The 56,371-nt window shown below is 69.7% G+C and carries 52 protein-coding genes and 1 pseudogene (2 of these 53 cut by a window edge); 18 read left to right on the top strand and 35 right to left on the bottom strand.

The annotated features are described in order from the left end of the window. Together IE325_RS16945 and IE325_RS16940 are read right to left on the bottom strand one after the other, a co-directional pair. Positions 1 to 673, bottom strand: partial view of an ABC transporter permease gene (locus tag IE325_RS16945; protein WP_190070838.1) — the 5' portion only. Its footprint begins 182 nt before the window's first position; only the first 673 of its 855 coding nucleotides appear in the window; the start codon lies at positions 671 to 673; its stop codon lies beyond the left edge, outside the window. A 152-nt stretch (positions 674 to 825) separates the two neighbouring features. Beyond that, positions 826 to 1,734: an SCO1860 family LAETG-anchored protein gene (locus IE325_RS16940; RefSeq protein WP_190070732.1), complete on the bottom strand. Its 909-nt coding sequence runs from the start codon at positions 1,732 to 1,734 to the stop codon at positions 826 to 828. Positions 1,735 to 2,008: 274 nt separating this feature from the next. On the opposite strand from IE325_RS16940, the gene IE325_RS16935 reads away from it, so the two are divergent. Then, a complete protein-coding gene (locus IE325_RS16935) occupies positions 2,009 to 2,410 on the top strand; it encodes a carboxymuconolactone decarboxylase family protein (RefSeq protein WP_229911841.1) in 402 nt (133 codons plus the stop codon). Between the two features lie 109 nt (positions 2,411 to 2,519). On the opposite strand, the gene IE325_RS16930 is transcribed toward IE325_RS16935, so the two are convergent. From IE325_RS16930 to IE325_RS16915, 4 genes are read right to left on the bottom strand one after another with little or no spacing between them, the layout of a single operon-like run. After that, a complete protein-coding gene (locus tag IE325_RS16930; protein ID WP_190070730.1) occupies positions 2,520 to 3,611 on the bottom strand; it encodes an amidohydrolase family protein in 1,092 nt (363 codons plus the stop codon). A gap of 21 nt (positions 3,612 to 3,632) precedes the next feature. Further along, entirely contained in the window at positions 3,633 to 4,427 is a 795-nt protein-coding gene (locus tag IE325_RS16925; protein ID WP_190070729.1) for an amino acid ABC transporter ATP-binding protein, read from the bottom strand. Continuing rightward, positions 4,424 to 5,257: an amino acid ABC transporter permease gene (locus IE325_RS16920; RefSeq protein WP_190070728.1), complete on the bottom strand. Its 834-nt coding sequence runs from the start codon at positions 5,255 to 5,257 to the stop codon at positions 4,424 to 4,426. The genes IE325_RS16925 and IE325_RS16920 overlap by 4 nt, the downstream gene beginning before the upstream one ends. Next, positions 5,254 to 6,105: a transporter substrate-binding domain-containing protein gene (locus IE325_RS16915; RefSeq protein ID WP_190070727.1), complete on the bottom strand. Its 852-nt coding sequence runs from the start codon at positions 6,103 to 6,105 to the stop codon at positions 5,254 to 5,256. The genes IE325_RS16920 and IE325_RS16915 overlap by 4 nt, the downstream gene beginning before the upstream one ends. Positions 6,106 to 6,258: 153 nt before the next feature. On the opposite strand from IE325_RS16915, the gene IE325_RS16910 reads away from it, so the two are divergent. The 6 genes from IE325_RS16910 (at position 6,259) to thpD (ending at position 11,640) form a co-directional block, all read left to right on the top strand. Continuing rightward, entirely contained in the window at positions 6,259 to 7,359 is a 1,101-nt protein-coding gene (locus IE325_RS16910) for a pyridoxal-phosphate-dependent aminotransferase family protein (RefSeq protein WP_190070726.1), read from the top strand. Positions 7,360 to 7,639: 280 nt separating this feature from the next. Further along, on the top strand, positions 7,640 to 8,167 hold the full coding sequence (locus IE325_RS16905; RefSeq protein WP_190070725.1) for a DinB family protein: 528 nt from the start codon (positions 7,640 to 7,642) through the stop codon (positions 8,165 to 8,167). A gap of 306 nt (positions 8,168 to 8,473) precedes the next feature. Next, complete coding sequence (gene ectA / locus IE325_RS16900; RefSeq protein WP_190070724.1) at positions 8,474 to 8,980, top strand: diaminobutyrate acetyltransferase; 507 nt, start codon at positions 8,474 to 8,476, stop codon at positions 8,978 to 8,980. Positions 8,981 to 9,011: 31 nt separating this feature from the next. Then, a complete protein-coding gene (ectB, locus tag IE325_RS16895; RefSeq protein WP_190070723.1) occupies positions 9,012 to 10,283 on the top strand; it encodes a diaminobutyrate--2-oxoglutarate transaminase in 1,272 nt (423 codons plus the stop codon). Positions 10,284 to 10,331: 48 nt separating this feature from the next. Beyond that, positions 10,332 to 10,736 carry an ectoine synthase gene (locus IE325_RS16890; protein WP_190070722.1) on the top strand — a complete coding sequence of 135 codons (405 nt, stop codon included), beginning with the start codon at positions 10,332 to 10,334 and terminating at the stop codon, positions 10,734 to 10,736. A 7-nt stretch (positions 10,737 to 10,743) separates the two neighbouring features. Further along, the gene (thpD, locus tag IE325_RS16885) at positions 10,744 to 11,640 is read left to right on the top strand and encodes an ectoine hydroxylase (RefSeq protein ID WP_190070721.1); all 897 of its coding nucleotides are present in this window, start codon (positions 10,744 to 10,746) and stop codon (positions 11,638 to 11,640) included. A gap of 12 nt (positions 11,641 to 11,652) precedes the next feature. Here thpD and IE325_RS16880 read toward each other — a convergent pair whose 3' ends face one another. The 6 genes from IE325_RS16880 to IE325_RS16855 all read right to left on the bottom strand — a co-directional run bounded on the left by IE325_RS16880 (position 11,653) and on the right by IE325_RS16855 (position 16,804). After that, positions 11,653 to 12,657, bottom strand: coding sequence for a maleylpyruvate isomerase family mycothiol-dependent enzyme (locus IE325_RS16880; protein ID WP_190070720.1), 1,005 nt, complete (start codon positions 12,655 to 12,657; stop codon positions 11,653 to 11,655). A gap of 48 nt (positions 12,658 to 12,705) precedes the next feature. Next, a complete protein-coding gene (locus IE325_RS16875; protein WP_190070719.1) occupies positions 12,706 to 13,311 on the bottom strand; it encodes an RNA polymerase sigma factor in 606 nt (201 codons plus the stop codon). A 60-nt stretch (positions 13,312 to 13,371) separates the two neighbouring features. Then, positions 13,372 to 14,421: an aminotransferase class V-fold PLP-dependent enzyme gene (locus IE325_RS16870; RefSeq protein WP_229911840.1), complete on the bottom strand. Its 1,050-nt coding sequence runs from the start codon at positions 14,419 to 14,421 to the stop codon at positions 13,372 to 13,374. Between the two features lie 95 nt (positions 14,422 to 14,516). Beyond that, positions 14,517 to 15,233: a DsbA family oxidoreductase gene (locus IE325_RS16865; protein ID WP_190070717.1), complete on the bottom strand. Its 717-nt coding sequence runs from the start codon at positions 15,231 to 15,233 to the stop codon at positions 14,517 to 14,519. 75 nt (positions 15,234 to 15,308) lie between these two features. After that, positions 15,309 to 15,812, bottom strand: a complete 504-nt coding sequence (locus IE325_RS16860) for a GNAT family N-acetyltransferase (RefSeq protein WP_190070716.1) — start codon at positions 15,810 to 15,812, stop codon at positions 15,309 to 15,311. Continuing rightward, positions 15,809 to 16,804, bottom strand: coding sequence for a GlxA family transcriptional regulator (locus IE325_RS16855; protein ID WP_190070715.1), 996 nt, complete (start codon positions 16,802 to 16,804; stop codon positions 15,809 to 15,811). Before IE325_RS16855 ends, IE325_RS16860 begins: the two co-directional genes overlap by 4 nt. Before the next feature lie 70 nt (positions 16,805 to 16,874). Here IE325_RS16855 and IE325_RS16850 point away from each other — a divergent pair, with 70 nt between their 5' ends. Continuing rightward, the gene (locus IE325_RS16850; RefSeq protein ID WP_229911839.1) at positions 16,875 to 18,263 is read left to right on the top strand and encodes an MFS transporter; all 1,389 of its coding nucleotides are present in this window, start codon (positions 16,875 to 16,877) and stop codon (positions 18,261 to 18,263) included. On the opposite strand, the gene IE325_RS16845 is transcribed toward IE325_RS16850, so the two are convergent. Both IE325_RS16845 and IE325_RS16840 read right to left on the bottom strand, forming a co-directional pair. Next, on the bottom strand, positions 18,223 to 18,831 hold the full coding sequence (locus IE325_RS16845; protein WP_190070713.1) for a DUF1349 domain-containing protein: 609 nt from the start codon (positions 18,829 to 18,831) through the stop codon (positions 18,223 to 18,225). The two genes, IE325_RS16850 and IE325_RS16845, sit on opposite strands and share 41 nt — an antisense overlap. Before the next feature lie 135 nt (positions 18,832 to 18,966). Further along, positions 18,967 to 20,496 carry an aldehyde dehydrogenase (NADP(+)) gene (locus IE325_RS16840; protein ID WP_190070712.1) on the bottom strand — a complete coding sequence of 510 codons (1,530 nt, stop codon included), beginning with the start codon at positions 20,494 to 20,496 and terminating at the stop codon, positions 18,967 to 18,969. A 132-nt stretch (positions 20,497 to 20,628) separates the two neighbouring features. Between IE325_RS16840 and IE325_RS16835 the strand changes: the two genes are divergently transcribed. The 6 genes from IE325_RS16835 to IE325_RS16810 all read left to right on the top strand — a co-directional run bounded on the left by IE325_RS16835 (position 20,629) and on the right by IE325_RS16810 (position 26,351). Continuing rightward, positions 20,629 to 21,402 carry an IclR family transcriptional regulator gene (locus tag IE325_RS16835; RefSeq protein WP_030956770.1) on the top strand — a complete coding sequence of 258 codons (774 nt, stop codon included), beginning with the start codon at positions 20,629 to 20,631 and terminating at the stop codon, positions 21,400 to 21,402. A gap of 22 nt (positions 21,403 to 21,424) precedes the next feature. Beyond that, complete coding sequence (locus IE325_RS16830) at positions 21,425 to 21,895, top strand: GNAT family N-acetyltransferase (protein ID WP_190070837.1); 471 nt, start codon at positions 21,425 to 21,427, stop codon at positions 21,893 to 21,895. Positions 21,896 to 21,975: 80 nt separating this feature from the next. After that, positions 21,976 to 22,950: a hypothetical protein gene (locus tag IE325_RS16825; protein ID WP_190070711.1), complete on the top strand. Its 975-nt coding sequence runs from the start codon at positions 21,976 to 21,978 to the stop codon at positions 22,948 to 22,950. Then, complete coding sequence (locus IE325_RS16820) at positions 22,947 to 24,194, top strand: sensor histidine kinase (protein WP_190070710.1); 1,248 nt, start codon at positions 22,947 to 22,949, stop codon at positions 24,192 to 24,194. Before IE325_RS16825 ends, IE325_RS16820 begins: the two co-directional genes overlap by 4 nt. Continuing rightward, a complete protein-coding gene (locus IE325_RS16815; RefSeq protein ID WP_190070709.1) occupies positions 24,191 to 24,853 on the top strand; it encodes a response regulator transcription factor in 663 nt (220 codons plus the stop codon). The genes IE325_RS16820 and IE325_RS16815 overlap by 4 nt, the downstream gene beginning before the upstream one ends. Positions 24,854 to 24,908: 55 nt before the next feature. Next, positions 24,909 to 26,351, top strand: a complete 1,443-nt coding sequence (locus IE325_RS16810; protein WP_190070708.1) for a peptidoglycan D,D-transpeptidase FtsI family protein — start codon at positions 24,909 to 24,911, stop codon at positions 26,349 to 26,351. A gap of 6 nt (positions 26,352 to 26,357) precedes the next feature. Here IE325_RS16810 and IE325_RS16805 read toward each other — a convergent pair whose 3' ends face one another. After that, positions 26,358 to 27,809 carry an NCS2 family permease gene (locus IE325_RS16805; RefSeq protein ID WP_190070707.1) on the bottom strand — a complete coding sequence of 484 codons (1,452 nt, stop codon included), beginning with the start codon at positions 27,807 to 27,809 and terminating at the stop codon, positions 26,358 to 26,360. 271 nt (positions 27,810 to 28,080) lie between these two features. On the opposite strand from IE325_RS16805, the gene IE325_RS16800 reads away from it, so the two are divergent. From IE325_RS16800 to IE325_RS16790, 3 genes are all read left to right on the top strand, one after another. Beyond that, entirely contained in the window at positions 28,081 to 28,650 is a 570-nt protein-coding gene (locus IE325_RS16800; RefSeq protein WP_190070706.1) for a SigE family RNA polymerase sigma factor, read from the top strand. Then, on the top strand, positions 28,647 to 29,492 hold the full coding sequence (locus tag IE325_RS16795) for an anti-sigma factor (RefSeq protein ID WP_190070705.1): 846 nt from the start codon (positions 28,647 to 28,649) through the stop codon (positions 29,490 to 29,492). The genes IE325_RS16800 and IE325_RS16795 overlap by 4 nt, the downstream gene beginning before the upstream one ends. An 83-nt stretch (positions 29,493 to 29,575) precedes the next feature. Continuing rightward, the gene (locus tag IE325_RS16790) at positions 29,576 to 30,406 is read left to right on the top strand and encodes a pectate lyase (protein ID WP_190070704.1); all 831 of its coding nucleotides are present in this window, start codon (positions 29,576 to 29,578) and stop codon (positions 30,404 to 30,406) included. 101 nt (positions 30,407 to 30,507) lie between these two features. Here the strand turns inward: IE325_RS16790 and IE325_RS16785 are convergent. Continuing rightward, a pseudogene (locus tag IE325_RS16785) lies at positions 30,508 to 31,661 on the bottom strand (right-handed parallel beta-helix repeat-containing protein). A gap of 201 nt (positions 31,662 to 31,862) precedes the next feature. Between IE325_RS16785 and IE325_RS16780 the strand changes: the two are divergent. Continuing rightward, positions 31,863 to 34,061 (top strand): glycoside hydrolase family 43 protein, encoded by a 2,199-nt coding sequence (locus tag IE325_RS16780; RefSeq protein WP_190070703.1) that lies wholly within the window; start codon positions 31,863 to 31,865, stop codon positions 34,059 to 34,061. Here IE325_RS16780 and IE325_RS16775 read toward each other — a convergent pair. The 19 genes from IE325_RS16775 to IE325_RS16685 form a co-directional block, all read right to left on the bottom strand. Beyond that, the gene (locus IE325_RS16775; protein ID WP_190070702.1) at positions 34,058 to 35,170 is read right to left on the bottom strand and encodes a right-handed parallel beta-helix repeat-containing protein; all 1,113 of its coding nucleotides are present in this window, start codon (positions 35,168 to 35,170) and stop codon (positions 34,058 to 34,060) included. The genes IE325_RS16780 and IE325_RS16775 overlap by 4 nt on opposite strands. Before the next feature lie 49 nt (positions 35,171 to 35,219). After that, positions 35,220 to 36,272: a dienelactone hydrolase family protein gene (locus IE325_RS16770; RefSeq protein ID WP_190070701.1), complete on the bottom strand. Its 1,053-nt coding sequence runs from the start codon at positions 36,270 to 36,272 to the stop codon at positions 35,220 to 35,222. Then, positions 36,259 to 37,494, bottom strand: a complete 1,236-nt coding sequence (locus IE325_RS16765; RefSeq protein WP_190070700.1) for a pectate lyase family protein — start codon at positions 37,492 to 37,494, stop codon at positions 36,259 to 36,261. Before IE325_RS16765 ends, IE325_RS16770 begins: the two co-directional genes overlap by 14 nt. Further along, positions 37,487 to 38,512, bottom strand: a complete 1,026-nt coding sequence (locus IE325_RS16760; RefSeq protein ID WP_190070699.1) for a pectinesterase family protein — start codon at positions 38,510 to 38,512, stop codon at positions 37,487 to 37,489. The genes IE325_RS16765 and IE325_RS16760 overlap by 8 nt, the downstream gene beginning before the upstream one ends. A 1-nt stretch (position 38,513) precedes the next feature. Beyond that, entirely contained in the window at positions 38,514 to 39,644 is a 1,131-nt protein-coding gene (locus IE325_RS16755; protein WP_190070698.1) for a pectinesterase family protein, read from the bottom strand. Between the two features lie 56 nt (positions 39,645 to 39,700). Beyond that, positions 39,701 to 41,014, bottom strand: coding sequence for a pectate lyase family protein (locus IE325_RS16750; protein ID WP_190070697.1), 1,314 nt, complete (start codon positions 41,012 to 41,014; stop codon positions 39,701 to 39,703). A 31-nt stretch (positions 41,015 to 41,045) separates the two neighbouring features. After that, a complete protein-coding gene (locus IE325_RS16745; protein WP_190070696.1) occupies positions 41,046 to 41,843 on the bottom strand; it encodes a rhamnogalacturonan acetylesterase in 798 nt (265 codons plus the stop codon). A gap of 94 nt (positions 41,844 to 41,937) precedes the next feature. Continuing rightward, positions 41,938 to 43,287: an ABC transporter substrate-binding protein gene (locus IE325_RS16740; RefSeq protein ID WP_190070695.1), complete on the bottom strand. Its 1,350-nt coding sequence runs from the start codon at positions 43,285 to 43,287 to the stop codon at positions 41,938 to 41,940. 72 nt (positions 43,288 to 43,359) lie between these two features. Next, a complete protein-coding gene (locus IE325_RS16735) occupies positions 43,360 to 45,330 on the bottom strand; it encodes a pectinesterase family protein (protein ID WP_190070694.1) in 1,971 nt (656 codons plus the stop codon). Between the two features lie 47 nt (positions 45,331 to 45,377). Further along, positions 45,378 to 46,886, bottom strand: a complete 1,509-nt coding sequence (locus IE325_RS16730; RefSeq protein WP_190070693.1) for a glycoside hydrolase family 43 protein — start codon at positions 46,884 to 46,886, stop codon at positions 45,378 to 45,380. Continuing rightward, complete coding sequence (locus IE325_RS16725; protein ID WP_190070692.1) at positions 46,883 to 47,728, bottom strand: DUF6807 domain-containing protein; 846 nt, start codon at positions 47,726 to 47,728, stop codon at positions 46,883 to 46,885. The genes IE325_RS16730 and IE325_RS16725 overlap by 4 nt, the downstream gene beginning before the upstream one ends. Beyond that, a complete protein-coding gene (locus IE325_RS16720) occupies positions 47,728 to 48,906 on the bottom strand; it encodes a Gfo/Idh/MocA family protein (protein WP_229911838.1) in 1,179 nt (392 codons plus the stop codon). The genes IE325_RS16725 and IE325_RS16720 overlap by 1 nt, the downstream gene beginning before the upstream one ends. After that, complete coding sequence (locus IE325_RS16715; RefSeq protein WP_229911837.1) at positions 48,903 to 50,291, bottom strand: pectate lyase family protein; 1,389 nt, start codon at positions 50,289 to 50,291, stop codon at positions 48,903 to 48,905. The genes IE325_RS16720 and IE325_RS16715 overlap by 4 nt, the downstream gene beginning before the upstream one ends. After that, complete coding sequence (locus IE325_RS16710; protein ID WP_190070691.1) at positions 50,288 to 51,187, bottom strand: carbohydrate ABC transporter permease; 900 nt, start codon at positions 51,185 to 51,187, stop codon at positions 50,288 to 50,290. The genes IE325_RS16715 and IE325_RS16710 overlap by 4 nt, the downstream gene beginning before the upstream one ends. Then, complete coding sequence (locus IE325_RS16705) at positions 51,184 to 52,119, bottom strand: carbohydrate ABC transporter permease (protein WP_190070690.1); 936 nt, start codon at positions 52,117 to 52,119, stop codon at positions 51,184 to 51,186. Before IE325_RS16705 ends, IE325_RS16710 begins: the two co-directional genes overlap by 4 nt. A gap of 143 nt (positions 52,120 to 52,262) precedes the next feature. Further along, positions 52,263 to 53,993 carry an L-arabinonate dehydratase gene (gene araD, locus IE325_RS16700; RefSeq protein ID WP_190070689.1) on the bottom strand — a complete coding sequence of 577 codons (1,731 nt, stop codon included), beginning with the start codon at positions 53,991 to 53,993 and terminating at the stop codon, positions 52,263 to 52,265. Beyond that, positions 53,990 to 54,901: a dihydrodipicolinate synthase family protein gene (locus tag IE325_RS16695; protein WP_190070688.1), complete on the bottom strand. Its 912-nt coding sequence runs from the start codon at positions 54,899 to 54,901 to the stop codon at positions 53,990 to 53,992. Before IE325_RS16695 ends, araD begins: the two co-directional genes overlap by 4 nt. Then, positions 54,898 to 55,554, bottom strand: coding sequence for a GntR family transcriptional regulator (locus IE325_RS16690; protein ID WP_190070687.1), 657 nt, complete (start codon positions 55,552 to 55,554; stop codon positions 54,898 to 54,900). Before IE325_RS16690 ends, IE325_RS16695 begins: the two co-directional genes overlap by 4 nt. Before the next feature lie 123 nt (positions 55,555 to 55,677). Continuing rightward, a protein-coding gene (locus tag IE325_RS16685; protein ID WP_373315176.1) for an MBL fold metallo-hydrolase crosses the window boundary here: on the bottom strand, positions 55,678 to 56,371 show its 3' portion. It continues 83 nt past the right edge of the window; the window shows 694 of its 777 coding nt (coding positions 84-777); its start codon lies off the right edge, out of view; its stop codon occupies positions 55,678 to 55,680.

Raw genomic sequence — 56,371 nt, 5'->3', positions numbered from 1 at the left:
CGCGCTGGAGCAGCATCTGCTCGAAGCCGACGGAGAGGATCTCGCCGAGCCGCATGATCAGCAGCAGCACGATCACCGGGCGGATGGCGGGCAGCGTGACATGCCAGAAGCGACGCCAGGGTCCCGCGCCGTCGATCGCGGCGGCCTCGTACTGCTGCTCGTCGACCTGGGAGAGCGCGGCGAGGAAGATGATCGTGCCCCAGCCGGCGTCCTTCCAGATGACCTGGGCGACGACGAGCGGGCGGAAGGCGTCGGGGTCGCCGATGATGTCGACGGTGTGCAGTCCGGCGCCGCTCAGGGCGTTGTTGAGCAGTCCGGTGTCGCCGAGGACCTGCTGGAACAGGGCGACGACGATCACCCACGAGATGAAGTGCGGCAGATACGCCACCGACTGCACGAACCGGCGGACCGTGCTCCAGGTCAGGCTGTGCAGCAGCAGGGCGAGGGCGAGGGGCACCGGGAAGTAGAAGACGAGCTGGAGGACGGCGATCCACAGCGTGTTCAGGACCGCGTCCCAGAACGCCGCGTCCTGGAACATCCGTTGGAAGTTGCCCAGGCCCACCCAGGGGCTGCCCCAGAGGCCGTCGAAGGGGACGTACTCCTTGAAGGCGATGAGGTTGCCGGCCAGGGCGCCGTAGTGGAAGAGCAGGAAGTAGACGAGGCCGGGGAGCATGAGCAGGAGGAGCGCACGGGATTGAAAGCGTTTACGCTCCACGGGTCCCCTCACCTCTCGAAGACGAAGTGAGGGGAAGTTAAAACGTTTTCAGTCGGCAGTCAACAGCCCTGACAGAGAAGGGCTGTTGACCGTACGGCTCCGGCGGCCGCTCAGTTCCTGCCGCGCCGGGCCAGCACCACCGCTCCCCCGCCCGCGACCAGCAGTGCGACCGCGCCGCCCGCGATGTACGGCGTCATGGAGCTGCCGCCGGTCTCGGCGAGGCCCTCGTCGGCGGCCTCACCCTGGGGCTTCACGTCGCCGGCCGGGTCGGTCCCCGGGTCGGTCTGCGCGGCGGGCTCGGCCGGGGTCTCGCAGGTGGCCTTCGCCAGGGTCAGGGTGCCCTGGACGTCGGCGACGTTCAGCTTCAACGGGTTGACGGAGACCTTGAGTTCGAGGGCCGTGGCGGCGGCCGTACGGGACGTCTGCTCCGTCTTGGAGTAGTCGAGCCGCACCTCGCCCACGCCCGGCACCTCGACCTTGGTGGTGCCGCCGGCGGTGAGCGTGACCTTCTTGCCCAGTACGGTGACGTCGCCCAGGAGGTTGGACGACGCGGTCGGCTCCTTCCCGGCCTCACAGGTGGCCTTGGAGGTGACCTCGCCGACCTCGATGAGCGAGAGCAGCGGCAGACCGGGGACATGGACCTTGGCGTGGGCGAGGTTGGTGTAGCCCTCGGCCTTGCCGTCCTCGACCGTGGCCTTCGACTTGGCGACCTCGGCGTCCAGGACACTGAAGCGCTGGCCGCCGTCGACGCCGTTCAGCTTGGCCGTCAGCGTCGTCTTCTCGGCGCTCTGCGGCGCCTGGACCTCGTTCAGGGAGACCGCGAGCGGGACGTTCACGGTCTTGTTGAGCAGGGATACGTCGAGCCCGGTGCGCAGCACCACGGCGCTCGCACGGCCCTCGTCACCGGTCGCGTGCGCGGTGCCCGCGGCGGCCAGGACCGCGGGACCGGCGGTCAGGGCGGTGGCCGTCGCGACGGTGGCGAGACGGCGTACGGGGAAGCGGAAATTCTTGCCGTTCAAGGTGGGGACCCCCAGTGGAGACTTGCTCGGGACCCGGCAAGAATTGCGCACTGAGAGTGAACAGTCAGCATTCCGCTGCCAGTTCACTCCAACGTGACTTCCCCGTGAAGATTTTCGATTCTCCAGGCACGGGTGTTCCCCGAAGTCACCTCTGTATCCCCGTGTGTGCGAGCGCGCGCGTTGACGGTGGGCGCGGGGGCGGGAGTGCGCAACGATATGGAGCGACGACTGGTTACGCTGAGTCAACAGACTGTCCGGCGCGAAGGGAAGCATGATGGCTGACGAAACCGAGGACCGGGACTACACGACCGCGCTCCGGACGGCCGAGCGATTGCTCGGCATGCCGTTGGAACGGTTCCTTGAGCCCGGCGCGGGAGAGCCCGCCAACGCGGCGGACTTCAAGCGCCTCGCCACGGTGCACACCTTCGGCGACGCATGGCCCCGGACCGACATCCTCGACACCCGCACCCGCGCCCTGCTGTCGGTGACGATCGCCGCGACCCTGGGCACGCTCGAACCACTGCGCGGGCAACTGCGCATCGCGCTCAACAACGGGGTCACGCCGGAGGAGATCGTGGAGGCGTTCATCCATATCGAGGCGTATGCGGGGGCGGCAAGGGCGTTCGAGAGTTATGGGGTCGCGCGGGAGGTGTTCGCGGAGGCGGCGGCTTCTTGAGTCGCGGTTCGGCCACGCCCTTCAGGGGCGCGGGGCCGTATCGATTTGCGGCTCCGCCACGTGGGCGCGACCAGCCCCCACCGGCCCCGCAGACAAACGACGACCTGACTCAGCCCAGCACCCGCCCGTTCAACACCACCCGCCGAGGCGCCCCCAACACCCGCACATCAGCCCGCGGATCACTCTCATACACCACGAGATCGGCCGCAGCCCCCTCCTCAAGCCCCGGTCGCCCCAGCCAAGCCCGAGCCCCCCACGTCGTAGCCGCAAGCGCCTCCACCGCAGGAATCCCAGCAGTGACCAGCTCCTCCACCTCCGCCGCCACCAACCCGTGCGGCAGCGTGCCACCGGCGTCGGTGCCGACGAACACAGGGATCCCGGCGTCGTAGGCGGAGCGCACCGTGTCGTAACGGCGTTCGTACAGCCGGCGCATATGGGCCGACCAGCGCGGGTACCTCGACTCGCCCCCGTCGGCCAGCTTCGGGAAGGTCGCGATATTGACGAGCGTGGGGACGATGGCGACTCCCCGCTCGGCGAACAACGGGATCAGTTCCTCCGTCAGCCCCGTCGCGTGCTCGATGCAGTCGATGCCCGCCTCGACCAGATCGCGCAGCGAGCTCTCGGCGAAACAGTGCGCGGTGACCCGGGCGCCCAGCCGGTGGGCCTCGGCTATGCCCGCCTCGACCGCCGCACGGGGCCAGGTGGGGGCCAGATCCCCCAGGTCGCGGTCGATCCAGTCGCCGACCAGCTTGACCCAGCCGTCGCCGCGCCGGGCCTCCTGGGCGACATAGGCGACCAGGTCCTCCGGTTCGATCTCATGGGCGTAGCCGCGGATGTAGCGGCGGGTGCGGGCGATGTGCCGGCCCGCCCTGATGATCTTCGGCAGGTCCTCGCGGTCGTCGACCCAGCGGGTGTCGGAGGGCGAGCCGGCGTCGCGGATCAGCAGGGCGCCCGCGTCGCGGTCGGTGAGGGCCTGCTTCTCCGCCACGTCGTCGTCGACCGGTCCGTGCGCGCCGAGCCCGACATGGCAGTGCGCGTCGACGAGGCCGGGCAGGGCCCAGCCCTCGACGGTACGGATGTCCCGGGCGTCGACGGGACGGTCGTAGGAGATCCGCCCGTCGACGACCCACAGCTCGTCCCGGACGTCGTCCGGACCGACGAGGATCCGGCCCTTCACGTGCAGCACCGCGCGTTCGCTCATGTACCGCACACTAATGACCCGCTACTCGGTCTTGCCCACCTGGTCGGAGGTCTCTTCCTCGACCTCGGCCATCGCCGGGTCCAGCAGCCGGGAGAGGAAGTGGCGGGTCCGCTCGTGGGTCGGGTTGCCGATGACCTGGGCCGGGGTGCCGTCCTCCACGATCACTCCGCCGTCCATGAAGACGACCCGGTCGGCGACCTCGCGGGCGAAGGTCATCTCATGGGTGACGACCATCATCGTCATGCCCTCGTTGGCGAGCATGCGCATGACGGCGAGGACGTCCCCCACCAGCTCGGGGTCGAGCGCGGACGTCGGCTCGTCGAAGAGCATCACCTCGGGGCCCATGGCGAGCGCGCGGGCGATGGCGACGCGCTGCTGCTGGCCGCCGGAGAGGGACGCCGGGTAGGCGGTCGCCTTCTCGGAGAGACCGACCCGCTCCAGGTTCTCGGCGGCGATCCTCGCGGCGGTCGCCTTGTCGCGCCCAAGGACCCGGCGCTGCGGCAGGCTGAGGTTCTCGGTCACCGTGAGGTGCGGGAACAGGTTGAACTGCTGGAAGACCATGCCGATACGGCGGCGTACGGCGTCGATGTCGACGTCCGGGTCGGTGAGCTCGGTGCCGCCGACGAAGACCTGCCCCTTGCTGGGCTCCTCCAGCAGGTTGACGCAGCGCAGCAGCGTCGACTTGCCCGAGCCGGACGGGCCGATGACGCACACGACTTCGCCCTGCCCGATCTCCAGGTCGATACCGCGCAGCACCTCGTTGTCGCCGAAGGACTTGTGCAGGCCGCGGACTTCGATCTCTGCCCTGGTACTCACTTGACGGCCTCCTGGGCCTTGGCCTCCATACGGCGTACGACGAAGCCGAGCGGGATCGTGACCAGCAGATAGCACAGGCCCGCGACCAGGATCGGCGTGGAGTTGGCGGTCTGGCTGGCCAGATCACGGCCGAACTTCGACAGCTCGCGCTCCTCCAGCGTGACACCGAGGAACAGCACCAGCGAGGAGTCCTTGAACAGCAGGACGAGTTCGTTGGTGAGCGGCGGCAGGATGATCCGGAACGCCTGCGGGATGATGATCGAGATCATGGCGCGGGCCGGCGAGAAGCCGAGCGAGCGCGCCGCCTCCATCTGCCCCTTGGGCACCGCCTGGATGCCCGCGCGGATGGTCTCCGCCATGTAGGCGGCGGCGACCAGGCCGAGCGCGAGGGCGACCTTGCCGTAGGTCCCGCCCGGGATCTCGGTCCCCGGGAAGGCGAGCGGTACGGCGACCCCGATGAAGATGAAGATCAGCAGGGCGGGCAGGCCGCGGAAGATCTCGATGTAGATACCGGCGAGCCAGCGGTACGGCCCCACGGACGACAGCCGCATCAGCGCGATCACCATGCCGAGGACCAGTCCGACGGCGAAGCCGGACACGGTGTACAGCACGGTGTTCTTCAGCGCGAGGGTGATGACGTCCGGGAACATCTCCCGGGCGATGGACCCTTGCGCGAACTGGTTCTTCAGCCGCCCCCAGTCGGCCGCGACCGCGAAGGCGACCACGGCCGCGACGAAGACGACGTACTGGACGCCGCGCGACAGACTGCGCTTCTGGCGCCGGGTGAGGCCCTTCTTCCTGGGCTGGAGCGGTACGTCCGCGCCGGTCATGAGGCGGACGGAGAAGCGGACGCGGCGGCCTGGTCGTACGGCCCGATCCACTGCTCGTACAGCTTCTTGTACGTACCGTCGGCCTTCGCGTCCGTGAGGGCCTTGTTGATGGCCGCGAGGAGCTTGGTGTTGCCCTTCTTCACCGTGAAGCCGTACTGCTCGCCGGTGTTGACCTGCTCGGCGACCTTGAAGGCGTCGGCGTTGGCCTTGTCCTTCAGCCAGCCCTGGACGACCGGGTAGTCGATGACGACGGCCTCGACCTGGCCGGAGCGCAGGCCGTTGATGACGGCGTCGGAGGACTCGAAGGACACCGGGTCCAGGCCCTTGCTCTTGGCGTAGTCCTCACCGGTGGTCTGCGCCTGGGCGCCGACCTTCTTGCCCTTGAGACCGGCGAAGGACGTGATGCCGCTCTTCTTGTCGACCAGGACGGCCTGGGTGGCGTCGAAGTACGGGTCGGAGAAGTCGACGTTCTTCTTGCGCTCCTCGGTGATGGTCATGCCGGCGGCGGCGAGGTCGCAGCTGCCGGCGTTGAGAGAGCCGCCGGTCTTGAAGTTCTCGAAGGGCTGGTCGACGATGACCTGCTTCACTCCCAGGTCGTCCGCGACCAGGTCGATCAGCGAGACGTCGAAGCCCTGCACCTTGCCGTCGATCTCCGACTGGAAGGGCGGGTAGGGCAGGTGGGTGCAGGTGGTGAGCTGGCCCGCCTTGACGAGCTCGACACCGCCGGCGGCCGTCTTCGTGCCACCGCCACCGCTGTCGTCGGAGGAGCAGCCGGCCACGAGCACCAGCCCGGCCGTCGCGGTGGTGGCGGCCAGAACGCGGGTCCGGCGCCCGAGGGTCGTCTTCACGGGGAGCCTCCTGTCAGGGAACTGTGGGTTCCGATTATAAGGAAGGGTTTGAGTACCTCAAACCAAACCGATGGCTGTGGAGCCGTTCTACCTAAGATCGGCGGAGTAGACCTCCACCGCCCAGAACTTCTACGAAGAATGCGAGCGCTCTCCATGACCCACCCGTTCCTCGATCTGCCTCCGCTGACCGCCGCGCGCTTCGCCTCGATCGAGGACCGGGTGGCGCGGCTGCTGGACACCCGGCAGGACGTCGTGATCATGCAGGGTGAGGCGCTGCTGCCGCTGGAGGGGGCGATCCGGGGGACGGCCGGGCCCGGTACGACCGCGCTGAACGTGATCACCGGTCCTTACGGGCAGACCTTCGGGAACTGGCTGCGGGACTGCGGCGCGACGGTGATCGATCTGGCGGTGCCCTTCCATACGGCGGTGACGGCGGACCAGATCCGTGCCGCCTTCGCCGAGCACCCGGAGATCGACTTCGTCTCGCTGGTGCACGCGGAGGCGGCGACCGGCAACACCAATCCCGTCGCGGAGATCGGCGAGGTCGTGCGGGCGCACGGGGCGCTGTTCTACCTGGACGCGGTGGCGTCGATCGGCGCCGAGCCGGTGCTGCCGGACGCGTGGGGTGTGGACCTGTGTGTGATCGGGGCGCAGAAGGCGATGGGCGGGCCTGCCGGGGTGTCGGCGGTGTCCGTGAGCGAGCGGGCGTGGGCGCGGATGGCGGCGAACCCCTCGGCGCCGCGGAGGTCGTATCTGTCCTTGCTGGACTGGAAGGAGCGGTGGATCGACGGCGGGCGCACGGCGCTGCCGCATGCGCCCGCGCAGCTGGAGATGCTGGCGCTGGAGGCGTGCGTGGAGCGGATCGAGGGGGACGGGCTGGAGGCGGTGATGGCCCGCCATCGTGCGGCGGCCTCGTCGACGCGGGCCGGGGTGGTGGCGCTGGGCGGGGGTCTTGAGCCGTACGTCCACGATGCCCGCGAGGCGGCTCCGGTCGCTACGACGCTGCGGGTGCCGGCGGGGGTGGTGGCGTCGGAGGTGGTGGCGCGGGTGTTGGCTGCCGAGCCGGGGTTGCCGCTGGCTGCCGGGGGTGGGGGGTTGGCCAGGGAGATGATCCGGGTCAATCACTATGGGGTGGATGCGGGGGTGGGGGTCGTGCGGGGGTGTGTGGCGGCGTTGGGGGCCGTGTTGGGGGAACTGGGGATGGGTGTGGATGTGGGGGCGGCGGTGGGGGTGGTGGAGGCGGGTTGGCGGTAGCGGGGTTTTTTCGCCCCCGCCGCCCCTACCCGTCCCGTCCCCGGGGGCTGCCGCCCCCGGACCCCCGCTTCGGCCCTGAACGGGCCTCGTCCTCAAACGCCGGACGGGCTGAAAAACCCAGCCCCTCCGGCGGTCGCTGAAACTCAGCCCCTCCGGCGTTTGAGGAGCGGGGTCTGGGGCGGAGCCCCAGGATGGGACGGGTAGGGGCGGCGGGGCGAGAAAAGGCCCCTCCACCAAGAACCACCTCGCCCACAACCCCCCGCCCTGCCATGCTCCCCACATGCCCACCGACACCACCCTCACCCTCCCCGACGGCCGCCCCATCCCCCGCCTCACCGGCCCCGAGCGCCCCATGCTCGAAAGCTGGCTGGACTTCCACCGCGCCACCCTGGAGCTGAAGTGCGCGGGCCTGGACGACACACAGGTGCGCCAAGAATCCGCCGAGCCGTCGGAGCTGACCCTGCTCGGCCTGGTGCAGCACCTCGCGGAGTGTGAGCGGAACTGGTTCCAGCGGGTGGCGGGCGGGCTCGACGTGCCGCCGGTGTACGAGGAGGAGACCGGATACGCGCTCAACCCCGAGCGCGGCATCGACGAGGCGCTCACGACCTGGCGGCGGGAGATCGAGCGAGGGCGCCAGGTGTGCGCGGGCCGGACGCTGGAGAGTGTGGGTCGGATCACGGACGGACCGATGGCCGGGGTCGAGGTCGGTCTGCGCTGGGTGTTCATTCATATGATCGAGGAGTACGCCCGGCACAACGGCCACGCCGACATTCTGCGAGAGCGTATCGACGGTGTTACCGGAGCCTGAATTCAGGGTTATTCCAGAAATTCTTTTCGAGGGCAGCTTCCCATCGTCTTCTGCCCGCTTTCCCGGAACCTAAACGCAAAAATTCCGCGAACACCTATCGGACTGATTCGGACAGGTTCCAGGAGAGTTACAACCCTGTGATGCGTTCCACATCCCGTCCGATTTGCGTGAAATTACCGGGGCGAAAGGTGCATACCACCAGGTCACCGCAGTGCTCCTCACGCCCGCGTGATAACACATCGCGCCACCACGCGTAACCCCGTACGGCCATGCAATTTCAATTTTCCCTCGGTAAATTCAATTCGCATGACTGCCGCACAAGCAGACCTGCAAATCGACCGTCCGGCGGTGGCCGACGGGGCCGCGCTGTGGCGGATAGCCAGAGACTCCGAAGCCCTCGACCTCAACTCGTCGTACAGCTATCTGCTGTGGTGCCGCGACTTCGCCGGCACGTCGGCCGTCGCTCGTGACGAGCGCGGGGAGCCGGTCGGCTTCATCACCGGGTACGTACGCCCGGACCGCCCGCACACCCTGCTCGTCTGGCAGGTCGCCGTCGACGACGCCCAGCGCGGCCGCGGCATCGCCGCCGCACTGCTCGACGGGCTCGCCGCGCGGGTCTGCGGCGAGTACGGCGTCACCGGCATCGAGACCACCATCACGCCCGGCAACACCGCCTCCGAGCGCCTGTTCGGCTCCTTCGCGGAGCGGCACGGCGCCGCCCTGGAGCGCGAGGTGCTGTTCCCCACCAGCCTGTTCCCGGACGGCCCGCACGACCCCGAAGTCCTGTACCGCATCGGTCCCCTCTCCCTCTGACCTCCCCCCACGCAACGAGGAGCGATTCGTCGTGACCATCACCCAGCCCGACCTCAGCGTCTTCGAGACCCTGGAGTCCGAGGTGCGCAGCTACTGCCGCGGCTGGCCCACCGTCTTCGACCGTGCTCGGGGCAGCCGTATGTACGACGAGGACGGCCACGAGTACCTGGACTTCTTCGCCGGCGCGGGCTCGCTGAACTACGGGCACAACAACCCGGTCCTGAAACGGGCGTTGATCGACTACCTGGAGCGTGACGGCGTCACGCACGGGCTCGACATGTCGACCAGCGCCAAGCGGGCCTTCCTGCAGACCTTCCAGGACCTGGTGCTGCGGCCGCGCGACCTGCCGTACAAGGTCATGTTCCCGGGCCCGACGGGCACCAACGCCGTCGAGTCGGCGCTCAAGCTGGCCCGGAAGGTGAAGGGGCGCGAGGCCATCGTGTCGTTCACCAACGCCTTCCACGGGATGTCGCTGGGCTCGCTCGCCGTCACCGGCAACGCCTTCAAGCGGGCCGGCGCCGGCATCCCGCTGGTGCACGGCACGCCGATGCCGTTCGACAACTACTTCGACGGCACCGTCCCGGACTTCCTGTGGTTCGAGCGGCTCCTGGAGGACCAGGGGTCCGGGCTCAACAAGCCGGCCGCCGTGATCGTGGAGACCGTGCAGGGCGAGGGCGGCATCAACGTCGCGCGTCCCGCGTGGCTGCGTGCGCTCGCCGAGCTGTGCGAGCGGCAGGACATGCTGCTCATCGTGGACGACATCCAGATGGGGTGCGGGCGGACAGGGGCCTTCTTCTCCTTCGAGGAGTCGGGCATCACCCCGGACATCGTCACCGTCTCCAAGTCCATCAGCGGCTACGGACTGCCCATGTCGCTGTGCCTGTTCAAGCCCGAGCTGGACATCTGGGAGCCGGGCGAGCACAACGGCACCTTCCGCGGCAACAACCCCGCCTTCGTCACCGCCACCGCCGCCCTGGAGTCGTACTGGGCCGACGGCTCGGCGATGGAGAAGCAGACCCGGGCGCGCGGCGAGCAGGTCGAGCAGGGGCTGATCGCCATCTGCGAGGAGAACCCCGCCGACGTCAAGGAGTACCGGGGCCGCGGCCTGGTGTGGGGCATGGAGTTCCACGACAAGGAGCGGGCCGGGCGCGCCGCGCAGCGCGCCTTCGAGCTCGGGCTCCTGGTGGAGACGTCCGGCCCGGAGAGCGAGGTCCTCAAGCTGCTCCCCGCCCTGACCATCACCCCCGACGAGCTGGACGAAGGGCTCCGCGTCCTCGCCCGGGCCGTCACCGAGACCGCCTGAGCGCGGTCGCGTACCGAGAAAACCCCACCTAGGAGGCATCGCAGCACCGTGATCGTCCGTTCGTTCAAGGACATCGAAGGCACCGACCGCCATGTGAAATCGGCGTCCGGCACCTGGGAGAGCAAGCGCATCGTCCTCGCCAAGGAGAAGGTCGGCTTCTCCCTGCACGAGACGATCCTGTACGCGGGTACGGAGACGTCGATGTGGTACGCGAACCACATCGAGGCCGTCGTCTGCGTCGAGGGCGAGGCCGAGCTGACCGACCACGAGACCGGGCGGACGCATGTGATCACGTCCGGGACCATGTACCTCCTGGACGGGCACGAGAGGCACACGCTGCGGGTCAAGAAGGACTTCCGCTGCATCTGTGTCTTCAACCCGCCCGTGACCGGCCGGGAGGACCACGACGAGAACGGCGTGTACCCGCTGCTCACCGAGCCCGAGGAGGTGTGAGAACCCCATGACGACAACGTCTCCCGTCACCGATCTCTACCCCAGCCGCGGCGCCACCGAGGTGTCGACCCCGCGCCAGGACCCCGTCGTCTGGGGCTCCCCCGGCACACCGGGCCCGATCGCGGCCGGTGAACTGTCGTCCTTCGAGCGTGACGGCTTCCTCGCCATCGACCAGCTGATCGGCGCCGACGAGGTCGCGGTCTACCACCAGGAGCTGGAGCGCCTCGTCAACGACCCGGCGATCCGTATGGACGAACGCTCCATCGTCGAGCCGAAGTCCAAGGAGATCCGCTCCGTCTTCGAGGTGCACCGCATCAGCGAGGTGTTCGCGAAGCTCGTGCGCGACGAGCGGGTCGTCGGCCGGGCCCGGCAGATCCTCGGCTCGGACGTGTACGTCCACCAGTCGCGGATCAACGTCAAGCCGGGCTTCGGGGCGAGCGGCTTCTACTGGCACTCGGACTTCGAGACCTGGCACGCCGAGGACGGTCTGCCGAACATGCGGACGGTGTCCGTCTCGATCGCGCTGACCGAGAACTACGACACCAACGGCGGGCTGATGATCATGCCCGGCTCGCACCGCACCTTCCTCGGGTGCGCGGGAGCCACGCCGAAGGACAACTACAAGAAGTCCCTGCAGATGCAGGACGCGGGCACGCCGTCCGACGAGGCGCTGACGCGGATGGCCTCCGAGTACGGCATCAAGCTCTTCACGGGCAAGGCCGGTTCGGCGACCTGGTTCGACTGCAACTGCATGCACGGCTCCGGCGACAACATCACGCCGTTCCCGCGCAGCAATGTGTTCATCGTGTTCAACAGCGTGGAGAACACGGCCGTGGAGCCCTTCTCGGCTCCGGTACGGCGGCCGGAGTTCATCGGCGCCCGGGACTTCACCCCGGTGAGGTAACGAGGTAACCGGTCAGAGCCAGGACAGCGACGCGGCCCGCTCCAGTACGTTCCGTACGGCGGCCGCGTCGCCGTTCTGTCCCCTGGGCACCGTCTCCGGGGCGTACCGTCCGCCGACCAGCAGGCAGAAGTCGTACGGATCAAGGGTGAGTTCGGCCTGTACGGGCTCGTCCGCGGAGCCCAGCACCCATTCCTCGTCCCCGGTGACCGAGAACAGCACCGGGGGCGCGGTGGGTCCGAGGGCCAGTCCGAGGACGCGCACGGCGAGGCGGACCAGCCGCTCCAGGTGCTCCGGCGGTGGCGGCGGGACGGCGAGGCCCAGGGCGCGGCCGAGGTCGTCGGTGTGGATCCAGGTCTCGAAGCCGCGCACCAGGAAGTGGTCGGCGACGGGCAGCCGCATCCCCATCAGCGTCACGGCCCGCGCGGCGAGTTCCGGATCGTGGGCCTGAGCGGTGGCGAGCAGCGCGTCGGCCTGCGCGGCCCAGTCGGCCACGGTCTCCTCGGGAGTACGGCCGTGCTCATGGGCGATGACATCGGCGCTGCGGCGGTTCCAGGCGTCCTCCCAGTGCGTGCCCTCCTCGATCCGCGAGGGCGGCACACGCGCGTCGACGCCGAGCTCGCCAGCCAGGTGCTCGTCGGCGGCGAGGAGGTGGGCGACGGTGGCGTGCGCGTCCCAGTCGTGCACGACCGGCGTGGTCCAGCGGCCTTCCAGCTCGGGCAGCAGTGCCTTGAGCCCGGCGACCGCGGCGGCGTAGGGGGCGGCGTGCGCGGCGACGCGAGGGCCGGTGGGGCGGGCGCGCAGGGCGAGGGAGAGCGCGCCGTTGTTCCGCCCGGCGGGAGCGCTCGGCTCCGGCCCGTCCAGCAGGCGTACCGTCTCCCGCAGCCGTGCCGCCTGGGCCGCGCAGCTCTCGCACTCGGCCAGGTGCGGGGCCAGGGTCTCCTCCTCGGCCGGGTCGAGGGCGCCGAAGGCCCACGCGGCCAGCAGGTCACGTACGGCTTCGTGCTCGTCGTCGGTCATCGCGCGCCTCCTCTCCGTGCCCGTTCCCTACGGGTACCCCTCTCGCCATCATGCGCCCCTTTCGAGCGCCGGGTCCGGCGGGTCGGCCAAAGTTTCCGCCAAGGAGCGCAGGGCGCTGCGCAGCCGGGTCTTGGCGGTGCCCTCCGGTATGCCCAGTTCCACTGCGGCCTGCCGGTAGGTGCGGCCGGCGAAGTAGGCGAGGTGCACGACCTCGCGCTGTGGCTGCGGGAGTTCGGCGAGGGCGGAGTGCAGGAGGAGGGAGCGTTCGCGGTCCACGACCGTCTCGTCGGGGCCGGGGCCGGCGTCGGGGATGGCCTGGAGCGCCGAGTCGTCGGCGCCGGCGTCCTTGCGGTGCCTGGCCTCGCTGCGCACCCAGTCCACGGCCCGCCGGTGGGCGAGCACGGACAGCCAGGTGCGCAGCGAGCCGCGGCGCGCGTCGAAGGTGTACGGCCGGCTCCACAGGTGGGCGAAGACCTCCTGCGCCACGTCCTCGGCGGCGACCGGGGAGCGGGTGACACGCACGGCGACCCGCCGCACCAGCCCGCCGTACGCCGTGTACACCTCGGCCAGCGCGGACTCGTCGCCGTACACCAGCCGCCGGTGCACCTCCGCGTCGGCAGGCGGCGGTGCGGAGGTGACACCCGTGGACTCCACGTGCCCTTCCTAGCGTCCCGGCTGGTCCCGCGCCAGTGGTTCGGGTCGGTTCGGGTCGGTTCAGGCGGAGAGGACGTCGAGGAGGCGGTCGACGTCGGCGGGCGTGTTGTAGAGGTGGAAGGCCGCGCGGAGGTTGCCCGCGCGGTCGGAGACCTCGACTCCGGCGCTGCTCAGCCCGGCCTGGCGGTGGCCGAGTCCGGGCACGGAGACGATCGGCGAGCCGGGCGACGGGACGGGCTCGTGGCCGAGGGAGGCGAGGCCCGCGCGGAAGCGGTCGGCGAGGGCGAGGTCATGGGCGCGTACGGCGTCCACGCCCAGTTCCTCCAGCAGTTCGAGGGAGCGGCGGGCGCCGGCGTAGGAGAAGAGGGCGGGGCTCTCGTCGAACCGCCGTGCGGAGTCGGCGAGTTCGTCGATGGGGCCGTAGCAGGCGTCCCAGGGGTGTTCCCCCGCGACCCAGCCGGCGAAGAGCGGGGTGAGTCCGCCGAGGTCCTCCGGGACGACCAGGAAGGCCACGCCCCGTGGGCAGACGAGCCACTTGAAGGCGACGGAGGCGGAGTAGTCGTAGGCGTCCGCGTCGAAGTCCAGCCATCCGGTGGCCTGGGACGCGTCGATGTACGTACGTGTGCCGTGTTCGCGGGCCGCCTCACGGATCGCGGGCAGGTCGGCGACCCGGCCGTCGGCGGACTGCGCGGCGCTGACCGCGACCAGGGCGGTGCCGGGCCGCACCGACTCGGCGACCCGCTCCAGCGGCACGGTGCGCACCTTGAGGTCGGAGCGGACGTGGAAGGGGTTCACGACGGAGCTGAAGTCGCCCTCGGCGGTGAGGACTTCGGCGCCCGACGGGAGGGAGGCGGCGATCAGGCCGCTGTAGACGGCGACGGAGGCCCCGGCCGCCACCCGGTGCCCGGGCACGCCGACGAGCCGCGCGAAGGAGGCGCGGCTCGCCTCTACGTCGGCGAACATGTCGGTCGGCCGTCCGACGGCCGCGGCCTCCACGGCGGTCCGCATGGCGGCGACGGTGCGGGCCGGTACCAGGCCGGTACTGGCCGTGTTCAGGTAGGTGTTCTTCGGCGCGAACTCGGTACGGACGAGGCTCTCGAAGGTCTCCATGGCTCCACTCTGGGCCCGGGAGAACTGATAGTCCATTGACTATTTCTGCGTGGTTTCGCCAAGCAGTCCTTATAGATCCGCCGTCACCTGCGCTTTTAGTTCTGCGGCACCGCGCACCCGTCGGGGCCGCACGCGTCCGCGTCACCCTGGTCGATGAGCTGAAGCGGCGACCGCTCGCCCCAGGCCTGTGTCAGGGCCTGCTCGAAGACCTCTGCGGGCTGGGCGCCGGAGACGCCGTACTTGCGGTCGAGGACGAAGAAGGGCACGCCGTTGGCCCCGAGCTGGGCGGCCTCACGCTCGTCGGCTCGGACGTCGTCGGCGTAGGCGTCGGGGTCGGCGAGGACCTTGCGGGCGTCGTCGGCGTCGAGCCCGGCGGCCACGGCCAGCTCCACGAGCCGCTCGTCGCCCTCGGAGAACAGGGACCGCTCCTCGGCGAAGTTCGCCTTGTACAGGGCCTGGATCAGCGCGTCCTGCCGGCCCTGCTCCTTGGCGAGGTGCAGCAGCCGGTGCATGTCGAAGGTGTTGCCGTGGTCGCGGCCCTGGGTGCGGTACGCGAGCCCCTCCGCGGCGGCCTGCGCGCCGAGGTTCTCCTCACCGGCCTGGGCCTGCGCGGCGCTCATGCCGTACTTCTTCGTGAGCATGGTGATCACGGGCTGGATGTCACCCTTGGCGCGCCCGGGGTCCAGTTCGAAGGAACGGTGCACCACCTCGACCTGGTCGCGGTGCGGGAAGGCCTCCAGCGCCTTCTCGAAGCGGGCCTTGCCCACATAGCACCAGGGGCAGGCGATGTCGCTCCAGATCTCGACGCGCATGTCTTCGGCTCTCTCCAGCTCGAACGGATACGGAGACACCCTCCGCCGAGTGGGTGAACGTTCAAGCAGCGGGCTTCATTCCCCGGTCACGGAGAACCTCAGATACAGATGGTGATCGCCCTCGGCGGGCGGGTTCTCGGGGTCGGGCAGCCATCCCCGGCCGGCGTAGAAGGCCTGGGCGCGCCGGTTGTCCACATGCACGTCGAGCACGGCGGTGCGCTTGCCGTCGGCCCGCCACTCCTCCAGACAGGCCGCGTGCAGCGCCGTACCGACACCGCGGCGCCAGTGCTCGGGGTCGACATGGAACTGGAACAGCTTGACCGTGTCGACGGCGGCACCCTCGGGCGTACGGAAGGACGCCAGCCCGACGATCCGCCCCTCCTCCACCACGCACAGCACATGCCCGTCCGGCCGGGCGATGGCCTCCTGCCAGGCGGCGGTCCAGTCGGTGCCGTCCTGCGGCAGCCCGTCGGGGTAGTACGTCGCCCGGGCCCGCGCGTGCAGAGCGGCGATGTCCTCGGCCTCGGCGGGCAGCACGGTGCGGATCACACGACTCGTGGTCGCTCGGTCACTGATCATGCAACGGAGGACGTGACCTCGGACGCCCCGGTTCCGAGCCGGCTGAACTGCGCCCGGTAGGCGCTCGGCGTCAACCCCGTACGGCGGACCAGATGCCCGCGCAGCGAATCGGCCGTGCCCAGGCCGCAGGCGCGGGCCAGCTGGTCCATGGGCAGGGCGGTGGTCTCCAGCAGTTCCTTGGCCCGCTCGATGCGCTGGTGGAGCAGCCACTGCAGCGGGCTCACCCCGCTCTCGGCGTGGAACCGGCGGGTCAGGGTGCGGACGCTGACGCCGGCGTGGCGGGCCAGGTCGGTGAGGGTGAGCGGCTTGTCGAGGTTGCGCATGGCCCAGCCGCGGGTGTCGGCGCAGGCGGTGCCGCGCTCGGGCGGCAGCGGGGTCTGGGTGAACTGGGTCTGGCCGCCGGGCCGTACGGGTGCGACGAGGGCACCGCGGGCGACCTCGTTGGCGACGGCGGCGCCATAGTCGGTGCGGATGATGTGCAGGCACAGGTCGATGCCGGCGGCGTAGCCGGACGCGGTCAGATACGGGCCGTCCTGCACGTAGAGCACGTCTCCGCGCAGGTCGATCTGCGGGTACCGCCTGCGCAGTTCCGCGGCGTGCGCCCAGTAGGTGGTGGCCCGGCGCCCCTGGAGCAGGCCCGCCTCGGCCAGTTGGAAGGCGCCGGTGCACAGCGACGCGATGCGCTTGCCGGCGGCCGCCGCCTCCCGGACGGCGGCCACGATCCGCGCCTCCGGCTCGTACGGCGCCCCGGTGCCCGCCACGATCACCGTGTCGGCGTCCCGCACGGCGTCGAGGCCGTGCCGTACATACAGGTCGAGGCCGCCGGAGGTGGGCACGGGCCCCGGCTCGGCCGCGCAGACGACCACCTCGTACCCCGGCAGCCCGTCCCTGACGACCTTGCCGAAGAGCATCTCCGGGATGGCGAGGTTGAACATCGACACGGGCGAGGGTGCGATGACGGCGATGCGGTGCGGCACGCTCGACTGGGACATGGCCAGAACCTCCGGGTACATGGCATTGCGGCCACTACTCTACGGCTGCGGAGATCCGCAGCATGGAGCCATGTCGACGAACCCGCCCCTGGAGAAGCCCGAACTCGCCGCGCCTGTCCGCGAGTTGGGCCCCACCAGGCCCTCCCCCGCGCTCACCGTGACCGCCGCCCTCCTCGGCTTCGCGCTGATCTGCCTCGACGCCTCCGTGGTGAACGTGGCGCTGCCCGCGATCGGCTCCACGCTGGACAGCGGTATGTCCGGCATCCAGTGGGTGGTGGACGCGTACACCCTGGCCTTCGCCGCGCTGATGCTGTCGACCGGGGCGTTCGCGGACCGGGCGGGCGCGAGCCGGGCCTACGCGCTCGGCACCGTCGTGTTCACGCTCGCCTCGGTGGCCTGCGGTCTGGCGCCGAATCTGCCGACGCTGATCGGTGCGCGGGTGGTGCAGGGCGTGGCGGCGGCCGCCGTGCTCCCGGCGTCGCTCGCCCTGGTGCGGCAGGCGTACGACGATCCGGCCCGACGGGCCCGCGCGGTGGCGCTGTGGGCGGCGGGCGGTTCGGTCGCGGTGGCGCTCGGTCCGGTGGCGGGCGGCGCGCTGACCACGGCCTGGGACTGGCGGGGGATCTTCTTCGTCAATGTGCCGGTGGGCATCATGATCCTGCTGCTCCTGATCCGGACCCCGCGCTCACCGCGCCGTCCGGCACCGCTCGATCTGCCGGGCCAGCTGACCGCGGTGGTGGCGCTCACGGCCCTGGCCTTCGCGGTGATCGAGGGCGGGACGGCGGGCTGGGCGGCGCTGGCGGTGGCCGTGGTGGCGGCCGTGGCGTTCTTCCGGATCGAGGCACGCGGACCGCATCCGGTCGTCCCCCTCGACCTCTTCCGCGACCGGACAGTGACGGCGACGGTCGCGGCGGGAGCCGCGGTCAGCGTCGCCTTCTACAGCCTGGTGTTCGTCTTCTCGCTCTTCTTCCAGCAGGTGCAGGACCGTTCCCCGCTGTACGCCGGGCTGCTGTTCCTGCCGATGACCGGGCTGATCGCGGTGACGAACGTCGTGGCGGGCAAGCTCGCCGGCCGGTACGGTCCCCGGCTGCCCATGCTGGTGGGACAGGCCCTGGCCGTCGCGGGGCTGCTCCTGCTCCTGTACGTCGACGCCGGCACACCCTCGTCGCTGGTGGCCGTGCTCCTCGTCCCCATGGCCCTGGGCTGCGCGCTGACGGTGCCGCCGCTCACCGCGGCGATGATGGACGCCGTACCGGCCGAGCGGGCGGGCCTGGCGGCCGGTGTGCTCAACGCGGCACGCCAGGTGTCCGGCGGTCTGGGCATCGCCGTCTTCGGGGCGCTGGTCTCCGACGGGTTCGTCGGGGGCATGCGGCTGAGCCTGCTCATCAGCGCGGCCCTGCTCACGCTGACGTTCGCACTCAGCTTCCGTCTCGCAGGTCCTTCGGCCAGTCGGGCCTGAACTCCAGGTGGTCGTACGTCACGACACACCCCTCCCCCATCGGCGACTGCGTCATGAAGCCGACCAGGGCGGCGTCGGTCTCCTTCTCGTCCCCCAGCGTGAACAGCCGGACGAAGGTCCAGCGCTCACCGTCCCGGGAGGCGTGGAAGGCGAAGGCCCGCCCGGTCCTGCTCACCCGCAGCCAGACCGAACTGCCCTCCACCGAGAAGGAGTTGGCGTCATCGGAGTGCCCACGGGTGACCACCGTGCACACGGTCGGCACATCCGGCGAGTACTCCAGACACAGCTTCGCCCAGGCCCGCTCCCCGACATGGACGTAGAGCACCCCCGCGTCGAAGGCGGCGGCGAACCCGACGGTGACCCGCGCGATCAGCTGGAAGTCGCCCTCGGGCGCTCCCAGCAGTCGCGGCGCGTCGGAGGCGGGGTCGAGCCCCTCGCCGGTCGGCGGCACGAAACGATCCTGCCGGGACCCGGCCCAGCCGGAGAGGATGCCGTCCTCGTAGAGCCAGTGCCCGTCGGGGCCGTAGGTACGGAGGGGGAAGGGCAGTTCGGGAAGTTGCACGTCCATCGCCACAGTGTCTCAGTAGAACAAGCGCGCCCATCCTCTGGGCGCCGGGATCTGCAACGCCCCAAGGGGCGCGGGGAACTGCGCGACAAGCCACGATGAACCCGCGGCCGGCAATCCCCCGCAACCCCTACGGCGCTATCGCTCCAGCCGCCCGTTGAACCGACGCGGCAGCCCCAGCACGTTCTCATCCCGCAGCTCAACCGGCAGCAACGCCTCCGGCGCCCCCTGATAGGCAACCGGCCGCATCCACCGCTCAATCGCCGTCCCGCCCACCGACGTGGACGTCGAGGTCGTAGCCGGGTAGGGCCCACCGTGATGCTGGGCCGGCGCCACAGCAACCCCCGTAGGCCACCCATTGACCAGCACACGACCGGCCAGCGGCGTCAGCTCCGCGAGGATCTCCGCGCCACGCCCCTCACCGGCGGCCTCCGAAGCCGACAGGTGAACCGTCGCCGTGAGATTCCCCGGCAGCCGGGACAGCACGGCCCGCGCCTGGTCGTCGTCGTCATAGCGCACCACCACCGTCACCGGCCCGAAGCACTCCTCCAGGAGCAGGTCGTACGCCCCCTCGCTCGCCAGCTTCTCGGCGCCGACCGTGAGGAACCCGGCGCTCACGGTGTGCTCACCGCCCGCTCCCGGTGTCACCGGGGACTCCACGTCCGCCAGCTCGCCGCGCTCGGCGACCCCGGCGATGAAGTTGTCCCGCATGCGGTGGTCCAGCAGAACGCCCGAGTCGGTGTCGCTGACGGCGTCCGTCAAGGACTTGACCAGGCCGTCACCGGCGGCACCGGACGGCACCAGGACAAGCCCCGGCTTCACACAGAACTGGCCGACGCCCAGCGTCATGGAGCCCGCGAGCCCGGTGCCGATGGCCTCGGCCCGCTCGGCAGCCGCGGCCTCGGTGATCACGACGGGGTTCAGGGAGCCCAGTTCGCCGTGGAAGGGGATCGGGACCGGGCGGGCGGCGGCCGCGTCGAAGAGGGCGCGGCCCCCTCGTACCGAACCGGTGAAGCCCGCAGCCGTGACCAGCGGGTGCTTGATCAGTTCGATGCCGGCCTCGAAGCCGTGCACCAGGCCGACGACACCGGCCGGGATGCCGTGCTCGGCGGCGGCCGTACGCAGCACCTTGGCGACCAGTTCCGACAGGGCCGGGTGGTCGGGGTGGGCCTTGACGACGACGGGGCAGCCCGCGGCGAGCGCGCTCGCGGTGTCGCCGCCGGCGACGGAGAAGGCGAAGGGGAAGTTGGACGCCGAGTAGACGGCGACGACGCCGAGCGGCACCTTGTAGCGGCGCAGGTCCGGGATCGGCGGGGTCGCGGTGTCGTCGGGGTGGTTGATGACGACGTCCAGGAAGGCGCCCTCGTCGACGATGTCCGCGAACGCCCTCAGCTGGTAGCAGGTGCGGGCGAGCTCGCCGGTGAGGCGGACCGGGCCGAGCGCGGTCTCGGCGTCGGCGGCCTCCACAAGGTGGTCCTTGGCGCCCTGGAGCCGGTCGGCGGCGGTGCGCAGGAAGGCCGCGCGGACGGTACGGTCGGCCAGCGACGGGCGCGCCTCGTGCGCGGCGCGGACGGCTTCGTCCACCTCCTGGGCTGTGGCCTCCACCGCAACCTGTTCACGCTGCTTCCCGGTTCGGGGGTCGACACTCCAGACTGGTGCTGCTGCCACCGCGGGTCCCTCCACACATGTTTTGCGCAGTACTGGGTCATCCACCAGGTGTGTTCGATATGCTGAACACTGTCTCTGATGATGAATACGCTGTCGGAGACTATTTCCCGTCGAACGAAGGGGTCAAGGGCGATGTCGGCAGGCGAGACGGGCGGCGGAGCGCAGGTCAAGTCCGCGGTACGGACGGTTGAACTGCTCGAATACTTCGCCGGGCGCCCCGGCATGCACTCCCTCGCGGCGGTCCAGGAGGCCGTCGGATATCCGAAGTCCAGCCTCTATATGTTGCTGCGCACTCTGGTCGAGCTGGGCTGGGTGGAGACCGACGCGACGGGCACGCGGTACGGCATCGGCGTACGGGCGCTCCTCGTCGGCACGTCGTACATCGACGGCGACGAGGTGGTCGCGGCGGCCCGGCCGACCCTGGACCGGCTGTCCGACGACACCACGGAGACCATCCACCTGGCGCGTCTCGACGGCACGAACGTCGTCTACCTCGCCACCCGCCAGTCCCAGCACTATCTGCGCCCCTTCACCCGGGTCGGCCGCCGCCTGCCCGCGCACTCGACGTCGCTGGGCAAGGCGCTGCTGAGCACGTACTCGGACGAACAGGTCCGCAAGATGCTCCCGGAGACGCTGCCCGCGCTGACCGAGAACACGATCACCGACCGGGAGAAGCTCATCGAGGAGCTCCACCAGGTCCGTGAGCAGGGCTTCGCCGTGGACCGCGAGGAGAACACCCTGGGCCTGCGCTGCTTCGGTGTGGCGATCCCGTACCGCACTCCGGCCCGCGACGCGATCAGCTGCTCGGTGCCGGTGGCCCGGCTGACGCCGGCGCACGAACAGATGGTGAAGGACGCACTGTTCGACGCGCGTGACCGGCTGACACTGGCCACCCGTAGGCTCTGACTCCATGGATGACGCCAGAGAAATGCATGTGGAACTGCGCGCGGTTCACGCCAGCGATCTCCCGGCCTTCTACCGGCAGATGAACGACCCCGTGGCCCTGCGCATGGCGGCTTTCACCCCCAAGGACCCGGCCGACCGGGACGCCTTCGACGCGCACTGGAAGCGGATCCTGGCCTCGTCGGCCGTCCATCGCACGATCCTCGCCGACGGTGACGTGGTGGGCAGTGCGGCGGTGTACGGGGAGCCGGGCGAGCGCGAGGTCACCTACTGGGTCGACCGCGCCTACTGGGGCCGCGGTGTCGCCACCGCCGCCCTGCGGGGACTGCTCGCCGAGGTGCCCGAACGCCCGCTGTACGCACGGGCGGCGGCGGACAACGAGGGCTCGCTGCGGGTGCTGCGCAAGTGCGGCTTCCGGGTGACCGCGCAGGCGCGTGGCTTCGCGAACGCGCGCGGCGAGGAGATCGACGAGCTGGTCCTGGCCCTGGAGGGCTGAGCGGGCCTCCCCCGCGCGGCGGAGACGGATCACCGTCGCGCAGGAGGTGCGCCCCGGCCGCCGCGCGGGAGCGTGGACGCATGACGCAGACACTCTCCGGCCCTGTCCTGCTGAGCCACCCGCGTCGGGTGCTGCGGGCCGTCGCGATCGTCTCCTGTGTGCCGTATCTCGGGCTCAAGGCCGCCTGGATCGCCGGGAGTCACCTCGGGATCCCGGACGGCAGCTCGCTGCTGGAGCACCGGGCGACCATGGCGGTGGCCAACGGTCTGTCCGTGCTGCTGGACAGCGCGGTCATCGTGCTCGCGCTGGTGCTGACCCGGCCGTGGGGGCTGCGGGTGCCGGCGTGGCTGCTGGTCCTCCCGGCCTGGGTGGCGACCGGGCTGCTCGCGCCGATCATGGCCGGGTTCCCGCTCCAGCTCGTGGTGCGGGCGTTCGGCGGGGGCGGCCACCGCGGCCCGGCGGGTGAGCCGTTCCTGGACGAGTGGGTGTTCGGCGTCGTGTACAGCGGGTTCATCGTGCAGGGGCTCGCCCTGGGGGCGCTGTTCGCGCTGTACGCCCGGGACCGGTGGGCGCAGCTGTGGCGGGGGCGGGTGTGGGAGTTGCCGGTCGGTGTCCTCGGCCCGGCGCAGCGGGCGACCGCGGTCGCAGCCGGGGTCCTCGCGCTGTTTCCGCTCACCGTGCACCTGCTGTGGGCCTGCGGCGGCACGGCAGGGCTCACCGAGGACCCGGGCGCCGACTTCCGGGTCCTGGAGGCCATGTACGTCGTCTTCCTCGCCGCCACCGTCATGGGTGCCTGGCAGCTCGCCTTCCGTCGCGGGCGCGCCCTGCCCGTCCTGGTGCCGCTCGCCCTCGCCTGGGTCGGCTCGGCCGCCGTCGCCTGCTGGGGCGGCTGGCTGTCGCTGGCCTCGCTCGGCGTGGACGACGTCGCCGACCGTCCGACACCGCTGATGAACCTCGCCTACGCTGACCAGATGATCGTCGGCATCCTCGTCGCCGGCCTCGGCGTCCACTTCCTCGCGGAGCGCTCGGCGAGGGCGAAGTGTCGTACGGCGTGAACGACTTCGTCCGTCCGTTGTTCGGCCGGCGGGCGCGGCTGCGCTGGATCCATCTGATCCTCGGCGGCGCGCTCGCCATGCCGTACGTCTTCGTGGGCCAGCTGGTGGTGGGCCCCGCCATGGACTCCCGGTACGTCTTCAACGACCTGCCCCTGCAACTCCTCTCCTTCGCCGTGGGGTTGCCGCTGGCCGCCGTCACCGCTGCCGTGTTCCCGCTGACCCGGCCGCTGGAGTCGGGGGCCGTGCGGGCGCTGTGCGGCGTCGAGGCGGAGCGGCTGGCGCACGGCCCCGCTCGGACGTGGGCGGCGAAGGGGCGGGCGGCGGCCTGGTTCACGCTGCATCTCGGGTTCGGCGGGATCATCTCCGGGATGTCGCTGGCGGTGCCGCCGTTCGCCGGGTTCCTGACCTCGCTGCCGCTGCTGGTGTGGCTGGGCGGGGCCGAGCTGCCCGAAGCGCTCGACCACACCTGGGTGGTGGCGCTGGCGCCGATCGCGGGCGTGGCGACGATGCTGGGGCTCGCCGTGTGCGCGGCCGTCTCGGGGACGCTGCTCGCCCGCTGGGCGCCCGCGTTGCTCGGGCCGACGCCGGAGGACCGGCTCGCGGCGGCCGAGGCGCGGGCCGCGGACCTCGCCGTGCGCAACCGGCTGGCGCGCGAGCTGCACGACTCCGTGGGCCATGCCCTCAGCGCCGTCACCCTCCAGGCGAGCGCGGCCCGCCGGGTCCTCGACAGCGACCCGGAGTTCGTCCGCGAGGCGCTCGCCGCGATCGAGGACACGACGCGCCGCACGGTCGGTGAACTCGACGCCGTACTGGGCGTGTTGAGGGACGGCGACGCACCCGGTACGGCCCCGGCGCCCACCCTCGCCGCCGACCTCGCCGGGCTGCTGCGGCGCACACGCGCGTGCGGGCTCCGGGTGACGGCCGAGGTCGGCATCGACCCGGAGGCGCTGCCGCCCGTGCTGTCCCGGGAGGCCTACCGCATCGTTCAGGAGGGGCTCAGCAATGCCCTCAAGCACGCCGGTGAGCGGACGGCCGTGTCCCTGCGGGTCGAGCTCGCCGTGGACCATCTGGAGATCACCGTCGAGAACCCCCTGGAGCGGGCCCCCGCCTGCCGCCCCGGTGGCGGTCATGGCCTGCGCGGCATCGCCGACAGGGCCCGGCTGCTGGGCGGCACGACCGAGGCCGGGCCCGCGCGGGGGACGTGGCGGCTGCACGTACGACTGCCCATGAAGGGACCCGCATGACGACCAGCCCGACCGTCCGGATCGTCCTCGCCGACGACGAGCGCATGGTGCGCACCGCCCTGCGCGCGATCCTCTCCGTCGAGCCGGACCTTGAGGTGGTCGGCGAGGCCTCGACGGGGGCCGAGGCGGTGTCGGTGGTGCGGGAGCGGCGGCCCGACGTCGTCCTCATGGACGTCCGGATGCCGGAGATCGACGGCATCCGGGCCACCGAGCAGATCCTCGCCACGCTCACCGACCCGCCCCGGATCGTGGTCGTCACCACCTTCGAGAACGACTCCTATGTGTACGACGCCCTGCGCGCCGGAGCCGCCGGGTTCCTGCTGAAGCGGGCGGAGGCCGACGCGCTCGTGCAGGCGGTACGGCTGGTGTCGCGCACCGACACCCTGCTGTTCCCGTCGGCCGTACGGGCCCTCGCGGCCGAGCACGCGCGCGCGTACCTCACGCCGCCGCCCTGGGTGGCGCGGCTCACGGCCAGGGAGAGCGATGTGCTGCGGCTGATGGCGCGGGGCCTGACGAACGCGGAGATCGCCCGGCGGATGGATGTCGGTCCGGCCACCGTGAAGTCGCATGTGGCGGCCGTCCTGGCGAAGACCGGGACCCGGGACCGCACCCAGGCGGTGATCGCCGCGTACGAGGCGGGCTTCATGAACGCGCGATGAGAAATCGGGCCGCAAGGGAACGATTGCGCCCATCCCGATCGTCCTGACGGGTGGGATGAACAAGACGATCAGGCGGGCGTCCGTCTTCACGCTGCTGCTGGTGTTCGCTCTGCTGGTCAGGGCGACCTGGGTGCAGTTCTACGACGGTCAGGCACTCGCGGACGACAAGGACAACCGGCGGAACACGATCGCGCTGTACAGCGAGCCGCTCGGCAACATCGTCGTGGGCGGCGACTCGGTCACCGGCTCGGCGCGGACCAAGAGCGGGGACCTGGCGTACAAGCGCACCTACACGGACGGCTCGCTGTACGCGGCCGTGACGGGGTACAGCTCACAGGCGTTCGGGGCGACCCAGCTGGAGGGCGTGTACCGGGATCTGCTGGACGGGACGGACAACCGCCTCAAGAGCGTGATGGACACGGTCACCAACAAGCGCGCCGATCCGGGCAATGTGATCACCACGATCGACCCGAAGGTGCAGAAGGCGGCCTATGACGCGCTCGGCGACAAGAAGGGTGCCGCCGTCGCGATCGACCCCACCACCGGGAGGATCCTCGCGACGGTCTCGACCCCGTCGTACGACCCGTCGAGGATCACCACCGGTGACTCGGCCGCCTGGTCCGAGCTGACGAAGGACTCCGACAAGCCGATGACGAACCGCGCGCTGCGCCAGCCGCTGCCGCCGGGGTCGACGTTCAAGCTGGTCGTGGCGGCGGCCGCGCTGGAGGACGGGCTGTACTCGTCGGTGGACGCGAAGACGGAGAGCCCGGACCCGTATGAGCTGCCGGACTCCAGCAGCGAGCTGACGAACGAGAACCCGTCCGCGCCGTGCGAGAACGCCTCGATCCGGGTCGCGCTCCAGTACTCCTGCAACAACGTCTTCGGGAAGATGGCCGTCGACCTGGGCCAGGACAAGGTCCGTGCGATGGCAGAGAAGTTCGGCTTCAACGACAAGGCCCAGGACGTGCCGGTGCGGGCGTACACCAGCGTGTACCCCTCCGACATGGACAAGCCGCAGACCGCCCTGTCCGGCATCGGCCAGTTCGATGTCACCGCGACCCCGCTGCAGATCGCCATGGTGTCCGCCGCCATAGCCAACGGCGGCAAGCTGGTCTCGCCGCACATGGTGTCCCAGATCACCAACAGCGGTGGTGATGTGTTGGAGAACTACGACGACACCGCCGACACCACGGAGATCATCAGCTCCGACACCGCCGAGCAGCTCCAGTCGGCGATGCAGACGGTCGTGGAGAAGGGCACGGGCACGAACGCGCAGATCTCCGGCGCGACGGTGGGCGGCAAGACGGGCACCGCCCAGCACGGCGAGAACAACAGCAAGACCCCGTACGCCTGGTTCACGTCCTACGCCAAGGCCGACGGCAAGGAGGTGGCGGTGGCGGTCCTCGTCGAACAGTCGGACGCGGCGAGGTCGGAGGTCAGCGGCAACGGCCTGGCGGCCCCGGTGGCCAAGGCCGTGATGCAGGCGGCGCTGCGCTAGCGCCGCTCACTTCACGCCGAGGATCTGCTCGATCGGGTCGATGGCGAAGTACACGAGGAACAGCACCGAGGTGCCCCACATCAGCCAGTGGATGTCCTTCGCCTTCCCGAGCACCAGCTTGATGACGACGTAGGCGACGAACCCGGCCCCGATGCCATTGGTTATCGAGTACGTGAACGGCATGACGGCGATGGTCAGGAACGCCGGGATGGCGATCTCGTACTTCTCCCAGTCGATGTGCTTGACCTGCGTCATCATCAGGAAGCCCACGGCGACCAGGGCGGGCGCGGCGGCCTGGAGCGGGACGATGGTGAGCAGCGGGGTCAGGAACAGGGCGAGTCCGAACAGACCGCCGGTGATCAGGTTGGAGAAGCCGGTGCGTGCCCCTTCGCCGACACCGGCCGCCGACTCGATGTAGGACGTGGCCGAGGAGGCCGAGGCCGCACCGCCGGCCGCCGCGGCGGCACCGTCGATCAGCAGCACCCGGCCGAGGCCCGGCACCTTGCCCTGCTCGTCCAGCAGGCCGGCCTCCGCGCTGATGCCGACGACCGTGCCCATGGTGTCGAAGAAGTCGGACAGCACCAGGGTGAAGATCAGCAGGACGACGGTGAGGGCGGTGGTCTCGCCGAAGGCGCCGAACAGGCTGAAGTCGCCGATGAGTCCGAAGTCCGGGGTGTCGACGACCTTGTCGGGCCACGCCGGCGTGGTCAGGCCCCAGGCCTTGATGTCGGCGATCGAGTTGATGATCATCGCGACTGCGGTCATGGTCACGATGCTGATCAGGATGGCGCCCTTCACCTTGCGGGCGAGCAGCGCGATGGTCAGCAGGACTCCGAGGCAGAACACGAGCATCGGCCACCCGGCGAGCTGCCCGGTGCCGCCCATCTGAACCGGCACGGTGGTGTTCGCGGCGTCCGGGATCCGGCTCACGAACCCGGCGTCCACGAAGCCGATGAAGGCGATGAACAGGCCGATGCCGACGCTGATCGCCTGCTTGAGCGGTTGCGGGATGGCGTGCATGACGGCCTCGCGCAGCCCGGTCACCACCAGCACACAGATCAGCAGGCCTTCGAGGACGATCAGGCCCATCGCGTCGTCCCACGCCATGAGCGGGGCGATCTGGAAGGCGACGACGGCGTTCAGGCCGAGGCCCGCGGCGAGCGCGAGCGGGAGGTTGCCGCCGACGCCCATGATGATCGTCATGACCGCGGCCACCAGGGCGGTGGCGGTGGTGAGTTGGACGGCGTCCAGCTGGTCGCCGAACTTGTCCTTGGCGCTGCCGAGGATGATGGGATTCAGGACAAGGATGTAGGCCATCGTGAAGAACGTGGCGAAACCGCCCCGTATCTCACGCGCGAAGGTGGATCCCCGTTCGGAGATCTTGAAGTACCGGTCCACGCTGTTCAGGCCCGGCGGTGGGGCACTTGACCGGTCGGTCACCTTCTGGGATTCGGACATGGCGCTGGCTCCTCGTTGCCTGATGACGGCTCGTTGATCGATCTGCGGATGCTGGCTGGATTGTGCCCACGTTGAACGCATTTCAGGTTTTCCCCGTGTTACGGAATCAGCGCAGTTCACGTACGACGGACCACACGGTGTTCGAAGTCCCGTACGAACCGGATTGTCGATCACTGCTACAGTTCCGGATCTCGACCGGATGATCGCAAATTGATCGCCGGACGACCACATTTGCCAACCACACGCCCGTCTCAGGCAGGAGGGGTCGCCCGTGGGCACGGTCGTCGACGACGCCGACTCCGTGGAGTTCCATGCCTTCTTCGAGCGGCACTACGCCGAACTCTCCCGCCTGGCCCATCTGTTGACGGGCGAGGCGGACGCCGCCGACGATCTGGCGGCGGACGCGCTGCTGGCGCTGTGGCACCGCTGGGACCGGGTGCGCGCGGCCGACCATCCGGTGGCGTACGCCCGTGGGGTGGTGGCCAATCTGGCCCGCACCAGGATCCGCAGCGCGGTGCGGGAGCGGCGGCGCATCGCCCTGTTCTGGTCGCAGCGCGAGGAGAAGGCGGAGAACCCGGATGTGCCGGGCGTCGTCGACGTCCAGGGGGCGTTGCGTAGACTTCCGTTCCGCAAACGCGCCTGTGTGGTGCTGCGGCACGCCTTCGACCTGTCGGAGAAGGACACCGCGCTCGCCCTGGGCATCTCGGTCGGTACGGTGAAGAGCCAGACCTCGAAGGGGATGGCCGAGTTGCAACGGCTGCTCGGCACGCAGCAGGCCCCGCTGAGGGTGCATGCGGCGGCGATGGCTCGCACCGGGGACGCCGCGGGAAGGAACCGATGATGCGGCGGGACGTGCACGACGAACTGCGCGCCCGGCTGCACGAGGCGGCCGAGACGCACGAGCCCGACCGCGCGCGGATCCTGGCCCGCGTCGAGCGGGGCATGGCGGATCCCGCCGGGCGGGCCCGCTCCGATCACCGGGCGACCCGTCCGCCGGTGTACGGCTGGTTCCGGGTGGTGACCGCCACAGCTGCGGTCGCCGGTGTCCTCGCGGTCGGCGGTTACGCGGTGGCGTCCGCCGTGAAGGACGACACCCCCCGGCAGACGGTGGCCACCTCACCGACGCCCACCCCGTCCCCGGACGCGACGAGCCGCGCCCCGGCCCCACCGCCGAAGCCGACCTCCCAGCCCCCGCAGCCAACGAAGCCGCCGACGCCGAAGCCGACCGCGACACCCGCCCCGCCCGCCGCCAAGGGCGAGGAGGACGGCCCGCTGTGGTCGGACGGCTCGGTGGACCCGCACAGCAACGACTTCTGGGCACAGAGCAATCTGACGCTCCGGACGAGCGAGCGACTCACCGCGCTCACCGTGCGGTTGAGGATCGCGCAGACCGGCGGGGTCACCTCGACGGGCGCCTGGCGCTCGCTGCCGGAGGACGACTTCGCCCTCACGGTCGAGGAGAAGGACGGCTTCGTCGTCTACACCTGGGTCCTCAAGGACGGCCGTACGGTCCGCGAGGGCGAGTGGGTGTTCGCCGGGCAGTACGACCATGAACGCGGCGGGCGGGACGCGAAGGACGACCGCTACGCGATGACGGCCACGGCGGGCGGCGAGCAGCTGTCCGTGGCGGGCGGCTTCGCGAGCCACGACGACAACTCCGCCACGGACGCGGGGGATTCGTAAGAAATTCCGGAAGGCACGGCAACCCTTCCTTCACCCGGGGGCGACCAGGAGTCGCAAGGATCCCCCAGGCAAGGAATCGGGTAATGACAGCACGAGCCGAACAGCGCGTCAGCCACCGCCGCAAGGTCACCAGGCGCCGGGCGCTGATCGCCGGAGCCTCCGCCCTCGGTGTCACCGGCGCTGCGATCGTCACCACGACGCTGATGTCCACCGCGGGCGCCGCGGCGTCCTGGCCGACGGAGAACGGCAGCAAGCCGGTGTCGAAGACGATCCCGGTGTCCGGCACGTACGACGGCAGGATGACGAAGTTCTACGGCACCGGCGACCTGGGCGGCAGCGGCCAGGAGGAGGGCCAGGACCCGATCTTCGAGCTCGCCGACGGCGCCGTACTGAAGAACGTCATCATCGGCACCCCGGCCGCGGACGGCGTCCACTGCAAGGGCTCCTGCACGCTGCAGAACGTGTGGTGGCTGGACGTCGGCGAGGACGCGGCCACCTTCAAGGGCAAGTCGTCGTCGGCCGTGTACACGGTGTACGGCGGCGGCGCGAAGAACGCCGACGACAAGGTGCTCCAGTTCAACGGGGCCGGAAAGCTGGTCGTCACCAAGTTCCAGGTGCAGAACTTCGGCAAGCTGGTGCGCAGTTGCGGCAACTGCTCCACGCAGTACAAGCGCACGATCATCATCAACGACGTGGATGTCACCGCACCGGGCAAGTCGATCGTCGGCGTCAACTCCAACTACGGTGACACGGCCGCGCTGCGCAAGATCCGCATCCACGGCGACAGCGGCAAGAAGGTCAAGACCTGCACCCGCTTCGAGGGCAACACCAACGGCAAGGAACCGAAGGAACTCGGCACGGGTCCCGACGGAACCGCGTGCAGGTTCTCGTCATCTGACATCACGTACCAGTGAGCACACTGGTGACGGACCTGCCGGTCTGAGCCCCCCTCGTCCGGCAGTACGGAACGCCCCACCGGTGACGGCCGGCGGGGCGTTTCTTCATGTACCAGGGGCTAGTTCATGGTCGAGCCGATGGTCGTGGAGCCGGTGGTGAGGAAGGTCGTCGCGGGGAGCGAGCCGTCCGCCTTGCGGGCTCCGTACGCGGTGGCGGCGTCGGTCGACCGGAAGGCCGGTGCCGTCACCCCGGCGTCCCAGCCGTTGGCCATGGACACGGTCGACGCCCCCGGCTTCGAGGGCCCCTTCTTGTTGCTCACCGCGAGATTGCGGCCCAGCCGGGCCTTGCCGGTGGCGAAGTAGAACCCGGTCTCGGCGTTGGCGTACGCCGTGTTCCGGTTGAGGGCGATCGCGCCGGTGTTGGAGTTCTCGGTGAAGCCGTGCAGCGTGTTGTCCCACGCGGCGTTGTTGTTGACGACATGGGCCACCGACGCTCCCCCGCCCCGAGCTTGAACCCGTTGCCGTTGCCTTCGAAAGCCCCGTCGCCCCACCGGTTCTTCCCGTTTCCGAAGGCCCAGGTGTGCTCGATGGTGACCGGCGAGGAGAACTGCCAGAGGTCGAGGCCGTCGTCGGAGTTGTTGAACAGGCGCGCCCCGGTGATCCGGTTCCCCGTCCCGGAGCCGAACTTCACGGCGATCCCGTCGGCGTTCTGCCCGTGCCCGGCGGGGTCGTAGTTGCCGTGACTGTCCAGGTTCTGCACGAGGTTGTCCGAGGTGCCGTCGCCGCGGAGCGTGAACCCGGAGTCGCCGTTGTCGGCGGTGACGAGGTTCTTGAAGACGCCGCCCACGGACGAGGTGGCGACGAAGCCCTGGGCCGGGGAGTTGACGAAGGTGAGGTCCTGGACGGTCCAGTAGTCGCCGTAGATCCCGGCCAGCCAGGAGCCGTAGGGCAGCTTCGACCCGTCGATCCGCACCTTCTCGCCGCCGTACGCCTTGAGTGTGATCCGGGCCGAACCGGTGCCGTTCGCCGTGGACTTGAGGGTCTTCGACGGGGTGTACGTGCCGCCGCGGACCAGGATCGTCGTACCGGCCCTCGCGCCCGCCACCGCAGACTCCAGCTGGGCGGTGCCGGTCACGGTGACCGTCGCCGGGGCGGCCTCGGCACCGCCTTCGGAGAGGCCGAGGTAGACGCCGCCCGCCCCGGAGGCGACGGCGATCGCGGCGGCGATGGAGAGGGTGCGGGTCCGGCGGTGGCGTCCGGTGCTGTGACGCACGGGGCGTTCCTTTCCTTGGGGACGTGACGCCGGGGAGTCGTCGCCGTGGCGGGACGAGGTTGCCGCGCCCCCGCGAAAACAAACGAAACTTTCGCTTCCCGTGAGCGCTCACTCACCGATTGACGTGCCGTTTCCCACTGGTGACACTCCGATGGCGCGCTCACCACCCAACATAAACCCCCACACTCACACAGGAGCGGCATGCGCCCAAGAATCCTCCTCGTCGCCTGTCTCTCACTCTTGCTCGCCCTGGTCACCGCCCCGCCCGGTTCCGCCCGTTCAGGAGCACCACCCGTGAAGCAGCCCAAGTACGCCGGCTATCTCTTCGCCTACTTCACCGGCGAGGGCACCGCCGACGGCGAGCAGATCCGCTACGCCCTCAGCCGCGGCAACGACCCGCTGCACTGGCGGGAGCTGAACCAGGGCAAGCCCGTGCTCACCTCCACGACCGGCGAGAAGGGGCTGCGCGATCCCTTCGTGATCCGCTCCCCGAAGGGCGACAAGTTCTATCTGATCGCGACCGATCTGCGCATGTACCAGAACAGCAGCGGTAGTTGGGACGAGGTCCAGCGGCACGGCAGCAAATCGATCATGATCTGGGAGTCCACCGACCTGGTCCACTGGACCGACCAGCGCCTGGTGAAGGTCGCCCCCGACAACGCGGGCAACACCTGGGCGCCGGAGGCCTACTGGGACGACGAGCGCGGCGAGTACGTCGTCTTCTGGGCGTCGAAGCTGTACGCCGCCGACGATCCCGGCCACACCGGATCGACGTACAACAAGATGCTGTACGCGACGACGAAGGACTTCCGTACCTTCAGCGAGCCGAAGGTCTGGGACGATCCCGGCTACTCGGTCATCGACTCGACGGTCGTGAAGCACGAGGACACCTACTACCGCTACACCAAGGACGAACGGGACCCGAGCTCCTCCAGCCCCTGCTCGAAGTTCATCACCGCGGAGAAGTCGACGAGCCTGACCGACACCTCGTACGACTTCGTCGCGGACTGCGTCGGCAGCGGGGCGATGGAGCGCGGTGAAGGTCCGACGGTCTTCAAGTCCAACACCGAGGACAAGTGGTACCTGTTCATCGACGAGTACGGCGGCCGCGGTTACGTCCCCTTCGAGACGACCGACCTCGACTCGGGCAAGTGGACCCCGTCCACGAACTACCAGCTGCCCGCCAGCCCCCGGCACGGCACGGTGCTTCCGGTGACGCAGCGGGAGTACGACCGGCTGCTCGCCGCGTATCCCGCGAGCCCGGCGTCGCTGGTGGACGCGACGGCGAAGGACCAGAACGGGTACGCCATCGTCACCGAGAGCGCCTCCAAGGTCGTGCTCCCGATGGAGCCGGACGCCGACCTCGCACGGCTGGCCCCGAAGCTCTGGGCCGGTGAGGGCGCCACGGTCAGACCGCGCTCCGGCACCCGCCGCGACTTCCGCAAGCCGCAGAAGTACACGGTGACGGCGGCGGACGGGACGAGACGCACCTGGACGGTCGAGGCCGCCCGCAACCGCAGCCCGCTCCTGCCCGGCCTCAACGCCGACCCCGATGTGCACTACCTCGACGGGGAGTACTGGATCTACCCGACGACGGACGGCTTCCAGGGCTGGAGCGGGACGCGGTTCAAGGCGTACTCGTCCAAGGACCTGGTCCACTGGAAGGACCACGGAGTCATCCTCGATCTCGGGCCGGACGTGTCGTGGGCGGACAAGTACGCCTGGGCTCCGGCTATCGCCGAGCGCGACGGCAAGTACTACTTCTACTTCTGCGCCGAGCAGCAGATCGGCGTGGCGGTGGCCGACTCCCCGGCCGGGCCGTTCAAGGACGCGCTGGGCAAGCCGCTGGTGGCGAAGGGCGGTTCGCTCCAGGGCCAGATGATCGACCCCGCGGTGTTCACGGACGACGACGGGCAGGCGTATCTGTACTGGGGCAACGGGCACGGGTATGTCGTCCCGCTGAACGACGACATGGTGTCGTTCGACGCGTCGAAGGTGAAGGACATCACCCCGGACAACTTCCGCGAGGGCTCCTTCGTGATCAAGCGGAAGGGCACGTACTACTTCATGTGGTCGGAGGACGACACCCGCAGCGAGAACTACCACGTCGCCTATGCCACGGGCCCGTCCCCGCTCGGCCCCTGGACCAAGAAGGGCACGATCCTGTCCAAGCGCCCCGAGTACGGGATCCTCGGCACGGGCCACCACTCGGTGGTGAACACGCCCGGAACCGACGACTGGTACATCGTCTACCACCGCTTCGCCCTGAACGGCCCCGGGCGGCCGGGTGGTGACGGCATGCACCGGGAGACGACCGTCGACCGCATGGAGTTCGCGGCCGACGGCACGATCGAGCCGGTGGTGCCGACGCTGGAGGGCATCAGGCCCGTGCGGCGCTAGTTCATCGTCGCCCCGATGGTGGTGCTGCCCGTGGTCAGGAAGGTGGTCGCGGGCAGCGTGCCGCTGGAGCTGCGCGCGTTGTACGTGCTGGAGGCGTCCGTCGACCGGAAGGCGGGCGTGGCGATCCCGGAGTCCCAGTTGTTGCCGGCCGACACCACCGCGGAGCCCTTGTTCACCTGGCCGCCGCCGTTGCCGACGGCGAGGTTCTTGCCGAGGCGGGCGGCGCCGGTGGCGAAGTAGTAGCCCCACTTGGCGTTGGCGTAGGCGGTGGTGCGGTTGATGACGATGGCGCCCTTGTTGCTGTTCTCGGTGAAGCCGTTGCCGGCGTTGTCCCAGGCGGCGGAGTTGTTGATGACATGCGCGACGACCTCGCCGTCGCCGCCCAGCTTGTAGCCGTTGCCGTCGCCCGCGAAGGCCGAGTCCGACCAGCGGTTCTTGCCGTTGCCCATGGCCCAGGTGTGCTCGACGGTGACCGGCGAGGAGAAGGACCAGAAGTCCAGCCCGTCGTCCGAGTTGTTGTAGAGGCGGGCGCCGGTGATCAGGTTCCCGGTGCCGGAGCCGAACTTGACCGCGATGCCGTCGGCGTTCTCCCCGTGGGTGACGGCGTCGTAGTGGCCGTAGGAGTCGATGTTGCGGACCGTGTTGTTGACGGTGCCGTCTCCGGTGAGGGTGAAGCCGGAGTCGCCGCCGTTGATGGTCTTGATGTTGTTCCAGTTGGTGCCGGTGCAGGACTGGCAGACGACCGCGCTGTCCGGGGAGTTCTGGAAGGTGATGTTGGAGACGTTCCAGTAGTCGGCGGTCAGCTTGAAGATCCAGGAGCCGGACGGCAGTGAGGACCCGTCGATCTTCACGGTCTCCGAGCCGTACGCGGTGAGCGTGACCGGCGACGACGAGGTGCCGTTGGCCGTGGACTGCAGGGTGGCCGTCGGGTAGTAGGTGCCGCCGCGGACCTGGATGACGGTGCCGGCGGTGGCGTTCTTGATGGCGTTGGACAGGTCGGTCGAGTTGCTGACGACCACGGTCGCGGCCTGCGCCTGGGTGGGGAGCACGGCGAGGCCGGTGCCCAGGGTGAGGGCGGCCACTGCGGTGAGAGCGGTACGACGAGACATGGAGTGCGGTCCTTTCGTCGTGCGGTGGGGGGAATGCACATAGGGACGGTCACAGGACTGAGTCGAGCCACATGAAGACGTCGTCCTGCATGGGTGCGGTGAACACATGGCCGAGGTCCGGCCAGGTCGTCAGCCGCAGCCGCTCCTCGGCGTGGCGGGAACGCCAGACGGCGCGCAGCTTGTCGTACGCCACGCGGACTCCGTCGGCGGGGAACAGCGGGTCGAGCCCGCCGCCCACGAACAGCATCGGCCTGGGTGCGGCGATGCTCGCCACGTCGGGGAAGTCGAGACGCCGGGCGAGCCCGGGGTGGAGCATGTAGTACGCCGACTGGCCGCGCAGGGCGTTGTTGCCGGGCACCATCATTTCCTTCAGGCCGGTCATCCAGCCGACGGAGGCGGCGGCGGTGACGGTGTCGGTCAGCGCGGCGGTCTGCCAGGCGCGGTAGGCGCCCATGGAGAAGCCGAGGGCCCCGATCCGGCCGGGGTCCACGCGGTCGAGTCCCGCGAGGAAGTCGGCGGCACGGGCGTCCTCGCGGGCCATCAGACCGGCGAGGGAGGAGCCGAGGTGGTAGAGGTTGCTCGCCAGGGCCTGCTGGGCGTCGTACGTCATCGGCCCCCGGTCGCCGAAGCCGAGGGCGTCCAGGGCGAGGACGACATAGCCGCGCCGGGCCAGCTCGTCGCCGACGAACCTGCCGCTGAAGTGGGCGTCGGCCCACACCTGGGCAGAGGCGAGGCGGCTGTCGTCGTACCAGGGCCGGACGCACTTCTCCTTCCCTATGTCGAAGGTCGCCCCGTGATCATGGAGGAGCAGGACGGCGGGGAACGGGCCGGGGCCGTGCGGGGTGAGCAGGGCGCCTCGGACGCGCTCGTGGCGGGTGAGGGAGAGGGTCACCAGTTCCCGCGTGCAGCCGGGACCCTCGGCCGACTCGCCGAATTCGGGTGCGTACGGCGTCCCGTCCTGCCGCTCCACGACGAGGTGCGCCTCGACCTCGGCACGGGCCGCCTCACGCCACGCCCGGAAATCGCGGATCGGTGAACTTCCCCAGGCCAGCGGGAAGTCGAGCTCCTTCTTCAGCGCCGCGTGGAGGTCAGGGATGTCCATGTGCTCTCCCCGTACCGGCGTGCCGCAGGACGTACGCCTCGACCGCGGCCGCGGACCTGAGGGGCCGGTAGCCGTAGACGTCGGCGGGGTCCCAGCCGGCGTCGGGCGTGAGGCCGAGGTCGGTCGCCAGCTCGTTCAGCCGGGCGGGGTGGCCGTCGAACCACGATCCGGTGTCCTGGAAGCGGTCGCCGCCGTAGTCCGCGAGGGCCTGCCGGTGCCGGAACACATTGCGCTCGGAGAAGATCGCGGACTCCACCCCCACGCCGAGGGCGTAGAGAGGGTCGGCGGCCCGTCCCCGGTACACGTTGTTTAGGACGTGCACCTGCCCGAAGCGGACGCGCGGTGCGCGCTGCACGATGTCGTCGAACAGGTTCCGGACGAAGGTCACCTTCAGATGCCCCCGGTCCCGGTCACCGCGCCCGTCCCCGGACCCGATCAGGACCGCCTTGTCATGGTCGTCGAAACGGCTGTCGGAGACGGTGATGAAGTCGGAGCCGTCCTCGATGTCGAGCAGCCCGTCGTGCCGCTGGACGCGCTCGCCGTGGAATCCGAGGGGTGCGGAACGGTCTGGGAAGCGGCCGTCGGTGAAGGCGCAGTGGTCGATCCAGATGTTCCTGCCGGTGATCACGGTCAGCGCGTCGAAGCGGGCGTTCCAGCCGTCATCAGGGGCCCAGGTCGTGAAGTGGTCGACCGGCGCTTCGAGTCGAAGGTTCCTGATCACGATGTTCGTGCCGGTGTTGACGGTCAGGAAGACACCGAGGAGCCGCGCGTCGGCGCCGACCCCCACCAGCGTGGTGTTGCTCGGCACGGTCAGCTGGATCTGCGCCTTCTCGTTGTTCGACCCCGTCTGACGCAGCTGCCGCTGCCGCTTGCAGTACTCGTACCGGGTGTCCGACCACTCGGCCCCGTCCTCCCCGAAACAGGACATGTACTGGGCGAGGTCGTACCCGGGCGCGTAGTCCTGCTCCCCGAGCAGCGAACCGTCCGCCGCCTCATGCCCGTCGATGTCACCGACGACCCGGATCACCTTGCGCGCGGCCGGGTCGCCGTCGTTCGCGAGGGCCTCCTTGAGCTCGGCACGGGTGCGCACAGTCCAGGTCGCGCCACCCGCACCGCCCGTGGTGCCAGTCCCCCAGCCGACGGGCTCCTGGTCGGTGGCGGCCGAGGCCTGGACGGGCCAGAGGAAGGACAGGCAGACGAGGAGGGCGGCCACCCTACGCATACGGCCGCCACCCACCGAGATAGGCCCGCACGGTATACAACTCGGCTTCCGCTAGGGCGAGTTGAGGCCGGTTCTCCGGAACCGTCACGACCGCGCCCGGACCGCTGTTGCGATACTCCCGGAACCGCATGCTCTGCCACGGATACTGCTCACGCATGTTCGTGTACGGCGCCGCCGCGTCGATCCCCGGCCCGATCCGGGTGTCCCGCACGACGAGAGACGGCCAGGCGGTGGTCTCGTACGTCGGCACCCAGGGCCGCGCCAGCTTGTACGCCCCGTCCTCGGCGCCGGAGGTGATGCGGGAGCGGACCGCCAGGATGCCGTGCGGGTTGGCGCGGGCGGTGGACGGGGCGAAGACCATGCCCTTGGGGGTGAAGTCCACATCGCGCCGGAGCGTGCGGAAGTGGCAGTCCTCGAAGACGGCCGTGGCCCGCCCGAAGACGAAGTCGACGTCGCCTTCGATGTAGCAGTGGTGGAAGTACTGCCGGTCGAAAGCGTCCAGCGCGGTCGTGTCGACGAAGAGGGTGTCCTGGTGGGCGAGGAGACGGACGTTCTCGAAGTGGGTCCGGTCGCCGGTGACGTACGCGGCGACGGCCTGCGTCCCCGTGATGTCCGGGTGGTCGGCGCGCAGCCAGTCGTTGGCCAGGGTCAGATCGCGGACGGTGAGCCCGGGCGCCGCCGAGCTGAAGGTGGCGGAACCGGCGGTGCCGTAGGTGCCGGAGCCGTCGGGCTTCGGGGTGCCGTTGGCGTTGTCGTACACGATGACGACATCGCGCGGGTCGCGGGTGGCACCGCGCAAGGTCAACTCGCGTGTACTTATTGGTACTTGAATGACCTCGCGATACGTCCCCGGGTGCACGACGATCGTCCAGCCGGGCCCGGTGACGCGGTCCACGGCCGCCTGCACGGAGTCGCCGGGGCGGACGTGCAGGACGCGGTGACCGATAGCGAACGCCGGGGTGGCGGCACCGGTCAGTGCTCCGGCGACACCGGCAGCGAGAAGGGCTCGCCTGCGCATGTCAGCAGCCCTCCCGCCAGGGCGCCCAGTCGCCGAGGTACGTCTCGCGGGTCGCCGACTCGGCCTGTACGGCGGTGAGTTGAGGCCGGTTCTCCGGGACGGTGACGCGGGCTCCCGGCCCGGTGTTGCGGTACTCGGCGAAACGCTGCTCCTGCCAAGGGAAGCTGTCCGACATGTTGGCGTAGGGCGCGACCACGTCGATGCCGGGGCCGAGGTGGGTGTCGCGGACGGTGAGCGACGGGTGGGCGGTGGTGTCGGAGCTGGGGACCCAGGGGCGGGCGAGTTTGTAGTAGGCGTCCGGGGCTTCGCTGGTGACACGGCTGTCCGTCACCAGATAGCCGCGCGGGTTGGCGCCCGCCGTCGCGGGCGCGAGTACGAAGCCGTACGGGGCCGAGGTGAGGTCGGTCCGGGTCAGGGTCCGGAAGTGGCAGTGCTCGTACACGGCCGTGGCCCGGCCGAAGACGAAGTCGACGTCACCCTCCACATAGCAGTGCGCGAAGTACTGGCGGGCGAAGGCGGTCAGGGCCATCGAGTCGGCGTACAGGGTGTCCTGGTGGCCGAGGAAGCGGCAGCGGTGGAACGCGGACCGGTCGCCCTGCACCTTGATGGCGACGGCCTGGGTGCCGCTGACGCCGGGGTGGTCGGCGCGCAGCCAGTCGTTGGCGAAGGTGATGCGGTGGGCGGTGAAACCGGGCGCCTGGACGAGAGTGGTGGCGGAGCCGGTGGTGCCGTAGGTGCCGCCGCCGGGCTTGGGGGTGCCGGCGGCGTTGTCGTAGACGATGACGACATCACGCGGGTCGTCTCCGGCGCCGAGCCAGGTCATCTCCGTACGGCCGGGGTCGACGGCGACCGTCTCCCGGTAGGTGCCCGGTGCGATGACGAGCGTCCAGCCGCTGCCGGTCGCGGCGGTGACGGCGGCCTGGACGGAGGTGAAGTCGCCGTGTCCTGAGGCGTCGACGTACAGGGTCTGCGGGGTGAGGCGCGCGGCCGGGGCGCCGTAGCGGCCGAACGGGCGCGGTCGGGTGGCGGCTCGCGCGGGGGCGGAGGCCAGCGCGAGGGCGGCTCCGATGGCGGCGCTCGCGGTGAGGAACCGCCGTCTGGGCAGGGGGAGTCGAAGGTGGGGCGAGGGCATGCGGGTGCTCCTTCGCAGTGGGCCGGGGCTGCGCGCCCCGGCCCGGCGGGGGTGGGTCAGTGCAGGCGGCCGGCGCCCGCGCAGCGGTTGACGATCCCCGGCAGCGCCTTGGGGCTGTCGACCTTCGTCCGCAGGGTCGGCTTCCAGCCGGCGCCGGCCTGGAGGGTCTCCTCCGGGATCTCGGCGTTGTGGACGGCGATGAGGTCCGTCAGCTTGCCGTTGACGTAGTTGTTCTCGGCGGTCAGCGGCGACTCGTTCCACTTCTTCAGGACCTTGCCGACGCTCGCGCCGGCCGGCAGCGAGACGGCGTTGTCGGTGGCGTGGAGCTGCGAGGAGATACCGACGCCGAAGATGTAGTAGTCGTCCTTCTGTTCCTCGGTCACCACGTAGTGGTTGTTGTAGACGTCGACCTGGCCGAACCGCACGCGCGGGGAGCGCTGGAGGATGCCCTCGAAGCGGTTGTGGTGCATGGTGACCTTGAGCTTGCCGCCGTCGGTGGTGGCGAGGCCGTCGCCGTTGCCGATCAGCATGTTCTTGTCGTGGTCCTGGTAGCGGTTCCAGGACACGGTCACGTAGTTGGAGCCGCGCACGATGTCCGTCAGTCCGTCGTGCTGCTGGAACCTCTTGCCGAAGTAGACCGGCCGCTCGCTGTCGGGGTAGCGCCCGTCGGTGAACGTGTTGTGGTCGAGCCACACATGGTCGGTGCCGTAGACGACCACGGCGTCGTACTCGGAGTTCCAGTTCCCGGTCTTGTTGTCGTCGGTGGGATCCCACTTGGGGAAGCAGTCGAGCGGGGCCTCGATGGTGAGGTTGCGCATGATGACGTTCGAGACGCCCTTGATCTGGAGGCTGCCGCCGAGGATGCCGGAGTCCTTGCCGACGCCGACGATGGTGGTGTTGCTGGGGACGTTGGCCTTGATCGCCGAGTCCTGGTTGGCCATGGATGCGACCCGTGCGTCCTCCTGCGGACCCTTGGCGACCTCGTCGTTGCCGTAGACGGCCGGGTCGTAGTCCTTGAGGTACTGCTGGAAGTCGTAACCGCCGGTGACGAAGGCCTCGCAGCCCTCGGAGACGGCGTCGATCATGCCCTTGACCTTGATGATCTTCGGCGCGTCACCGCCGTCCTTCAGCGCGGCCTTGAACTCGGCCCAGGTGGTGACGGTGTAGACATGCTCGGCGTCGGCGGCCGACCCACCGGTCGTCCCGGCGCCCTCCGACCCCCAGCCGTCGTTCGCGCCCAGGACCTGCCGGCCGAGATCGCGGGGCCCGGCCTGGGCGGTGGTGCCGGTGAGACCGAGAAGGAGCGCGGTGCAGCCGACCAGCACAGTGGCCGTGGTTTTGCCATGCCCATGCCATACGGATGTGTTCATGGTGCGGTTCCTTTTCCTGCGATCGGGGTGGTCAGGCGGTGATGGCCTGCGGCCAGGTGATCCAGCTCTCCGGGATCTCGTCGTCCAGCCGGCACACGTCCCGCGCGGCCAGCACACGCGTGCGCACCAGCTCCCGCGCGACGAGCCGCGCCACGGCGATGGCGCCCGGCGGATTGAAGTGCGTGTTGTCCTGTTCGGTGGCGGTCCAGTTGAAGTACGTCTTCGTCCCCTCGACCCCGAGCTCCTGCCACAGCGCGAGCGACAGCGCCTGAAGGTCGAGCAGCGAGACCCGCTCCTCCTGCGCGAGCGCGCGCATCGCCGCCGGATAGTCGCCGTGGGTCGGCACGGCGTTGCCGCCCGCGTCGAACCTGCGGCGTTCGACGGCCGTCGCCAGGACTGGCCGGGCCCCACGCGCCCGCGCGCCCTCGACGTACAGCCGTAGATAGTCCTGATACGTCGACCAGGGCTCGGTGTACCGGGTGGGGTCGTCCTTCTTCTCGTCGTTGTGCGCGAACTGGATGAGGAGGAGATCGCCGGGCTGGATGGCGGCAAGAATGACGTCCAGCCGCCCTTCATCTACGAAGCTCTTGGAACTACGTCCGTTCACCGCGTGATTGGAGACGGGAAGGTCCCGGTGAAGGAAGAAGGGGAGTGCCATGCCCCACCCGGTTTCGGGGGCGGCATCGGCGTATTTCTGGGCGGCGGTGGAATCACCGGCGATGTAGAGGGTGCGGCGGCGCTGGCTGGCCTGGGCGGTTCCGATGCCCGAAAGGGCGAGAGGAACGGCGGCGATCATGGCCGCAGTAACCTGTCTACGGGTAAGTGACAAGACCGTGCACCTTTCTAACCTCTAGGGGCGCGGGGAACTGCGCGACCAGCCACAAAAGACCCGCAGCCGGCCACGCAGCAAAGCAACCGATCTCTCAACCGTTACGCGACTTCCACTCAGCCTGAGCCTCATTCAACTGCCCAGCCATCGTGTCGAGGAATTCCTTCGCCTTCATGTCCCCGTTGAGCACCTTCTGGAAGTTGGGCTCGTTGTCGGCCTTGGAGATCGTGTTCCAGTCCGGCAGGTAGTAAGGCAACTGCACAATCGACGTGGACCCATCGGTCAACGCGGCAGCAGCCAGCTTCGTGGGCTCGGCCTTCGAGATCCACGCATCCTTCGCGGCCTCGTTGTTCGAAGGAACCTGCCCCGCGGCCTCATTGAACTTCGAGTTCTCCTCGTGCGAGGTGGCGAACTCGATGAACTTCCACGCGGCGTCCTTGTTCTTGGAACTCTTGAACAGCCCCATCCCGTCAACGGGGTTGGACACCTGAACCCGCTTGCCACCGGAACCGACCGGCTGCGGAATCCCCCGGAACTTCTCCGTCCCCAACGCCTTCACATGGTCCTGGTACGACCCCAGGTTGTGGTTCAGCATCCCGATCGTGCCGGAATCCCACTGGGCGACCATCTTGGTGAAGTCGTTGTTGAGGTCGGCGGCCGGAGTGACCTTCTTGTACAGCCCGGCGTACTTCTCCAGCGCGGCCACGTTCTTGGGGTCGTTGACGGTCGTCTTCTCACCACTGGAGTCCCAGAAGGAGGTGATTCCCGACTGCCCGTACATGGCATCCAACGCCTGCGCGATCGACCCGGACCCACCACGAATGGTGTAACCGAACTCGTTCTTACCGGAGTTGGTGAGCTTCTCCGCCGCCGCGTAGAAGTTGTCCCATGTCGTCGGCTCCGCAAGACCGGCCTTCTTGAACAGATCGGTGCGGTAGTACAGCACCCCGTTGTTCGCGGAGGTCGGAATCGAGTACAGCTTGCCGTCCCCGCCGCCGGCGGCCGTCAGCGAGGTGACCATGTCCTTGTTGAGCTTGCCGTTGAGGGAGGACTTGGCGAGCCGGTCGTCCAGCGGCTCCAGCGCGTTCTGCGCCGCGAACCCGGCGAGCATCGCCGCGCCGACTCCGCCGACGTCGGGCAGGCCGCCGCCCTGGATGGCGGTGTCGACCTTGGACTGGTAGTCGGTGGACGGGATCCCGACGTACTCGACCTTGATGTCGGGGTTGGCCTTCTCGAAGTCGGCGATGACCTCCTTCCAGATGTCGGTGCGGACACCGCCGTTGTTGTCCCAGAAGACGATCTTCCCGGTGCCACTGCCCTCGGCGCCCTTGTCGCCGCCCGCGCTGCTGCCGTCGTCGCCACAGGCGGTGGCGGTCAGGGCGAGGACGGACCCGAGGGCGACGGCCATGGCGGCACGCCTGCTTCTGCGGATGCTGATCTTCATTGGTCGGCTCTCTTCTTCTGGATCCAGCGGAGCTATGGAGTTGTGGGGGTCAAAGGGAGATCAAAGGGGCGCTTAATGGCGGGCATACGGCGCCCAGCCGTCCGCACCCCGGAGGTACTCGGCGACGGTGTGCTCCCGCGCCTGGTCCGCACTCATCTGCGGCCGGTCCCCGGTCACGGCGGCACCGGGCCCGAAGTTCCGGTACTCGGTGAACCGCGCGTCCTTCCACGAGAACCCGCTCATGTCGGTCCACGGCGAGGACTTGATCGCGGCCGGCAACTCGGTGTTCCGGATCAGCACCTGCGCGACCGCCGCGGGCTCACCGCCCGGATGCCAGGGCCGCCCCAGATGGAACGTCCCGGCGGGCGCGTCGCTCACGATCTTCGAGTCGGTGATCAGAAACCCGTACAGGTTGCCCGTCCAGGTCGACGCGGCGGTGATGTAGCCGTTGTTGCTGTACGAGCCCCGGCTCAGCGCCCGGATCACGGACCGCTCGATGACGGTGGTCGCCCGGCCGTAGATGAAATCGACGTCGCCCTCGATATAGGAGTCGCGGACGTACACCCGACTGATCACATCCAGCTTCGGACTGTCGGTCATCAACGTGTCCTGATTACCCAGAAACGCGACGTCCTCGAAGACGATCCGGTCCCCCGTCGTCTTCATCGCCAGCGCCTGCTCACCGTTCAGCTCGTGCGCGGCCTCGTCGAAGTCGTTGCTGAAGGTGAGATTGCGCGCGGTGACGTCGTTCGCGGCAATCCGTACGGTCGCGCTCCCCGTCGAACCCCCGTACGCGGCGGGCGTGTCGAAGACGACGACGGTGTCGGAGCGGTCCCGTCCGGTCCCCTGGAGCGCGATGTGCGGCTTGTTCGCGGGGATGAACACCTTCTCGCGGTACGTCCCCGGCGCCACCGCGATCGTCACCGGCACGGCGTTCCCGTCGGGCACGGCGTCCACCGCCGACTGCACGGTCGGATAGTCGCCCGGGACGTGCAGGGTCACGCCGATGTTCTTCTGCGGCCCGGAGAACCGGGTGACCAGGGCGGGCACGGCGGCGGCCGGGTCCAGCCGGTAGTCGTAGAAGTCCCGCGGTTCGAAGGCGGCGCCCCACTCGTCGTGCCTGCCCGTCGTGTTCTTCAGGATCGACCCGCGCTGCACCAACTCCGCGGTGGTGTCGGCCTGATAGGGATGCTGGACGTCGCGGTAGTAGCTGTTCTCGATGACCATCTTCGTCCGGCCGCGCGACCAGTTGCCGTACGTCCACACCGGGTCGCCCGGGTCCGTCTGCGCGGTCAGGTAGTTGTTGTAGAGGTGCGCGTAGGCGGCGTTGTCGATCGAGGGGTTGCGCTGCTTGGTGTGGGCGAAGAGGTTGTGGTCGACCGTGATCTGGGTCCTGACGTTGGTCGTCCAGCCCAGGCCGAAGGTCTTGTTGTTGTTCTCGAACCGGTTGTAGGAGACGGTCACGTACTCACTGTCCTTGCGGACGTCGAGCTGGCCGTCGCAGATGTTCGAGAACCTGTTGTGGTCGACCCACACATGGTGGACGGAGTCCATCTGGATACCGTCGAAGTCGGTGTCCTTGCAGTCCCAGTTGCCCTCGATCGCCGAGTCGCGGATCGTCATGTTGCGGATGACCACGTTGTGCGTGCCGGGTTCGAGATGGAACTCGCCCTGCACCAGCTCCCCGCCCGTGCCGACCCCGACGATCGTCTTGTCCGAGGCGACGGTGATGTTCGCGCCGAAGGGCTGGGCGGTGATCGCGCCCTGGACCCGGATGACGTACGGCTCGGGCGCGGCCGCGTACTTGGCGAGGGCGGCCTGGTCGGTGACGGTGACGACCTTGCCGCCCGCCCCGCCGGTCGTGCCGCCGGCGAGGGAGGCGAAGCCGTGCGCCCGGTCGCTCCAGCGGCCGACGGAATCCGAAGGGGCATCGGCCTTCGCCTCGCCGATCGCGCCCAGCCCCAGGGCGGCGACGAGCCCCAGGACTGCGGCGGCGGTTCTGCCGGCGAATCTCGGCAAGCGCTTGCTACGGAGGTGCGTCATTGCGGCTCCCAACAGGCTCGACAGGCCTACGAATGCGATGCGGTGCCTTACAGGGCGCTGATCCTGAACTGCGTGAAGGTCGCCGCACCGGCATGTCCCGGACCGGCGGGAGCGAGGGCGAACAGGCCCAGCAGGGCGCCGACCCAGCGCCACGGCGTGGCGGCGAACACCGGTCCCGAGGCACGCGGGCCGTCACCGACGTCGTAGAAGAACCGGCACCGCGCCCCGGCCCCGATCTCGATCCGCAGCCGCACCCGTCCCTCGGGCGCGAGGCGTGCGTGATCGGCGTCCCGTTCCTTCTCCGCGACGGCCTCCGCGAACCGGTGCACGACATGCACCGCCCCGTCCGTGCCGCGCTGGAGCCCGATCCAGCCGAACGCGTCCCCGAGCACCGCGAGCCCCGCCCGCGCCCCCGGCTCCTCGCCGTCCAGCCGCAGCTCGACCTCCACCGCGGATGGCGTGCCCGGCAGTCGCTGGGTGAGGATGCTCGGCAGTCGGCGCAGGTCGTGGGCGTCGGCATGGCGCACGCAGGCCAGTTTCAGACCGTCGCCGGAGTGCTGGGTGGCCCAGCCGTCCTGCGGGTTGGCGGTCCAGGACCACTGTCGTCCGAAGCGTCCGCCGGGGAAGTCGTCGTCGGTGGCCGGCGCGGCGGGCGGCTGCGGCGGCAGGCCGGGGGTGCGGTGTACGGCGACGGGAGCGCCGTCGTCGCCGAGCACCGGCCAGCCGTCGGCGCCCCAGCGCATCGGCTGGAGGTGGACGACACGGCCGTACGCGCCCTTCTGCTGGAAGTGCAGGAACCAGTCCTCACCGGACGGGGTGCGCACCCAGCCGCCCTGGTGCGGTCCGTTGACGTCGGTGTCCTTCTGTTCGAGGACGATCCTCTCGTCGTACGGCCCGAAGAACCCGCGCGAGCGGAAGGCGCCCTGCCAGCCGGTCTCCACTCCCCCGGCGGGCGCGAGGATCCAGAACCAGCCGTCGTGCCGATACAGCTTGGGCCCTTCGAGGGTGAACCAGCCGGGGATCCGGTCCCCGTCGACGATGACCTTGCCGTCGTCGAGGAGTTCGGTGCCGTCGGGGTGCATCCGGTGGCCGGTGAGCCGGTTCTTGACGCCGGAGCGGGACTTGGCCCAGGCGTGTACGAGGTACGCCTCGCCGGTCTCGTCGTCCCAGAGGGGGCAGGGGTCGATCAGGCCCTTGCCGGCCTTCACCAGACGGGGCTTGGTCCAGGGGCCGCGGATCTCGGGGGCGTTGACCTGGAAGATGCCCTGGTCGGGGTCGCCCCAGAAGATCCAGAAGCGGTCGTGGTGGTGCCGGAGGGACGGCGCCCAGACTCCGCAGTCGTGGCGCGGCGAGGTGAACTCGCCCTCCGGCTCCAGGCGTTGCAGGGCATGGCCGACCAGCGTCCAGTTCACCAGGTCGCGGGAGTGCAGCAGAGGCAGGCCCGGGGCGCGGCCGAAGCTGGAGGCGGTGAGGTAGAAGTCGTCGCCGACGCGGACGACGTCGGGGTCGGACCAGTCGGCGTCGAGGACGGGGTTCGTGTATGTCTCGCCGGTCACGGGCTCACCGCCTTGCGGACCAGGGACGCCGCTTCCAGCCTGCTGATACGGCCGTCGGCGACCACGGTGACGATGCGGCGTACGGCGGTCTCGCCGGGCGGGATCGGCAGCCGCGCGTCGACGGCGAGGGAGGAGCCGACGCCGGGGTACTCGGTGGCGCGCACGAACCACGGGTCGCGGCGGGTCTGTTCGGTGGCCCCGGCGAAGATCAGGGTCCAGGTGGAGCCGGTGAGCGCCACCCAGGGGGCGACGGTGCCGTGGATCGCATCCTCACCTTCCCTGTCGACGGTGAACACCTCCGGCGCCGACGCCTCCTTGCGGGCCCGCCAGAAGAAGCCGCCGTATGCCGCGCCGGGGCGGCCGTTGGTGGCGGGGCTGCCGATGGAGAGGGGGCCGGAGGTGACGTTGGTGAGGGAGAAGGTGAAGTCCAGTGCCCAGGCGAACCGGGTGAGTTCGGTGGCGGCGACGGTGCGGCGCTCGCGCAGCAGCTCGGCGCCGGACGCCACCCAGCGCAGTTCCTCGACGAAGCCGTCGGGGTCGCGCAGTTGGAAGGTGGTGTGCCGCTGGGCGCCGTGGTTGTCGAGCTCGGTCGGGCCCTGGTCGCGGACATAGGTGCGTCCGCCCCAGAAGTTGGACCCCTCGACGTCGGGAACGGCGACACCGACGCCGAGGTGGTGTATGTGGTCGGCAGGGCTGAGTTCGGTGACCGCCGTGCCGGCCAGGGTGGTGACCGGGTGCAGATACGGGCGCGGGGCGAGCCGGGGAGGCAGTTCGGGCCGGGTGACGTACCGGCCGACCGGTCGGCCCGCGACGCGCAGCACCGCGGTGTCGGGGGGAGTCATCAGGTGCTCACCTCTTTCGTTCGTGCCGGGTCGGCCCAGGGGGCGCCCAGCTCGGAGTAGAGGGCGAGGGTGTCGGCGGCGGCGGCGACCAGGCCGTCGATGCCGGGGACGACGCGGCGCCGCTCATCGGGAAGCGGGCGCCAGGCGGCTGGGGGCAGCGGGGCCGGGTCGGGGGCCAGTCGAATCGCTTCAACGACCCTCATGAAAGCGCCGGTCATATCGGGCGTGACCAGCAGGTCGGTGCCGTCGGTGAGGTGCTCGACCAGGTTCTCCAGCAGGTCCGTACGGCCGTACTCGAACTCCTCGGGCCCCCGCCCCGCGCGCTGGAGCAGGACGCGGTCCTGCTTGTACCAGAAGGTGATCCGGCCCTGTTCGCCGTGCACGACGACATACGGTTCGTCGGGGTCCTCGGCGCACAGCGTCGCGGCGACGACGACTGGGCGGTCGGCCTGGGCCGTGGTGACGCGGACGCAGGAGGTGTCGTCGGACTCGATGTCGTTGGCGCGGAAGAGTTCGGTCTCGATGCCGGTGACGTCGTCGGCGTGGGTGGTGCCGCCGAGGGCGAGCGCGGTGGCGACGGCGTGTGCGAGGGGGTTGGTGAGGGCCCCGTCGATGACGTCGACGCCGTTGAGCCTGCGCTTGCCGGCCCATGGCGCGCGCCGGTAATAGGCCTCGGGTCGCGCCCACGCACCGGCCCCGCCGATACCGACGATCTCACCGATCGCGCCCTCCGCCATCAGCGTCCGGATCGCGGGCACGGCGTGCGATCCGAGCGACTGGAAGCCGATCTGACAGGCGACCCGGGCCTCGGCGACCCCGTCGGCCATCCGCCGGAACTCGGCGTACGACGGGGCGGGCGGCTTCTCCAGGAGCAGGTGCACGCCCTTGCGCGCGGCCGTCAGGGCGAGGTCGGTGTGGGTCGGGATCGGGGTGCAGATCACCGCGATCCGGGCGCCGGTGGAGTCGAGGAGGGCGCCGAAGTCGGCGGACTGCTCCGGCGTCCCGAGGCCCTCGGGGATCTCCTGTTCCGTCAGCGGGGTCAGCTCGCAGATCCCCGCAAGACGGACGATCCCCTTGTCCTGGAGCCGGCGGATGTTGTCGAGATGCCAGTGGCCATGGCCGCGCGCTCCGGCCAGCACGATGGGTACGGCGGTGTTCATGGGTACGGCAGTGCTCATGGGATCCTCCCTGCGCCCGCGCCCCGGTCCACCGCTCGGTCGGCGGCCTCGGCGCTGTCGATCTTTGTGTGCAGGGTAGGTGTCCAGCCGACGTCGGCCGTGAGGTCGCGCTCGCTGCCGGAGTTGTAGGCGTTGTAGATGGCGAGCAGGTCCACCGGATAGCCGTTGAAGAGGGTGCCGGACTGATGGAGCGCGGTGCCGTTCCAGCTCTTGACCAGGTCGGCGACCTCGATGTGGCCGGGGGTGTGGAAGGCGTTGTTCTCGGCGTAGATCGCGGACTCGGTCGACACGCCGAGGGAGTAGCGATAGTCGTGGGCGTCGGCCGGGACGACGTACCGGTTGTTGTAGAGGTGCACCTGCCCGAAGCGCACGCGCGGTGCCCGCTGGACGACGGACTCGAACTCGTTGTGGTGCAGGGTGACCCGGAGCTTGCCGCGATCACCGGTGGCCGTGTCGCCGTTGCCGATCAGCATCGCCTTGTCGTGGTCGGCGAACCGGCTCCAGGAGACGGTGACCAGGTCGGAGGCGTTGGTGATGTCGAGCAGACCGTCGTGGCGGAGGTAGTTGCGGCCGAAGTAGGTGGGCTCCCCATGGTCCGGGTGCCCCTTGTCACTCAGGCTCACATGGTCGATCCACACATGTGTGGCGCCGCGCAGCCATATGTTGTCGTACGCCGTCTTCCAGTCGCCGAGGCCGCCTGTGTTGGGCTGCCACACAGGGAAGCAGTCGTAGGCGTCGCGGAGTTCGAGGTTGCGGACGATGACGTTGTCCGCGCCCCTGAGCTGGAGGCTGGCGCCCTTCAGTACGGCCTTGTCGCCGAGTCCCACGATGGTGGTGTTGGACCCGACGGCCAACTCGATCCGCTCGGCCTGCCGGGCGGCCGAGGCCTGACGGGCCTCTTCCTGCGGACCGCTGGGCTTGGCTGAGCCCCAGGTGCGGGGGTCGTAGGCGGCCAGGTACTTGGGGGTGCTGTAGCCGTCGGTGGCGTAGTCGGCGCAGTCCAGGTGGTCGCCGGCGTCGTCGGTGTTGGCGTCGATGGTGCCGGTGACCTTGATGATCTTCGGCGTGGCGCTGCCACCGTCGAGGGCCCGGACGAGCTCATTGCGATTTCGTACGGTGAAGACATGGGCGTCGTCTGCGGTGGAACCCCCCGTGGTACCACCGTCGGCGGATGCCCAGCCGTCGTTGAGGGAAAGGGTCTCGCGACTGATATCGCCGAGAGGGGCATCGCCCTTAAGGGGCGCGGGACTGTATCCATATGCGGCTCCGCCGCGGGGCGCGACCAGCCCCGACGGCGCAGCAGACGACCGACCACCCATCGCGCCACTTCCAACGAAGAGCACCGGCAACAACACAGTGACCAGGCCGATCTGACGGACCCTCATCCCTTCACCGCCCCGGCGCTGAACCCCGTGATCAGCCACTTCTGAATGAACGCGAACACGATCACAACCGGCACGGCCGCGATGATCCCGCCCGCTGCCAACGCCCCCAGATCCACACTGTCCGCGCCCATCAAGGTGTTGAGCCCGACCGGGATGGTCTGCTTCTCCTGGTTGTTGAGGAACATCAGGGCGAACAGGAAGTGGTTCCAGGAGTGCACGAAGGCGAAGGAGCCGACGGCGATCAGACCGGGCCGCAGCAGCGGCAGGACGATGATCCGGAAGGCCGTGAACCGGTTGCAGCCGTCGACCCAGGCCGCCTCCTCCAGGGAGTACGGCACGTTCTTGATGAAGTTGCTGATCAGGATCATCGACAACGGCAACTGGAACACCGTCTCCGCGATGATGACGCTGCCCAGCGAGTTGATCATCTGCAGCTCGGCGAAGATCTCGAACAACGGCACCAGCAGCAGCGCGCCCGGCACGAACTGCGAGCAGAGCAGGGCGAGCATGAACGCCCGCTTGACCTTGAAGTTGAAGCGCGCGAGGGCGTAGCCACCGGCCAGGGCGACCAGGGTCGTCATCAGCAAGGTGACGACGCCGACCAGCACACTGTTCTGGAAGTACGTCCCGAAGGCCCGCTCCGTCCAGACCTTCTCGAAGTGGTCGAAGGTCATCGGCCACGGCACGAGCGAGGTCGACCCGGCCGGACGCAGCGAGAACAGCAGGATCCAGTAGAAGGGGATGAGGGTGAAGACGAGGTAGATCGACAGCGGGAGATAGATCTGCCAGCGCGGCACCTCGTCCCAGGAACGCCTCCGCTTCCTCGCGCCCGGCGATTCAAAAGCGGCGGCACGCATAGGCGCCGGCTCAACCTTCGTCGCTTCCTTCACGCTCACTTGTCCTCACCTCCGAACTTGCTCAGCCGCAGATAGACCATCGAGCAGAAGAGCAGAATCACGAACGCGACCGTGGTCAGGGCAGACGCGTAGCCGAAGTTGTGGGCGTCGACGCTGGTGTTGGCGATGTACAGCGGCAGGGTCGTGGTGACTCCCGCCGGGCCGCCGCCGGTCAGGGTGTAGAGCAGGTCGACGTTGTTGAACTCCCACACAGCGCGCAGCAGCGTGGACAGCACGATCGCGTCCTTGAGGTGGGGCAGTGTGATGTGCCAGAACTGCTTGATCCGGCTGGCCCCGTCGACCTCGGCCGCCTCGTACAGGTCCTTGGAGACGGACTGGAGGTCGGCGAGGATGAGGATCGCGAAGAAGGGCACGCCGCGCCAGAGGTCGGCGACGATCGCCGCCGGGAAGACGGTGGAGGTGTCCGACAGCCAGCTGGTGCCGTAGGAGCCGATGCCGGCGTCGGCGAGGTAACGGGTGATGCCCGTCTGGGAGTTGTAGAGCAGCACCCAGATCGCCGAGGTCAGCACCCCGGACACCGCCCACGGGGAGAACACGAGCGCCCGGCCCAGCGCCCGCCCCGCGAACGTCTGGTTGACGATCAGCGCCAGCGCGAGCCCGAGCAGCAGTTGGAGGCCGACCTCGACGAACACCCACTTGGCGCTGAAGACCAGGGTGTCCCAGAACAGCGGGTCGTCGGTGAAGGCGTGGACGAAGTTGTCGAAGCCGGCGAAGCCGTTCCGCCAGGGCTTGGTGGGGTTGTACTCCTGCAGGCTGTAGTAGAAGACGCTGATGACCGGGTAGGCGATGAAGCCCAGCATGAGCAGGGCCGCCGGGGCGATCAGCAGATACGGGAGCCTGCGCGGGGTCGCGGAGGCACGGCGCCGCCGGGGTGGCGCGGGCGGTTTCGCCACGGCTGCGGCTTGGGCCATGACTGTTCTCCGTTCTCGGTGAAGCCGTTCTCGGTGAAGCCGTTCTCGGTGAAGCCGTTCTCGGTGGAACCGTTCTCGGTGAAGCGCTTTCCGATCATCGTTCGGGATCTCGACCAAAGGGGAGGCTTGGGCCGAGGCTTGGTTCAACCGGCGTACGGGTCCTGCACCTTGCCGGGCCGTGCGAGGAACTCGAAGTCGCAGCCGGTGTCGGCCTGGGTGATCTGTTCGTTGTAGAGCGCGCCGTAGCCCCGCTCGTACCGTGCGGGCGGCGGCGCCCACTCGGCCCTGCGCCGCTCCAACTCCTCGTCGTCCACGTCGAGTTGAAGGGTGCGTGCCGCGACGTCCAGGGTGATCAGGTCCCCGGTGCGCACGAGGGCGAGCGGTCCGCCGATGTACGACTCGGGCGCCACGTGCAGCACACACGTGCCGTAACTCGTGCCGCTCATCCTGGCGTCGGAGATCCGCACCATGTCCCGCACCCCCTGCTTCAGCAGATGGTCGGGCAGCGGCAGCATGCCGTACTCGGGCATGCCCGGACCGCCCTTGGGTCCGGCGTTGCGCAGCACCAGCACACTGTCGGCGGTGATGTTCAGCGACGGGTCGTTGATGGTGCGCTGCATGGTCTTGTAGTCGTCGAAGACGACCGCGCGGCCGGTGTGCTTGAGCAGGTGCCGCTCGGCGGAGATGTGCTTGATGACGGCGCCGTCCGGGCAGAGGTTGCCGCGCAGCACGGCGACCCCGCCCTCGTCGGCGACCGGGTTCTCGCGGGTGCGGATGACGTCGTCGTTGTGGACGACGGCACCTTCGAGCTGCTCCCCCAGCGTGCCGTTCACGGTCGGCCGGTCCAGGTGGAGCAGGTCGGTGATCCGGGAGAGGAAGGCGGGCAGGCCGCCGGCGAAGTAGAAGTCCTCCATGAGGTACGTCTGTCCGCCGGGCCGGACGTTGGCCAGCACCGGCACGGTACGGGCGATCCGGTCGAAGTCGTCGAGGGTGAGCTTGATGCCCGCGCGTCCCGCCATCGCGATCAGATGGATGACCGCGTTGGTGGAGCCGCCGAGCCCGAGCACCGTGGTGACGGCGTCCTCGAAGGCGTCGCGGGTGAGGATCTCGGACGGCTTCAGCCCCGTCCAGGCCAGCTCCACGGCACGCCGCCCGGACGCCGCCGCCATCCGCTCGTGCCCGGAGTCGACGGCCGGGATCGCGGAGGCGCCCGGCAGGGTCATGCCGAGGGCCTCGGCCGCCGCGGTCATCGTGGAGGCGGTGCCCATGGTCATGCAGTGGCCGGGCGAACGGGCCAACCCGCCCTGGAGTTCCCGGAGTTCACAGTCGGTCAGATTGCCGGCGCGGTGCTCGTCCCAGTACTTCCACATGTCGGTGCCGGACCCGAGGGTCTCGCCGCGCCAGTGCCCCGGCAGCATCGGCCCCGCGGGCACGAAGATCGACGGAACGTCGGCCGAGGAGGCGCCCATCAGCAGCGCAGGGGTGGACTTGTCACAGCCGCCGAGCAGCACCGCCGCGTCTATCGGATACGACCGCAGCAACTCCTCCGTCTCCATGGCGAGGAGGTTGCGGTAGAGCATCGGGGTCGGCTTCTGGTACGTCTCCGAGAGCGTGGCGACCGGGAATTCGAGCGGGAAACCCCCGGCCTGCCACACCCCCCGCTTGACCGCCTCGGCCCGCTCCCGCAGATGGACGTGGCAGGGGTTGATGTCGGACCAGGTGTTGAGGACGGCGATCACCGGACGGCCCCGGTACTCCTCGGCCTCGTAACCGAGTTGCCGCATACGGGCGTTGTGCGACCAGGTGCGCAGCTGCCCCTCGGTGCCGTACCACTGATGGCTCCGAAGCTCCTCGGGACGCTTTCTGTCGGTCATATCGACCACCCGGCGGCGATGGCGGCGACCTCGGCACGCTCGTCCTCGGGGAGTTCCCGACTGGGCGGGCGTACGTCGCGGCGGCACAGGCCCAGTGAGGCGAGGGCCTCCTTGACGACGGTGACGTTGTTGGCGGAGCCGTTGGCGGCGCGCAGCTCTTCGAAGCGGCGGATCTGCTCCCAGACCTTCATCGCGGCCGGGTAGTCGCCGGATCGAAGCGCTTCGATCATGTTCAGCGAAACGGACGGTGCGACGTTCACGAGCCCCGAGGTGAAGCCGGTGGCGCCGGCCGAGAAGTAGGAGGGCGCGTACGGCTCGGCGAGCCCGGCGACCCAGACGAAGCGCTCCAGGCCCGCGTCCCGCGCGAAGGCGGCGAACTTGGCGGCGTCCGGGACGGCGTACTTCACGCCGATGACGTTCGGGCAGTCGTCGGCGAGTTCGGCCAGCCGCGTGCCGCTGAGCTGGGCGTTGCGGATGTACGGCACGACGCCGAGGTCGGGCACGGCGGCGGCGATGGCGCGGTGGTAGTCGACCCAGCCGCTCTGGGAGACGTAGGGGTGGACGGGCTGATGGACCATCACCATCCGGACGCCGAGCTCACGGGCGTGCAGCGCGGACGCGACGGCGGTGGGCACGTCGTGGCCGACGCCGACGAGGATGGCGGCGCGGTCGCCGACCTCGTCGACGGTCAACTCGGTGACGAGGCGGCGTTCTTGGGGAGTGAGGGTGTAGAACTCGCCGGTGTTGCCGTTGGGGGTGAGCGTGGTGACGCCCCCGTCGAGCAGCCGACGCAGCAGAGCACGGTGGGCGTCCTGGTCCACGCGTCCGTCCTCGGCGAACGGTGTCACCGGGATCGCCACCACGTCGGCCAGGGCCGTCCGCTCGGTCTCGAACGTCATGCCGCTCATTCCTGACCTTCCTGGTCCGCTGCCTCGGGGAACGCTCGCTCGACGAAGGACGCGATATGGGCATGCAGGGCGCGGGCCGCGCTGTCGGCGTCCCCTTCGAGCGCCAGCCGCAGGATCTCCCGGTGCTCGCCGGCCTCGCGGTCCCAGGAGGGGGAGGCGGCCCAGGCGACGGCGGAGACGAGGGCCGCCTGGTCGCGGACCTCGTCGAGCATCCGGCCGAGCAGCGGGTTGCCGCACGGCAGATACAGGGCGCGGTGGAACTCCCGGTTGGCGAGGGAGCGTTCGGCGGTGTCGGTGGCGGCGTCGGCGCGGGTCAGCGCGTCACGGGCGGCGGCCAGGGAGGCACCGCGTCGCACCGCCCGCCGGAGCGCCTCGGGTTCGAGGAGCAACCGCACGTCGTAGATCTCGCGCGCCATGTCCGCGTCCACCATGCGCACCGTGACGCCCTTGTACTGGCTCATCACGACCAGCCCGGTCCCGGCGAGCGTCTTGAGCGCCTCGCGCACCGGGGTCTTCGACACCCCGAACTGCGCGGCGAGATCGGTCTCGACCAGGGCCTGACCAGGCGTCAACTGCCCGGTGAGGATGCGGCGTTTGATCTCCTCCAGCACGAACTGCGTGCGCGAGGGGATCGGCGTGGGCACAGAGGTCATGCGCGCCTCTCGGATATCGCGTCTCATATATGACGTACGAAGTACGACGCGATGAAGGTAGGAGGGGCCCTGTGTTTCGTCAATGCTTCTGACAAAAGGAAGTTGAGGTTCCTGGTGGGAACGTCAGACGGGCAGCGCCTGACCTTCGCGCGCGGTGCCGGTGGGTCCGCCGAAGGCCGCGGCGGCACGGAGGGTCGCCGTCTCCGGGGTGAGCGTGGGCCCGACATGCGTGACGACGAGCTGCCGTACGCCGGCTCGCCGGGCCGTGATTCCGGCGTCCTCGGGCGTCAGATGCACCTGTTCGCCATCGCGATGTGCGTCGATGTCGGCCTCGCACAGGAACAGGTCGGCGTCACGGGCGAGTTCGGTGAGCTCGGGACAGGGACCGCTGTCCCCCGAGTACGCGAGCACCCGTCCACCGCTCTCGATCCGCACCCCGTACGCCTCGACGTCGTGCACCACGGCACGTGAGGTGAGCAGCAGGTCACCGTGCTGGACGCGATGCCCGTCACACAGCGGCTGGAAGAGGAAGACGTCACTCAGAAACCCGGCGTCGGGCCGCCCGAAGAACCCCGCGAGACGCTCGGCGCAGCCTTGCGGGGCGTACACCGGGACGGGTGCGACGGGAGTGAGCCCTCCGTACGCCAATCCATAGAACGCCGCCAGGAGATCGGCGCAGTGGTCGGCGTGCAGATGCGAGATCCAGATCGCGTCGATCCGCGCGGGATCGGTGTGCCGCTGCAACTCCGCGAAGCTCCCGGTCCCCGCGTCCACCCACACCTCGGCGCCGCCACCGCGCACCAGATACCCGGAACAG

It is taken from the genome of Streptomyces lanatus (assembly GCF_014655715.1).
In the GTDB taxonomy this organism is placed as follows: Bacteria; Actinomycetota; Actinomycetes; order Streptomycetales; family Streptomycetaceae; genus Streptomyces; species Streptomyces lanatus.
This window is presented reverse-complemented; position numbering and strand designations above follow the sequence as displayed.

Excerpts from the sequence above, each read along its gene's own strand:
- IE325_RS16725 (WP_190070692.1), bottom strand. The coding sequence starts at position 47,728 with ATGACTCCCCCCGACACCGCGGTGCTGCGCGTCGCGGGCCGACCGGTC.
- ectA (WP_190070724.1), top strand. The coding sequence starts at position 8,474 with ATGACTGCCGCACAAGCAGACCTGCAAATCGACCGTCCGGCGGTGGCC.
- IE325_RS16815 (WP_190070709.1), top strand. The coding sequence starts at position 24,191 with ATGACGACCAGCCCGACCGTCCGGATCGTCCTCGCCGACGACGAGCGC.
- IE325_RS16865 (WP_190070717.1), bottom strand. The coding sequence starts at position 15,233 with ATGCGCGTCGAGATCTGGAGCGACATCGCCTGCCCCTGGTGCTATGTG.
- IE325_RS16705 (WP_190070690.1), bottom strand. The coding sequence starts at position 52,119 with ATGGCCCAAGCCGCAGCCGTGGCGAAACCGCCCGCGCCACCCCGGCGG.
- IE325_RS16830 (WP_190070837.1), top strand. The coding sequence starts at position 21,425 with ATGCATGTGGAACTGCGCGCGGTTCACGCCAGCGATCTCCCGGCCTTC.
- IE325_RS16780 (WP_190070703.1), top strand. The coding sequence starts at position 31,863 with ATGCGCCCAAGAATCCTCCTCGTCGCCTGTCTCTCACTCTTGCTCGCC.
- IE325_RS16880 (WP_190070720.1), bottom strand. The coding sequence starts at position 12,657 with ATGACCGACGACGAGCACGAAGCCGTACGTGACCTGCTGGCCGCGTGG.
- IE325_RS16805 (WP_190070707.1), bottom strand. The coding sequence starts at position 27,809 with ATGTCCGAATCCCAGAAGGTGACCGACCGGTCAAGTGCCCCACCGCCG.
- IE325_RS16760 (WP_190070699.1), bottom strand. The coding sequence starts at position 38,512 with ATGCGCAGGCGAGCCCTTCTCGCTGCCGGTGTCGCCGGAGCACTGACC.
- IE325_RS16690 (WP_190070687.1), bottom strand. The coding sequence starts at position 55,554 with ATGACCTCTGTGCCCACGCCGATCCCCTCGCGCACGCAGTTCGTGCTG.
- IE325_RS16935 (WP_229911841.1), top strand. The coding sequence starts at position 2,009 with ATGGCTGACGAAACCGAGGACCGGGACTACACGACCGCGCTCCGGACG.
- IE325_RS16855 (WP_190070715.1), bottom strand. The coding sequence starts at position 16,804 with ATGTCCCAGTCGAGCGTGCCGCACCGCATCGCCGTCATCGCACCCTCG.
- IE325_RS16770 (WP_190070701.1), bottom strand. The coding sequence starts at position 36,272 with ATGGACATCCCTGACCTCCACGCGGCGCTGAAGAAGGAGCTCGACTTC.
- IE325_RS16905 (WP_190070725.1), top strand. The coding sequence starts at position 7,640 with ATGCCCACCGACACCACCCTCACCCTCCCCGACGGCCGCCCCATCCCC.
- IE325_RS16870 (WP_229911840.1), bottom strand. The coding sequence starts at position 14,421 with ATGGAGACCTTCGAGAGCCTCGTCCGTACCGAGTTCGCGCCGAAGAAC.
- IE325_RS16715 (WP_229911837.1), bottom strand. The coding sequence starts at position 50,291 with ATGAGGGTCCGTCAGATCGGCCTGGTCACTGTGTTGTTGCCGGTGCTC.
- IE325_RS16825 (WP_190070711.1), top strand. The coding sequence starts at position 21,976 with ATGACGCAGACACTCTCCGGCCCTGTCCTGCTGAGCCACCCGCGTCGG.
- IE325_RS16735 (WP_190070694.1), bottom strand. The coding sequence starts at position 45,330 with ATGACGCACCTCCGTAGCAAGCGCTTGCCGAGATTCGCCGGCAGAACC.
- IE325_RS16930 (WP_190070730.1), bottom strand. The coding sequence starts at position 3,611 with ATGAGCGAACGCGCGGTGCTGCACGTGAAGGGCCGGATCCTCGTCGGT.
- IE325_RS16790 (WP_190070704.1), top strand. The coding sequence starts at position 29,576 with ATGACAGCACGAGCCGAACAGCGCGTCAGCCACCGCCGCAAGGTCACC.
- IE325_RS16695 (WP_190070688.1), bottom strand. The coding sequence starts at position 54,901 with ATGAGCGGCATGACGTTCGAGACCGAGCGGACGGCCCTGGCCGACGTG.
- IE325_RS16835 (WP_030956770.1), top strand. The coding sequence starts at position 20,629 with ATGTCGGCAGGCGAGACGGGCGGCGGAGCGCAGGTCAAGTCCGCGGTA.
- thpD (WP_190070721.1), top strand. The coding sequence starts at position 10,744 with ATGACGACAACGTCTCCCGTCACCGATCTCTACCCCAGCCGCGGCGCC.
- IE325_RS16765 (WP_190070700.1), bottom strand. The coding sequence starts at position 37,494 with ATGCGTAGGGTGGCCGCCCTCCTCGTCTGCCTGTCCTTCCTCTGGCCC.
- IE325_RS16740 (WP_190070695.1), bottom strand. The coding sequence starts at position 43,287 with ATGAAGATCAGCATCCGCAGAAGCAGGCGTGCCGCCATGGCCGTCGCC.
- IE325_RS16860 (WP_190070716.1), bottom strand. The coding sequence starts at position 15,812 with ATGATCAGTGACCGAGCGACCACGAGTCGTGTGATCCGCACCGTGCTG.
- IE325_RS16845 (WP_190070713.1), bottom strand. The coding sequence starts at position 18,831 with ATGGACGTGCAACTTCCCGAACTGCCCTTCCCCCTCCGTACCTACGGC.
- IE325_RS16920 (WP_190070728.1), bottom strand. The coding sequence starts at position 5,257 with ATGACCGGCGCGGACGTACCGCTCCAGCCCAGGAAGAAGGGCCTCACC.
- IE325_RS16910 (WP_190070726.1), top strand. The coding sequence starts at position 6,259 with ATGACCCACCCGTTCCTCGATCTGCCTCCGCTGACCGCCGCGCGCTTC.
- IE325_RS16755 (WP_190070698.1), bottom strand. The coding sequence starts at position 39,644 with ATGCCCTCGCCCCACCTTCGACTCCCCCTGCCCAGACGGCGGTTCCTC.
- IE325_RS16720 (WP_229911838.1), bottom strand. The coding sequence starts at position 48,906 with ATGAGCACTGCCGTACCCATGAACACCGCCGTACCCATCGTGCTGGCC.
- IE325_RS16775 (WP_190070702.1), bottom strand. The coding sequence starts at position 35,170 with ATGTCTCGTCGTACCGCTCTCACCGCAGTGGCCGCCCTCACCCTGGGC.
- IE325_RS16750 (WP_190070697.1), bottom strand. The coding sequence starts at position 41,014 with ATGAACACATCCGTATGGCATGGGCATGGCAAAACCACGGCCACTGTG.
- IE325_RS16810 (WP_190070708.1), top strand. The coding sequence starts at position 24,909 with ATGAACAAGACGATCAGGCGGGCGTCCGTCTTCACGCTGCTGCTGGTG.
- IE325_RS16795 (WP_190070705.1), top strand. The coding sequence starts at position 28,647 with ATGATGCGGCGGGACGTGCACGACGAACTGCGCGCCCGGCTGCACGAG.
- IE325_RS16850 (WP_229911839.1), top strand. The coding sequence starts at position 16,875 with ATGTCGACGAACCCGCCCCTGGAGAAGCCCGAACTCGCCGCGCCTGTC.
- araD (WP_190070689.1), bottom strand. The coding sequence starts at position 53,993 with ATGACCGACAGAAAGCGTCCCGAGGAGCTTCGGAGCCATCAGTGGTAC.